Source organism: Novosphingobium sp. BL-S-20 (assembly GCF_055521635.1).
In genome coordinates this window covers 1,785,994-1,842,724 of the sequence record NZ_CM145493.1, presented here as the reverse complement: position 1 = coordinate 1,842,724, position 56,731 = coordinate 1,785,994, and the positions used below count along the sequence as shown (strand labels likewise).

Here is a 56,731-nt window from a genome sequence, read left to right as displayed (position 1 = left end):
CCAAAACACTTCCCCACCAGCACAAAGCTACCCAGCGCTGAATGTCGCCTTCACGGCGCACGCGTTGCGATTGAAACCAGGCTATGCCCAAGTTGAACAGTGCTGGCAGAACATGCGGGGAACGTCAGGCGTTAAGTAGCTGATTTTGCTGGTAGTGGATTTGGCGGCAAAATGGGGTGTGCTAACAACATTTCGCCTGTGACTGGTGGTTTGGTTTATCTTCACAGGTGCAGGTAGTAACAACCTGACCATGTATGTCGTCGAACGAGTCGCTCGCGGGCACCGCTATCTTTACCTGGTCGAGAGTGTGCGCGAGGGCAAAACCGTCCGTCAGCGCACGATCAAGGCTCTGGGCCGCAAGGATGTGCTGGCCGCGAGTGGTGAACTCGACAGGCTGGCCGCCTCGATTGCCCGCCACGCCGAACGCAGCGTCATTCTGTCCGATATCGATGCAGGCCGGATCGCAGCTCGCAGGATTGGCGGCCCGTTGCTGTTCGGGCGCCTGTGGCAGCGGCTTGGTGTCGATGCGGTACTGGAAGAGGTGCTGGAAGGCCGCCAGTTCGGCTTTGCCGTGGAGCGCGCCGTATTCGTCGCCACACTGCACCGCCTGTTCGTCTCCGGCTCGGACCGAGCCTGCCTGGACTGGATGGAGAGCTACGCCATCGACGGCAGCGAGGATCTTGCCCTCCATCACTTCTATCGCGCCATGGCCTGGCTCGGCGAGGAGATCGAGGAGAAGGCAGAAGGGGGATTGGCACCTCGCTGCGTGAAAGACGTGATCGAGGAGAAGCTGTTCGATCGCCGCCGAGACCTGTTCACCGACCTCAGTCTTGTATTCATGGATACGACGTCGCTCTCGTTCTACGGCGCCGGCGGCGACACGCTGGGACGGCGCGGTTATTCCAAGGACCACCGGCCCGAGCTTGCCCAGCTGATCCTGGCCGTCGTGATCGACGCCCAGGGGCGTCCGATCTGTACCGAGATGGTCCCGGGCAACACGGCTGACGTGAAGGTGCTCATGCCCATCGTCACGCGCCTGCGCACCCGCTTCGGCATCACCCGCTCGTGCGTTGTGGCCGATCGCGGCATGATCAGCGCCGATACGATCGCCGCCCTTGAAGAGCTGGGCATGGAATACATCCTGGGTGCGCGAGAGCGCACCAGCAGCGTCATCCGCGATGTCGTGCTGAACGACACGGCCCCGATGGTGCCCCTGGTTCTCGAGCGGCAGGCAGGAGACACTCAGCTGTGGATCAAGGAAGTGCGCGTTGGCAAAGGCGCAGATGCCCAGCGCTATGTCGTCACACTCAACGAAGCTGAGGCAAGGAAGGACAAAGCCGATCGGCAAGCGATCATCGATGGCCTCCAGACCCAGCTGAAGAAGGGTGACAAGGCCCTGGTTGGTAACTCAGCTTATCGCCGCTATCTCAAGGCCAGCGGCAAGACCTTCGAGATCGACATGGGCAAGCTTGCTGACGAGGCCCGCTACGATGGTATCAGCGTGCTGCGCACCAATGCCCGGATCACCCCGCTGCAGGCGGCCATCCGCTACCGTGACCTGCTTCAGGTCGAAGCCCTGTTCCGCGTCGCCAAGGCGAGCTTCGATACCCGTCCCATCTTCCATCAGTCCGATGCCGCTATCCGCGGCCATGTGTTTGTCTCGTTCCTCGCTCTGACGCTGGCCAAGGAACTCACCCGTCTTTGTCAGGAAAAGGGCTTCCAGCCCGAATGGCAGCCGCTCCTCAACGATCTCGATCGTCTTCAGGAAGCCACCATCGAAAAGGACGGCAAGGTCATTACCACCCGTACCCACGTCTCGGGCCAGGTGGGGAATGTCTTCAAGGCAACCGGCATCGCGCTGCCGGCCAATATCAGCGAGTTGCCACCGCAAACCTGAGCCTCTGCAAACTCAACCGACCCCAAAAATGTAGTGGTAACACTTGCGCCTGCGCGCGCATGTCATTGAACAAAAATACATTTTCGAAACGCACTGTTCAAGTTGGGCTATGCTTACGCGAGTCCGTCGTTGAGCACATGTGAGAGGCGGCTATGAAGCATCTCCACATCATTACGGGAGTAGGCATTCGGTGAAGACCGCGCGTTACTGGTGATCGCGTTTATGCTCGCCGAGCAAATCGCGAAGGCACTCGATGTCATCTTCGGACAGGGCCAGAGAGGTGGCCTGGAGAAACTGGACAGCGTGATAAGTGGATTTTCTGCCTGACGGGGGCCATGTTGGCCGCCAGACAGGAGCAGAGATGAGCAGACGTCCCCGCCGCAATCACAGCCCGGCGTTCAAGGCGAAGGTGGCTTTGGCTGCCTTGAAGGGCGAGAAGACGCTGGCCGAACTGGCGCAGCAGTTTGATGTCCATGCCAACCAGATAACCACGTGGCGCGCCCAGTTGCTGGAAGGGGCAGCGGGCGTGTTTGGTGGCGAGAGTGCCGCAGAGAACGCCGAGCCCACTGTCGATGTCAAAACGCTGCATGCCAAGATCGGTGAACTGACGCTGGCGAATGATTTTTTGGCAGGCGCGCTCGGCAAAGCGGGTCTGTTGCCGAGCGCAAAGCGATGATCGATCGGTCACACAGCCTGCCGGTGGCGCGTCAGGCTCGGGAGCTGGGGATCAGCCGGAGCAGCGTGTATTACCTGCCAGCGCCCGTGTCTGCCACCGACCTGGGCATCATGCGGCGTATGGATGAATTGCATCTGGAATACCCGTTTGCGGGCAGCCGGATGCTGCGCGACCTGCTGCGCCAAGAGGGCACCGCGATCGGCCGCTGCCACGTCGCCACCTTGATGAAGAGGATGGCGATCGAGGCGATCTATCGCCGGCCCAACACATCCAAGCCCGCGCCTGGGCACAAGGATCTATCCGTATTTGCTGCGGAAATTGCCGATCACGCGGCCCAATCAGGTGTGGGCAACTGACATTAGCTACATCCCCATGGCCAGAGGCTTCGTCTATCTAGTGGCCATTGTCGACTGGTTCAGCCGCAAGGTCCTGAGCCACCGCGTGTCGATCACGATGGAGGCTGACTTCTGCGTCGAGGCGCTGGTGGAAGCGATCGCCCGCTACGGCAGGCCCGAAATTTTTAACACGGATCAGGGCAGCCAATTTACCAGCATGGCCTTCACCAGCGTGCTGCTGCGCGAGAAGATCGCCATAAGCATGGACGGCAGGGGCGCCTGGCGCGACAATGTCGTGGTCGAGCGCCTATGGCGGTCGGTGAAATATGAGGAAGTCTATCTCAAGGCCTATGCCACGGTCAGCGAAGCGCGGGCGGGAATTGGCCGATATTTGCGCTTTTACAATGAGAAGCGACCACATTCCAGCCTGGCCGCCAGAACGCCCGACCAAACCTATTTTGACAATCTGCCCACGACAATGGCAGCATGACTTTGGCCGCCGGCGGTGGGCCTCATTCCAGTCGGGCTACGCCCTTCTTCCATGACACCCACCGCCGGCATATGAAAACGACAACCCGCAGACGACCCACTTATCCGTGGCCAAATGCTGTTCAGCCTAACTGGGCCACCTCTCTCGCGGGCACCGCTATCTTTACCTGGTCGAGAGTGTGCGCGAGGGCAAAACCGTCCGTCAGCGCACGATCAAGGCTCTGGGCCGCAAGGATGTGCTGGCCGCGAGTGGTGAACTCGACAGGCTGGCCGCCTCGATTGCCCGCCACGCCGAACGCAGCGTCATTCTGTCCGATATCGATGCAGGCCGGATCGCAGCTCGCAGGATTGGCGGCCCGTTGCTGTTCGGGCGCCTGTGGCAGCGGCTTGGTGTCGATGCGGTACTGGAAGAGGTGCTGGAAGGCCGCCAGTTCGGCTTTGCCGTGGAGCGCGCCGTATTCGTCGCCACACTGCACCGCCTGTTCGTCTCCGGCTCGGACCGAGCCTGCCTGGACTGGATGGAGAGCTACGCTGTTGATTGCCACTGAGAAGTGACCCGGGGTTTCCATTGAGAATTGACCCGGGTGGGTATGGGTTATGTGCTGCCGTATCCCGGCAGGTTCAAGATGCTGGCTTCTCCTTTCTGGCTTTTGGCGCAGCGGTGCTGGCACGGAAGCGGAAGCTGTCGTTTCCGGTTTCCAGGATGTGGCAGTGGTGGGTTAGCCGATCGAGCAACGCGGTGGTCATCTTGGCATCGCCGAACACGCCAGCCCATTCGCTGAAGCTTAGGTTGGTGGTGATGACGACGCTGGTGCGCTCGTACAGCTTGCTGAGCAGATGGAAGAGCATGGCTCCGCCCGATGGACTGAAGGGCAGATAACCCAGCTCGTCGAGGATGAGCAGGTCGAGACGTAGCAGGCGTTCTGCCAGCTGGCCGGATCGGTTCATGGTCTTTTCCTGCTCAAGCGCATTGACCAAATCGACCGTGGAGAAGAAGCGGACCTTCTTGCGGTGATGCTCGACGGCCTGGACGCCCAGCGCAGTTGCGATATGGCTCTTGCCGGTTCCGGGCCCGCCAATCAGCACGACATTGTCGGCGTTTTCCATGAAGTCGCCCTGATGAAGCTGGCGCACGAGGGCTTCGTTTATCTCACTGGCAGCAAAGTCGAAGCCAGCCAGATCCTTATAGGCCGGGAAGCGGGCCGCCTTGATTTGATAGGCGATGGACCTGACCTCGCGTTCGGCCATCTCTGCCTTCAGGAGTCCAGCGAGCATCGGCACGGCAGCATCGAAGGCAGGCGCGCCCTGCTCGATCAGTTCGTCGGCGGCCTGAGCCATGCCGAACATCTTGAGGCTGCGCAGCATGACGACGACCGCGGCGCTGGCGGGGTCATGACGCATGGCGGATATCCCTCAGCCTGTCATAGCGAACGACATTGGCCTCGGGCTCCTGCGTCAGGCGCAGGGCCTGAGGCGCATCGATCGGCGAAGCTGGAGGCGCCTTGCCGTCGATGAGGCGATGTAACACGTTGAGAACGTGGGTCTTGGTGGCGACACCGGCCTCCAAAGCCAACTCGACCGCGCTCAACACAGCCTGTTCGTCGTGATGCAGAACGAGAGAAAGTATCTCGACCATCTCCCTGTCGCCACCAGGGCGCTTGAGCAGATGGCCCTGTAACTGCCGGAAGGCTTCGGGCATCTCGAGGAAGGGGGCGCCATTACGCAAGGCGCCGGGCTTGCGCTGGATTACCGCCAGATAATGCCGCCAGTCATAGATTGTGCGTCCCGGCTTGTGATGAGAGCGCTCGATGAGCCGGGCATGTTCGCACACGATCTGGCCTTCGGCCGCTATGACCAGACGATCAGGGTAGATCCGCAGGCTGACCGGTCGGTTCGCGAAGGAGGCAGGTACCGAGTAGCGGTTGCGGTCAAAGGCGATGAGGCAGGTCGGCGACACGCGCTTGATCTGCTCGACAAAGCCATCGAAGGGCCGGCCCAGCGGCATCAGGCAGGAAACTTCCTCGGCATGCGCATCGGCCACCGTGCCGGGCATGACGCCATGCTGGATATCGCTCCATTGGACGATGCATTGCTCTTCCAGCCAGGCGTTCAGCTCAGCCAGGCCAGGGAAACTGGGCATCGGTTGCCACAACCGGCGCCGAGCGTCCTGGACGTTCTTCTCGACCTGACCCTTCTCCCAACCAGAAGCCGGATTGCAGAAATCCGTCTCGAACAGATAGTGGCTGGCCATGGCGGCAAATCTTGCGTTGACCTGCCGCGCCTTCCCGGTCCCGATCTTGTCGACAGCGGTCCTCATATTATCGAAGATCCCACGCTGGGGCACGCCGCCCAGCACTCGGAACGCCTGCGTCAGCGCGTCGAACAGCATCTCATGGGTCTGGAGCAGATAGGCGCGGACGATGAAGGCGCGGCTATGCGCCAGTTTGGTATGAGCGACCTGCAGCTTCGTGGGCTTGCCATCCAGCACGGCATAGTCCTCGCTCCAGTCGAACTGGAACGCCTCGCCAGGCTGGAAAACCAGGGGCACGAATGTTCCACGCCCGCTGGTCTGCTGCTCATATTGCAGCTCGGTCCGCCATCGTCGGGCAAAAGCGGCAACCCGGTTATAAGAGCCATCGTATCCCAGCTCGACCAGATCAGCATGCAACTGCTTGGCAGTCCGCCTTTGTTTACGGGACTTCTTGGATTCCACTCGCAACCAGGCCGTCAGCTTCTCGGCGTAAGGGTCGAGCTTGCTCGGCCGGATCGGAACCTTGAAGTTCGGCTCAATCGCGTCAGAACGCAGATATTTGCGGATGGCATTGCGGGACAGGCCGGTCCGCCTCTTGATCTCCCGAATGGAGATCTTCTGCCGGAAATGCCACCGGCGGATCACACTGAGTAAGTCCATGTTGATCACTCCACGACCCTCCGACTGGCAGCCGGAGGCGAGGGAAACATGGGTCAATTCTCAATGGTAATTTATACGCCCCCCGGGTCACTTCTCGGTGGCAATCAACACGAAGTAACCTTGCACCAACCATGGAATGATCTTGCGCGCGATTGTTCGATAAGGGGTATGTGGACTGGCCCCAGCTACTTCGGCGCCATGACCACCGCAAACAACCGATCAAGGTTCAACTGCTGCTCTTGAACGGCTGGGTTTTCGGCGTATTTCGGAAGCCCGAACGGCAGGCTCATACTTTCATATGTAGCCGAAGTCTCGGCGTCCGTCAGAAGGCCTCGATTCCGTAGGATGTTGGCAAGACTGACAATCCCATTGATCGCAGAAACATCCGACGCCTCGCGAGCCTCAATCAGGACCTTTTCGGTAAGATTGGGGCTTTCTGTCATTGCGAAGCACCGAGTCCTTGGCTCGCGACAGATCTTTCTTGCGCGGCGAGCTCGCGTTTGCGTGCGACGTCAAGGACCTGCTTGGCCATCGTCCGCCACGCCGTCTCCGAGCGCAAGGCGCGTTGCCGCACGTTTTCCAGCACGGAACCTGCTGCTTCCTGTGCCGCCTGTTCCGCACGTTCAGTGAGGAATTCATAAGAAAGCGCCATAAACATCCACTCCTAGTACGAGGTGCAGAGAAATCGGAGGCCCCGGTATCCCTCAACGGATTGCCGGTACCTCCGTCGATCAGTTGGCGCAGCTGAGATTGACTGCCGATTCCTTGCCGTTGCGGCCGGTTTCGACCTCGTAGGACACGCGCTGGTCCTTGCTCAGCGTGTCCAAGCCGGCTGCTTGCACGGCAGAAATGTGGACGAAGCTGTCCTTGCCGCCGTTATCAGGCTGAATGAAGCCATAGCCCTTGCCTTCGTCGAAGAATTTTACGGTTCCGATTGTCATGGTCGTTTCCTTTCAAGAAACGGAAGTGACCGTTAGCGATTGCTGACGGTGTCGTGCGTCAAGTCGTTACTTGAAAGGAAGCCGTCGTCGTGCAGGAACGGAAACTAAGTGCCCAGACCTGAAAACCAAACCGGCGATACCCGTCGAACTTCAACGAGAGCAGGATTAGGGCGCCAGCAGCATGGCGCGGTGCTGTCAGGCGCGTGCAGGCGCCGCAACGCGTGTCATGCTCCAGGCACAGGCTGCCGCGGCGCCCAGTTCGCGCTGAAAGGCGCTGATCTGGCCAGCGATGAACGAGGCCTCGGCGAGATGCGCCTGGCGATCATCCTTGCTGGCCGAATGATCGGCACGCATCAGCGCATGCTGGTGAGCGGCGTATTCCTTATTGATATCCATGGGAAATATTCTCCTTGGGGCGGTCATGCCGCGAGCCTCCCGCAGGGGCTTTTCTGATCAGTCGACCATCGCAGCGACCAGTCGTCGCAGTTCGAGGGGCGAAAGCATGGCGGCAAAAATCGGGTGCCGTTCCATGGATTCGTTCTGCGCCGCGCTTTTGCGCGGTGAGACGGTGTGGCGCCTGGTGGCACCGGCATTCATGCAATTCATTGTATCCTTGCGCGCAGCGGTTTTGCTGCGGTCTTTTGAAATCGGGTTAGCGCCTGATTATACGCCGCCGGACAAAGCCTGGCCCTGGGGCCGGGTGTCCGTTCGCGATAGATGATCCGACCTTTGGTCAGATCATAAGGCGTCATTTCCACGTGTACGTGGTCTCCAACGACCGAGCGGATCCGGCAACGGCGCATTTTACCTGCCGTGTAGGCGATGATCCGATGCTCATTCTCTAGCGTCACGCCGAAGCGGCCGTCAGGCAGGATCTCATCCATCGTGCCTTCCAAAATTATGAGCTCTTCTTCCGCCAAACCCGTTCCTTGCGTACAAATAACCGTCCGCGACCGGGCGTGTCCCGACGCAGAGCCATGCAGAATGAAAGGGAAGAGGCAGGCCGACGAAGCGGCTATCAAATTCCGTCGCAAACGACGTTAAGCAATTTCCATATAATGCAATGTTCAAAAATTGCAAGCTGTCTGTGACAACAGGTTTGAAAGAGCTTTCATAGCTTAACATTCATACCATCTTTTTCTGGTCGCATCGCACTCGCTACAACAACCAAATCAGGATGGCGATGAAGAGCTGAAACCGCGGCTCTGTGGCCGCTGCGGCCAAAACTCCGTAGGCTTTATATGCCGCCATGCCCAATCACCTGCCGACCGGTGTGTACGAACGCGTTGCCGCAATGACAATTGCCACCGCCTGCCAAAACAGGCCTTCCGCCGTGCTGCACTGCAACGGCGCAAATTGCTCGAGGCCAGCTGATGGCGCGCCCCGTCAAGGGCCGGCAGCTAGCTTGCCTCCGTCGCTCCGAACCCGACATTCAGGAACCGGCCAATGCAGGTCGTTCACGTTCGCTCACACTTCGGTTAACGGAGGGCGGCTTCCAGGATGATCGGACGGGGCATCGAGTGACCGCTCTGTCGGCTTTTGGTTTGAGAGCGCAGGGCAGGGGTTTGACTACTACGCTGCCCAATTCAGACAGCGCTGGCTACAAGGGCCCCGGACAGCTCAATGTCGACCTCGCGTATTCGGAGCAGAATCCGAGATTGCGAGGTTAAGGCGCGTGGGCCCCTTCAACTCTGATACAGGGTCATATGGCGGCCTACATTACCCACCGGGGCTGGCGCGCACTTTATCAGGCGAACTGCGGGACCGTTTTTAGGGGTTGCATCTTCCCAGAAAACGAGCCTTTATCTTATCTCTCATCTGCATCGAATTTGAGCCGCGGGACGCTGAGCAGATCGAAATGAGGTACATCCGCATGGCTAAGCCACCCAACGAGGTCCGCGTCAAATTGTCCGCCGAACTAATGGAGCGTGCAGCAATCTGGTTCGCCCGCATGCGAGGACCGAACTCGACGAGTTTCAGGTCCGAATTTGAACGTTGGAGGGGAAGCCATCCCTTCAATCAAGCCGCGTACGAGCGCGCCGGAGAGATATTTGCGGCGGCCCGCTTCCTAGCATCAGAGAAGCGTAATCCTTTGCGACCGGCCAATGCTGACATTGCGAATATCTAGCCATGAAGTCGCCCTAACAGGTTGCGGAAAAAGGCACTTTCCTTGGGCCGCTTGAGGTGATTCAGAGTAACCGTCCGATTGTTACCGCGGTGGTTGGGCCTTGAAGCGAGTGGCGAGTTCGTGATCGTCAACGAAGTCATCGAGGAAGCCGTGCCAGGTCTGGGTGGTGCGGCGTGCTTCTCGAAGCATATCTGACAATTCGTCGACGCCATCGTCGGTGAGCGCCGTAATGGTCTCATCGGGGCCAGTGTAAACGCTGATGATGCTGCCGTATGTCAGATTGTCGCCGCTCCAGATGATGGCTTGCAACAGCTCCACATCCTCGCCGAGCATTTCGGCAGCATAGGCCAGTGTGTGCACATGGGTGATCGTGGCCATCAGGCTACCTCTGCCAACGGTACCAAGGGCACCCATTTCCAAGGCAGCAATTCGTCGATCCGGTTGATCTTATGATCGTGGATACGGCCGAGCACGTCGGCGAGATAAGCCTGCGGGTCCAGACCGTTCATCTTGGCACTTTCAATAAGCGTCATGGCCCGTGCCAGGGTTTCAGCGCCTGCTTCGGAGCCGGCGAAGAGCCAGTTGCGTCTTCCCAGACCAATAGGTCTCACGGCTCGCTCAGCGGCATTGTTATCAATGGCGACACGCCCATCCTCGGTGAACAATGAGAAGGCTTGCCAGCGCCCCAAGCCATACCGAATGGCGTTGGCTAGGTCGCCCTTGACGGGGATTCGGGTGAGTTGCTGCTCGGCCCAGGCGCGCAACGCCTCGAGTTTGGGTTTGCTATGCTCCTGGCGGACGGCACGCCGAACATCGGCAGGTTTCCCGGCGATTTCGCGTTCGATGTCGTACAACTGGCCGATGCGATCGAGGGCTTCTCGCGCTATTGGGGATTTGTTCGCTTTCCAGATGTCGTGGAAGTCACGCCGCCAATGGGCGAAGCAGGCAGCTTCCCGGAAGCGCGGTTCGCCGTCTGCGCCGGGCTCATATAGCTTCGCATATCCCTTGTAGGCGTCGGCCTGGAGAATGCCGCTCGCATTGCAAAGGTGGTTTTGCACGTGCTCCGCCTTCCAGTTGGGGGCAAAGCGATAGACCACACCCGGCGGTGCCGGCCCGTTCCACGGGCGCTGATCGCAGACATAACCCCAGATCCTGCCTTGCTTCACGCCCTTACCGAGCCCCTTGGCCCGCCTTGTGTGATCCAGCACCTGGATCGGTGTATCATCGGCGTGGATGACGGTGCTGGCCAGGACCGATGCCTCAATACGCTCGATCAAGGGCTGCAGGCTTCGCATCGCCTTGCCGCACCAGTCAGCCAGCGTGCTGCGGGGAATGTCAGCGCCCATGCGGGCAAGGATTTCGTTCTGCCGGTACAGCGGCAAGTGATCGTCGAACTTTGAGACGAGCACGTAGGCAAGCAGGCTGCTTCCGGCCATGCTGCCGGGGATCGGGCGGCTCGGAGCCGGCACCTGCACCATTTTCTCACAGCAGCGGCAGGACTTCTTCGGCCGCGCGACCTCGATCACCTTCAGCTTAGCGGTAATCATTTCGATGATTTCGCTCACGTCCTCGCCGACGAGGCGTAACTCGCCCCCGCAATCGGGACAAGCGCTGCCCGGGTCGAGTTCTTTTCGCTCGCGCGGGGTGTCAGGCGCAACGCGCGGGCGCCGGGCCATGGCCCGTGCACTGTCTACGTGCGCAGTGGCCTCATCCTCTTCGACATCACTCGGTAACGCGACGGTTTGTGCCGCGGCGACCAGAATGTCCTCTAGGGCCAGTTCCAGCTGCTCGATCTCGCGTTCGATCTTTTCCGAGGATTTGCCGAAGGCCTGTTTCTTCAGTTTGGCAATGCGCAGACGCAGGGCCTGAACCACCAGATCATGTGCACGGACCGTTGCCGCCAGCTTCGCGTTTTCCGCCTGCAAGTCGGCGATTATCGCCTTCAGCAAAGCTGGGTCTTCGGGAAGATTTTGCGCCGCGCTCAGCATGATCCCGCTTACCAGCCAAGGGCAGGAATATCCATGAAAACAGGTAGATTCAGAAACAAAAATCAGCCCACCTGGGCAGGCGGCGCGCCCCAATTTGGACGCCTCCAGTCGATGCCTTCCCAAAGCATCGCGAGCTGGGCCGAGGTCAACCGCGCCGTCCCGTCTGCAGCGGAAGGCCAAGGAAAACGGCCACGCTGCAAGACCTTGTAGTACAGGCAAAATCCCTGCCCATCCCAGTACAGGAGTTTCACTCTGTCGCCGCGACGTCCTCGAAAAGCGAACACCGCCCCGCTTGTCGGTTTCTGTCGCAGTACCGTCTGGGCCAGCTGACCAAGGCCAGAGATGCCTTTGCGCATATCAGTGACGCCGCAGGCCAAATAAACCCGCACGCCAGTTCCCGGCCCGATCACGCCGCCTCCACGCAGCGGATGAGCCGTGCCAGGGAGATGACCTCGATGTCGCTTCCAAAGCGCAAAGTCCGGCCTTTCGTCAAGCGCAGCTCAACCATGGACGTCGCGCCTGGGCCAGGGTTGTAAGCAACTTCAGGGGCTTGAACGGCAGGCAAGTCCAGGGGAAGAAAGACAGGCTCGGGGGCGGCTCCCAAGAGCCCGCGCTTCTTCAAATCATACCGCCAAGTATAAATCTGTTGTCGGGTTACATCGTGGCGCTGCGCCACCTCTGTCAGTGTAGCGCCATTCACGCCAACGGCACCAATGATCTCCAGCCGCTGCTGATCCGTCCACCGGCGCCGACGTTCCTGACCCAGTATCTCCACCCTCATCGCAATCCCCGATCAAGAGACGTCGTTAGCGACGTCGCTATGACCGTCTCTTAAGAGATTATCGCTCCATCAGGCAGGCGGTCCCAATCGGACGGTTACGATTCAGACGCCTTCAACTGAGGTTGAAAGATTTAAGATGCGCGGCGGCGATTACCGGAGCGAAGGGCTGTTTTCTTACGTAAGCTGCGAGGCCCGGGTTCCGGCGGGCCATCCACTTCGGGCGATCCGTGCGATCGTCGACGAAGCTCTCGGGATGATGTCTGCTGATTTCGATGCGATGTATTCGCGCATCGGCCGGCCATCGATCCCGCCCGAGAAGCTGCTCCGCGCGTTGCTCCTGCAGGCTTTCTATACGATCCGCTCGGAACGCCAGCTCATGGAGCAGATGGATTACAACCTGCTTTTCCGCTGGTTCGTCGGCCTGGCGATGGATGCGCCCATCTGGGATGTGACGGTCTTCACCAAGAACCGCAAGAGGTTGCTGTCCGGGGACGTCGCCGCCAGGTTTCTGTCGTCCGTCGTCGGGCAGGAGCGCGTACAGGCTCTCCTGTCGGCCGATCATTTCTCTGTGGACGGCACGTTGATCGAAGCGTGGGCCAGCGTGAAGAGCTTCAGGCCCAAGGATGAAGGCGGCCCCGGCGATGACGGTGATGGCGGGGCGATATCCAGCCAGAACAAGCAGGGCACAGGGCCGACTGGCCGCAATGCCGAACGCAATTTCCGGGGCGAGAAGCGCAGCAATGCAACCCATGCATCGACCACCGATCCCGATGCCCGACTATTCAAGAAGGCCCGCGGCCAGGCAGCGAAACTGTGCCACATGGCCCATGTCCTCATGGAGAACCGCAATGGTCTCATTGTCGATGCGATCCTCACTCACGCCACCGGCACCGCCGAACGCGAGGCCGCACTGACCATGCTGGGCCGGATGGAAGGGCGCCATCGGATCACGCTGGGCGCGGACAAGAACTACGACACCGCCGCATTCGTCGAGGCATTGCGCGAGATGGACGTCACCCCGCATGTGGCCCAGAACAACACCAATCGCCGTTCTGCCATTGACGGGCGTACGACAAGACATCCCGGCTACGGCCTCTCCCAGAAAATCCGCAAGCGGATCGAGGAAGTGTTCGGATGGGCGAAAACCTGCGGCACCATGCGAAAAACCCGACACCGTGGGCAAGATCGCGTCGGATGGTCCTTCACGCTCACCGCTGCCGCCTACAACCTCATCAGACTGCCGAAACTGCTGGCTGCGGCCTAGCCTTGCCGGTCCTTCGCTAAGGACCGGCCGAACAAGGCAGGTCTCGCTGAATTTCACACTGAAATGGCCAAGGCCCTCGTCTCGCAACTTCGAGGTTAGGGGCGTTGGTGATTATGGGGCGCCTTTTTCCGCGACCTGATAAGCCAGCATCTCGCGCACCAAATCGCTATCAGCCCCTTGCTCAATCAGCTCAACAAGGGCCATTCTGTCCTCGGTCATCGTCTTCTTCTCCAGGTTCGAGTTCGCATCCGAACCCTACCAGAAGATCGACGGTGGCCACCCTCTCAGGGAAACCTTCCTACACCACCCCGCGGGACACGACCTATTTGCCCCCCTTGCCCAGTGATGCCATCAAGATCCGAACGATGACAAATACAGGGAGGCTCTACGTATGATCGGCAGGATCGGTGTCTTTGCACTTGCGGCTGGGCTTTTGTAGTATCCCAAGGCGTCGCGGCACAGCCTGCTGACTATCCGACCCCGGAGCCTGCAAGTGCGCCGGCCGAACCGACCGCCATGCCGCTCTATGGTGCGAAAACCCCCGGCAGGAGCGACACCGAAGTCTGGTCCCGCTATTTCGGCAAGGATTACTCGGTTCGAAACGTGACCGACCGACCCTTACCCCTGTCCTCCCCGATCCGGAGAAGGCGACAGGAGCTGCGGTCGTCGTCGCACCCGGCGGCGCTGTCATGGCCTTGTCCATGACTCACGAGGGGTGGGAAGTCGCCCATGCCCTCGCCCAGCGCGGGATTGCGGCATTTGTCCTGAAGTATCGGCTCCTGCCGACTCCGGCAGACGAAAAGGAAGCCGGTAAATACATCTGGGCCAAGATGGCGGACGGTTTGCCGGACCCCACGAAAATGCCGGTGCTTGCCAATCCCTTGGCGACGGAAGACGGCCTTGCCGCCTTGGCCATGGTCCGCGAGAACGCGGCCCGTGGAACATCGATCCATCGCGCGTCGGCATGATCGGGTTTTCGGCCGGAGCCATGACGTCGTTGCAGGCTGTTCCGGCGGCGAAGCCAGGCGCGCGACCGGCTTTCTTCGGTTATATCTATGGTCCGCAGGCGCGGATCGAGGTTCCTGCGGATGCGCCGCCGATGTTCGATGCCATTGCGTTGGACGACCCGCTTTTCCCATCAATGGGTTTCCCTATCGCCCAGGCCTGGCAGGCGGCAAAGCGACCGGTCGAAATACACGGCTACCAGCAAGGCAGCCATGGATTCGGTCTCGGCAAGCCGAACACGACCACGACTCTGCTGATCGATGAATTCACTGCATGGCTGAGCATGCAAGGCTTCATTCCTTCCAAAAAATAGACCGACCGATAGTGCGATTTACGAGTTTACGCTTTGGAGCAGTTTCCGAAGTGCATCGGGTCAACTGCTCCAGGCTTCCGATTTGGCGGATTTTCCGAGTCATCGGGTGATGTTACCCGATTGGGAAATACTCTAATCTCTCGCTCTCTTCGCGAAAAACCCTATCGCACAAAAGCACAGGAGCGGCAGGCTCATGGCCGCCTGCAAGTCGAGCAGTTCGCTCAGCAGGCCCATGAGCGGCGGGAATACGGCGCCGCCGATGATGGCCATGATGATGAGCGACGATCCCAGCGCCGTACCTTCGCCCAGATCGCGGATTCCCAGCGCGAAGATGGTTGGGAACATGATCGACATGAAGAGGCTGGTCAGCGCCAGCGCGGCTATGGCTCCATATCCGGGCAAAACCATGGCGAGCAGCGTGAGCACGACGTTGGCAGCGGCAAATGCTCCCAGTAGCCGCGTCGGCTTGATCCGCTGCATGATCGCGGCCCCGGCGAAGCGGCCGAGCATGAAGAGAAGCAAGCTGGCCGAAAGGAGGAAGGAGGCCGTCTTCTCCGGAGTTTGCGGGGCAAGATGCTTCACGAAATCGACGAAGTAGCTCCAGATTCCAACTTGCGCGCCAACGTAGAAAAACTGGGCGATTACCGCGCCGCGAAGCTGGCGATGGCGCAGGACGCCTGCGAGCGATCCCGAGGCGGCATCGACCTCGCGCGGAATGGTCGGCAGGCGCACGCGGGAGATGGCCAGGCCGAGAACCATCACGAACAGGGCCAGGCACAAGTAGGGCGCCTGCACCATGGCCGCTTCGGATAATCGGTAGCTTTGCAGTTCCGTCGCGGACATGCGGGCGATGTCCAGCGCGCTGTGCTCGATGCCCGAGAAGATGAAGAGGCCGCCGACGACCGGTGCGACGACTGCGCCGAGCCCGTTGAATGCCTGGGCCATGGTCAGCCGCTGCGATGCGCGGTCGGGATCGCCGAAGCGGGCGATGAAGGGGTTTGCGGCCGTTTCGAGGAATGCCGCGCCGGAGGCCAGCACGAACAGCGCGAGCAGGAAGCCGTCATAGCGGTGCAGTTCGGCGGCCGGGTAGAACAGCAGGGCGCCGGTCGCATAGAGTGCCAGGCCCAGCAGAAGGCCCATGCGATACCCGAAGCGGCGCAGAAGCAGCCCGGCGGGCAAGGCCCAGAAAAAGTAGGCCAGGTAGAACACGAACTGGATGAACCCGGCTTCCGCGCGCGAAAGCGCGAGAGCTTTCTGAAACTGGCGAATCAGAATGTCGTTGAGGTTATTCGCCAGCGCCCACGCAAAGAACACGCTCGTGACCAGAATGAACCCGGCCCTGAACCCCGGTGTCACGAAACGGCCGTTACCTTGCGGCAGGCTTTCCCGATCTTCGGCCGGAACGGCTTCGCCCAGCGACGCGGGCGGCATTGTCATGACCATACGCACCTCTCTCCCATGCGCATCCTGTTGCGGCAGAGAGACAAAGACAATGCTTTCGACATTATCGGTTGCACCACTGCCGATGACTTGATAACTTTCACATATCAAAAGTGCTGTCAAATACGATAGCTAGGGGAAGAGAGATGAACGGCCGGGTCGATGCGCATCAGCACTTCTGGCGATATTCGTCGGACGAGTTCGCGTGGATTCCATCCGCGTCCGTGTTGGCTCGAAGCTATGGGCCGCAGGACCTGATGCCGCGACTGGCGGCGGCGGATATCGCTGCAACCATCGCCGTCCAGGCGCGGGAGACCGACGAGGAAACGCGCTGGCTGCTGGATCTGGCCGAGGACAATCCCTGGATCATGGGGGTTGTCGGCTGGATCGATTTGCGCGCACCGGATCTGACAGTGCGGCTTGCCGACCTCTCTTCCAGGGCGAAGCTGCTCGGCTTTCGCCATATCGTGCAGGACGAGCCCGACCCATGCTTTCTGCTCGGCGGGGCATTTCAGCGCGGCGTTCGCGCGGTGCTGGCGGCGGGTCTGGTCTACGAAGTGCTCGTGAGGGCGCCGCAACTGGAGCATCTGCCTGCATTTCTCGATGAAGTGGCCCATGAACCGGAGGCCGGCGAGAGGATCGTGATCGATCATGGCGGGAAACCGGCCATCGCGGAAGGGGAATGGGAACCATGGGCGGGGCGCATCGCCGCGATTGCCCGAGACTATCCGGTCTTCTGCAAGCTGTCGGGCCTCGTGACCGAAGCGGACCACGGCGCGTGGCAGGAAGCCGAGGTCATGCGATACATGCAGCATCTTCTCGATTGCTTCGGTCCGGAACGGCTGATCTTCGGATCGGACTGGCCGGTCTGCCTGCTCGCCGGATCTTACGAGCGCGTTCATGCGCTGACGCAGAAATTTCTCGAACCCCTCGCGGAAAGTGAGCGGGAAGCGATCATGGGCGGCAATGCACGCCGCATTTACGCACACGTCGACAAGGCGGTGCAGGGAGAGGTAGCGAAGTGAACCTGGACGATTTATCCATTTCCCGCCGCGAACTGGTCGCGGGCGGTTCCACAATGGCTGCCCTTTCGCTGATCGGCGGACCGGCTGCCGAGGCTGCCGAGACTGCGGCGGCGCACGAGGGCGGCGACGATGTCCTGTGGTATCGCCAGCCTGCAAGCCAGTGGACCGAGGCCTTGCCCATCGGCAACGGCCGCATCGGAGCGATGGTCTTCGGCGGCATTGCCGAGGAACGGCTGCAACTCAATGAAGATACCCTGTGGGCGGGCGGTCCTTACGATCCGGTCAATCCGCAGGCCAAAGCGGCCCTGCCCGAAGTTCGCAGGCTGATCTTCGAAGGTCGCTACGACGAGGCGCAGCAACTGGCCAAGGACAAGGTCATGGCCGTGCCGCTGCGCCAGATGTCCTATCAGACGGTGGGCGACCTGCTGCTGTCGTTCCCCGGACTGGGTGAGCCCGATGCAGGCAGCTATCGGCGCGAACTGGATATTGATGCGGCGCGGGCCACGACCCGGTTCCGGGCAGGTGGCGTGGATTACACGCGCACCCTTGTCGCCTCTCCTGCCGAGCAGGTGATCGCGGTGCATCTTACCGCGTCGAAGCCTGGTGCGATCGGCTTCGATCTGAAGCTGACTTCGCCGCAGAAGCAGCATTCGGTGCAAGTGCTTGCCGGTGGTGAAATCCTGCTCGCGGGGAACAACAACGAAGGCTTCGGCATTCCCGGTGCGCTCCGGTTCCAGGCGCGCGCCCGCGTGATCGCCAGTGGCGGCAAGGTCGCCGCCGCGGGGGAAGTCCTGAGCCTACGCGGCGCCGACGAAGCGACCATCCTGATCGCGATGGCTACGAGTTATCGCAGTTATTCCGATGTCGGCGGCGACCCCGAAGCCACGACCAAGGCGCAGATCGTCGCTGCGGCGAGGCTGCCTTTCCGCACCATTGCCGAGAAGACGGCGCAGGATCACCGGGCGATCTATCGCCGGGTGTCGATCGACCTCGGCCGGACGGCGGAAGCGGACAAGTCCACCGACGAGCGCATCGCCCGGTCCGAGAGTGCGAACGATCCGGCCCTGGCCGCGCTCTATTTCAGATATGGGCGCTATCTGCTCATCACCTCTTCGCGTCCCGGCTCGCAGCCGGCGAACCTTCAGGGCATCTGGAACGATAGCGTCAATCCGCCCTGGGGATCGAAGTACACGATCAACATCAATACCCAGATGAACTACTGGCCCGCCGAGCCGACGGCCATGCCCGAGATGGTGGAGCCGCTGATCGCCATGGTGCGCGATATCGCCCGGACCGGCGCGCGCACCGCGCGGGACATGTACGGCGCGCGCGGCTGGGTCTGCCATCACAACACCGATTTGTGGCGCGCCACCGCGCCGATCGACGGGCCGCAGTTCGGGCTCTGGCCGATGGGCGGCGCGTGGCTTTGCCTGCACTTGTGGGATCGCTACGACTACGGCCGGGACGCGCAGTACCTCGCCGGCGTCTATCCGATTCTGAAGGGTGCCTGCGAATTCTTCCTGGATACCCTGGTGAAGGATCCGAAAACCGGCTGGATGGTCACCAATCCTTCGCTTTCGCCGGAAAACAACCATGGCCATGGGGAGGGCTCGCTCTGCGCCGGGCCGACGATGGACATGCAGATCATCCGTGCCCTGTTCACCGCCACGGCTTCCTCGGCGGCTGTGCTGAAGCGCGACGCTCCGTTCGTGACGGAACTGGAGACGATGCGCGCCAGGCTGGCTCCCAACCGCATCGGTGCGCAAGGCCAGTTGATGGAGTGGCAGGACGATTGGGACGCAGGCGCGAAGGACGTGCATCATCGCCATGTCTCGCATCTCTTCGGCCTGTTTCCCGACGCGCAGATCAACCCGGACGATACGCCGGACCTTGCCGCCGCGGTGAAGAAGTCGCTGGAAATTCGCGGCGACAAGGCGACCGGATGGGCAACCGCCTGGCGCATCAATCTCTGGGCGCGGCTGCGTGACGGCAACCATGCCCATTCGATCCTGCGCTTCCTGCTGGGGCCGGAGCGGACTTATCCCAATATGTTCGATGCCCATCCGCCGTTTCAGATCGACGGCAATTTCGGCGGGGCATCCGGCATTTCCGAGATGCTGATGCAGAGCATCGGGACCGGGATTCATCTGCTCCCCGCCCTGCCGGACGCATGGCCGGAGGGGGCGATCCGGGGCCTGCGCGCGCGCGGTGCCTGCATGGTCGACCTTGCATGGAAGGGCGGCGCCCTTGGGCAAGCCCGCGTCGTTTCCGCGATCGGCGGCCGCCACGAGATTCGCTGCGGCAAGGCGCGCCGCACCATCGATTTCAAGCCGGGCCAGGCGGTCGTGCTGGCCGGTCCGGATCTGCGCACCGTTTAAAGGAGCCATCATGAGACTTGCCGGAAAGAAGGCGGTGGTGACAGCCGCCGCCGCCGGGATCGGCCGCGCCGTGGCCGAACGATTCCTTGCCGAGGGCGCGGCGGTCCATGCCGTCGATCGCGACGGAGACGGCCTGGCGACGCTTCAGGGCGCGACGCCGCACGCGGTCGACCTGACGGACCCGAATGCCGCTGCCGGACTGGCCGCATCGACGGGTGAGGTGGATATATTGGTGAACTGCGCCGGGATCGTCTTTCCCGGCACTTTGCTGGATTGCAGCGAGGAGCAGTGGGCCGCCTCGTTCGACCTCAACGTTACGGCCATGTTCCGCCTGGCCAAGGCCTATCTCCCGGCAATGAAGGCGCAGAGAGCGGGGTCGATCGTCAACATATCCTCGGTAGCGTCCTCCCTGATCGGCGTGCGCAATCGCTTCGCCTATGGCGCGAGCAAGGCGGCGGTCATCGGCCTCACCAAATCGATCGCCGCCGATTTCGTCGCCGAGGGGGTGCGCTGCAACGCAATCTGTCCCGGCACCGTCGAAAGCCCTTCGCTGCGTGCCCGCATGCAGGCGCAGGCCGAAGCCGATGGCGCCAGTTTCGAGGATACCCGCGCGACGTTCGCCGGACGGCAGCCGATCGGCCGCCTGGGGCGCCCCGAAGAGATCGCGGCGCTCGCGCTCTATCTCGCTTCGGACGAGAGCGCCTTCACCACCGGCACCACGGCGGTGATCGACGGGGGATGGACGGTAGAATGACACGCATAACGGCCCTGCGCACCGCCGACATCCGTTTTCCGACCAGCCAGGCGCTGGACGGATCGGATGCGATGAATCCCGATCCCGACTATTCGGCCGCTTACGTCATCCTTGAAACCGACGCCGGTCTGGAAGGCCATGGCCTGACGTTCACGATCGGTCGTGGCAACGAGATCTGCGTCGCCGCCATCGAGGCCTTGGAGCCGCTCGTCGTCGGTCTCGATCTCGACTGGGTGCGCGCGAATCCGGCGCGCTTCTGGCGGCACGTTACCGGAGACAGCCAGTTGCGCTGGATCGGTCCCGACAAGGGCGCGATGCATCTGGCTACCGGCGCGGTCGTGAATGCCGTCTGGGACCTTTGGGCCAAGGCCGAAGCGAAGCCGGTCTGGCAGCTTGTTGCCGACATGAGCCCCGAGGAGATCGTCGGCTGTATCGATTTCCGCTACATCACGGACTGCATAACCCCCGAAGAAGCGCTCGATCTTCTGACCGCGCGCGCGCAAGGCCAGGCGCAGCGCCGGGAACGGCTGCTGGAGGCGGGCTATCCCTGCTACACCACGTCCGCCGGCTGGCTCGGCTATTCGGACGAAAAACTGCGGCGGCTGGCCCGCGAGGCGGTCGCGGCGGGGTTCCGCCACGTCAAGCTCAAGGTCGGTCGCGACCTAGAGGACGACATTCGCCGCCTGAGGATCGCGCGCGAGGCGGTAGGCGCGGACTGCCGCCTGATGATCGACGCCAACCAGATCTGGGAAACCGGGCAGGCGATCGATTGGGTCAAGGCTCTGGCCTTTGCGGAGCCCTGGTTCATCGAGGAGCCCACCAGCCCCGACGACGTCGAGGCGCACCGGGCGATCCGCGAAGCCATCCATCCGATCCGGGTCGCGACGGGCGAGATGTGCCAGAACAGGGTGCTCTTCAAGCAGTTCATCATGCGCGGTGCGATCGATGTCGTGCAGATCGACAGTTGCCGTATCGGCGGCGTCAACGAAATTCTTGCCGTATTGCTGATGGCGGCCAAGTATGACCTGCCGGTCTGTCCGCATGCGGGCGGCGTCGGCCTGTGCGAGTACGTCCAGCATCTGTCGATGATAGACTACTTGTGTTTTTCGGGCACGCTGGAGGATCGGGTCATCGAGTATGTGGATCATCTGCACGAGCATTTCGTCGATCCCTGCGTGATCCGGGACGCCGCATACATGCCGCCGCAACGGCCGGGCTTCTCGATCGAGATGAAGCCGCAATCCATAGCGCAATATCGGGTGGACTGATGGATCTGGAACTGGAAGGCAAAGTCGTCGTGGTCACGGGCGGCGGGGCGGGAATCGGCGGTGCGATTTCGCTGGGGCTGGCAGCGGAAGGCGCGATACCCGCAATTCTGGGACGCAGCGCGCTGAAGGCGGGTTTCGAAGCCGAAATCCGTGCCTTGCAGCCCGAGACGATCTTCGTGCAGGTTGATGTGAGCGACGACGGGGCTTGCCGCGACGCCGTGGCGCGGATCGCCGATGCGGGGCGGGGCATTCACGGTCTCGTCAACAATGCCGGGACCAACGACGGCGTCGACCTGGAAGCCGGCACCGCGGCGTTCATGGCCTCGGTCGAGTCCAACCTCGCGCATTACTATGCGATGGCGCACCATTGCCTGCCGCACTTGCGCGCGAGCCGGGGCGCGATCGTCAACATCTCGTCCAAGACGGCGGTGACGGGGCAGGGGGGCACCAGCGGCTACGTGGCAGCCAAGGCGGCTCAACTCGGCCTGACGCGGGAATGGGCGGCAGCCCTGCTTGCCGATGGCATACGCGTCAATGCAGTGCTGCCGGCCGAAGTGATGACTCCCCTCTATGCCCGCTGGATCGAAAGTTTCGACGATCCGCAGGCCAAGCTCGAGGAAATCTCCCGCCGCATCCCCCTGGGCCGCCGTATGACCACCGATCGGGAGATCGCCGATACGGTCCTGTTCCTGCTGTCCGGCCGGTCGAGCCACACGACCGGGCAATGGATATTCCCCGATGGCGGCTACACCCATCTCGATCGCCTGCTCGGGTGAAGGAAATGCCATGAATCCGACGCGGCGGGACTTTGCCCTGGGGCTGGCGGGCGTGCCGCTGGTCTGCTTTCCGGCCCATGCGAAAACGCGCCTCGATGCTGTAATCGGTCCCGGAGAACACGGCGACATGCCGCGGTTTCCAAGCTTGCGCGCGTTTCTCGACAGCGACATCGGCCGTGCCCACATGCCGGTGAGCGTGCGCATAGTTGCGGGCGAGCACTGGGGGCAGACGATCGTGGAACGGCCCAATCTGCGCCTGTTCGGCGATGGCCGGGACCGGACGTTCCTGCGTGCCGGCGCCTATGCAGGCGCTATCGCGCCGGACGGCAAGCCTTAACACGCCGCGGAAAAAGTCAGTTTCGGACCGTTTGAGCGCCTGATTTTGATTAGGTTTAGCGCCAACGGGGTGGTGTCATCGGTATCTGTTGACTGCCGCGCTTGCCAGGACCCTTCTTTCTGCGGATTTCGGGCACAGTTATGCTGCCACCAGCAGCTTTGGTAGCCTGATGAGATTGTAAGCCGCAGCGGTCAATGTGAAGTTCCACCCCACGCGGGCTTGCCCTCGATGTCGGGTCTTGCGCAGGTTTCCGCTGGTCTTGGCCCAGCCAAAGACCTCTTCGATCCGTTTCCTGATCCGCTGAGAAACGGCGTAACCAGGGTGGCGGGTGGTGCGCCCATCAATGGCGGAGCGCCTGCCATTGACGTTCTGTGCCACGTGCGGGGTAACTCCGATCTCGCGCAACGCGGCGACGAAGTGGACGGTATCGTAGGCTTTGTCTGCCGCCAGCGTGATGCGATGACGCCCCTTCATACGGCTAAGCATGGTCAGCGCGGCCTCCCGTTCGGCCGTGCCCGTGGCATGGGTGAGCGTTGCATCCACAACCAGACCGTGCCGGTTTTCCATGAGGACATGGGCCATGTGGCACAGCTTCGCGGCCTGACCGCGTGCCTTCTTGAATAGCCGGGCATCAGGATCGGTGGTTGAGGCGTGGGTGAGGTTGCTCCACTTCTCGCCATGGAAATCGCGCTCAGCATTGCGCCCCTTGGCCTTGGCGTGACCGTTTTGTCCGGTACCCGAAGCGCTGTCGTCGTCGTCACCGTCCGAGGCGGTGTCATCCTTGGGCCTGAAGCTCTTTATGCTCGCCCAGGCTTCGATCAGCGTACCGTCCACCGAGAAGTGGTCGTCTGACAGCAGCGCCTGCACGCGCGATTGCCCTACGATCGCGGACAGAAACTTGGCGGCGATATCGCCGCCAAGCAGCCTCTCGCGGTTCTTGGTGAAGACCGTCACATCCCAGATCGGCGCATCCATCGCCAGCCCTACGAACCAGCGGAAAAGCAGATTGTAATCCATCTGCTCCATCAGCTGGCGTTCCGAGCGGATCGTATAGAAGGCCTGCAGCAGCAGCGCACGCAGCAGCTTCTCGGGCGGGATCGACGGCCGGCCAATACGCGAGTACATCGCGTCGAAATCCCCCGACATCACCTCAAACGCCTCGTCGACAATTGCACGGATTGCCCGCAGCGGATGATCCGCCGGTACCCGAGCTTCGCAGCTCACGTAAGAAAACAGCCCTTCGCTCCGGTGATCGCCGCCGCGCATCTTCAATCCTTCAACCTCGGTCGAGGCGACTTGAATCACCTCAACGGCCTCAAGGGAAGTTCCTTTTTCCGCGACCTGTTAAGGCACCTTCCGCAGCGCCGTGCTCGACGTGCGCGCGCCGGGCTTCCACATGCAGGATCTTTCGATCGAGAATGCCTTCGATGCCTGGAGCGAGATGCGCAAGCCGGATGGCCTCAAGGCCGACGAAGGCGGAAGCCAACAGGCCATAGCCCTCACGCTCGGCGATACTTCCGACCGCGCGACGATCCTGCGGTGCGGTATGATCAGCCACCAGGACACGCTGTTCTGCGCAGGCGGACGGGCGCTTTTCGTGGATTGCCGCATGTCGGGAAGCTACGATTTCGTCTTCGGCGGCGCGGCAGCGCGTTTCGAGCGCTGCGAGATCGTCTCGCGCCCGCGAACCGAGCCGGTGGAAGGCTATATCGCCGCGCCCAGCACGATGCTCGATCGGCCTGCCGGGCTGGTCTTCGATCGATGTGCGCTGGTGGCGGAAGCGGGTGTACCGGACGGCAGCGTCTTCCTGGGCAGGCCATGGCGGGTCTCGCGCCGGGTGGCAGGCGAGTCGGTGCCCGACATGGATTCGGTAGGTATGGCAGCCTATTTGCGCTGCCTCATGGGCCGTCACATCGCCCCGAGCGGCTGGACGCGCATGTGGTTCGGCACGCCGCGCCGATGGTTCGAACCCGAAGACGCGCGCTTCGGGGAATATGCTAACAGCGGGCCGGGCGCCCTGGGCAAACGACGCGGCCTCGCCCTGACGGATCGGCAGGCGGAAGCGCTCTCCCGCAGCCGCATGTTCGGGGACTGGAGCCCGGAAATCTGACTTCGCCTTCATAGGGCGAAGCGCTGGTCCTCGAATGCGAGGTTAGGTGGGCGGTGCTGCCCCTTCGTGGCTCCGTCCGTGAATGAATTACCATATGCAAAAATAGTTTGCACATATGATAATAAACTCGGTATGGTTCCTTACCGATCCGGCGAGAATCGGCAACCTCGGAGAGACCCTTTGCAGAGCATCGTGAGGATCAGTTGCGTGGAACCGGGCAAGCTGGTCGTCGATGGCTGCGACATGCCGGTTGCCGGACCGGGCGAAGTGCTGGTGCGGATCCGACGGGTTGGTATCTGCGGTACGGATTTCCACATCGTGCGGGGCACGCAGCCCTATCTCACTTATCCTCGCGTGCCGGGACATGAACTTGCGGGAGAAGTCGTCGCGGCGGCCAGGGGGAGCCTGTGGCAGCCCGGAATGCAGGTCTGCATCATGCCCTATCATTCCTGCGGCACTTGCATTGCCTGCCGCGCGGGCAAGACGAATTGCTGCACCGACATCAGTGTCCTGGGTGTCCACAAGGACGGCGGCCTTGCCGAATACCTCGCGATCGACGAGCGCTATCTGATCGCGGCAGATGGCCTTTCTCTGGATGAGATCGCCATGGTCGAGTTCCTGTCGATCGGCCGCCACGCCGTCCGCAGGGCGGCACTGCGGGCAGGCGAGCGGGTTCTGGTCGTGGGGGCAGGGCCGATCGGCATGGCAACGGCGTTCTTCGCTGCCCGCGCCGGGGTGCTAGTGACCGTCGTGGATGGCAATGCCGCCCGTGTGGCGCTTTGTGTCGACAGGCTCGGCGCACATCATGGCGAAGTTGCGGGCATGGAGACGGCCCAGCGTCTCTCGGCGCTGACCGACGGCGATTTCTTCGACTGCGTGTTCGACGCCACGGGCAATGCCGCGGCGATCGAGACCGGATTCGCCTATGTCGCGCATGGCGGACGCTATGTGCTGGTTTCCATCGTCAGTGCTGACATCCGGTTCAGCGACCCCGAATTCCACAAGCGCGAAATGAGCCTGCTGGGCAGCCGCAATGCCACGCATGAGGACTTCGCCAATGTCATCGGCGTGCTGCGCGCAGGGGAATTCCCGTTGGATGCCGTTATCAGCCACAGGCTGCCCTTCGCCGAAGTTCCCGAGGCGATCGCGCGGTTGATGCTGCCGGATGCCGGCGTCATCAAGGCCCTGGTTGTTCTTTGAAGGAGAATATCGCGTGAAGTTGCTCAGGTTCGGCGAAGCAGGGCGGGAACGTCCGGGTGCCCTGGATGAAGAGGGGCGCATCCGCGACCTGTCCAGCCACATCGATGACATCGCGGGCGCGGTCCTGACCGCCGAGGGACTTGCCGGACTGCGCGCGCTCGACCTTTCGGCGTTGCCCGTGGTCGAGGACGGGGTTCGCCTCGGCGCCTGCGTCGGCCGGATCGGCAAATTCGTGTGCATCGGCCTCAACTACCGCGATCATGCGGTCGAGAGTGGTATGGCGATTCCTGCGGAACCCGTTGTTTTCAACAAGTGGACCAGTGCCGTCTGCGGCCCGAACGACGATGTGGTACAGCCACGCGGTTCCGACCGCCTCGACTGGGAAGTCGAACTCGGCGTGGTGATCGGCAAGGCCGGATCCTATATCGAGGAAGCCGACGCGCTCGACCATGTGGCGGGTTACTGCGTTGTCCACGATGTCAGCGAGCGCAGCTTCCAGTTCGATCGCGGCGGCACCTGGGACAAAGGCAAGGGTTGCGACACCTTCGGTCCGACCGGACCCTGGCTCGTCACCCCCGACGAAGTGCCCGATATCGCGGCGGCCCGTCTCTGGCTGGAAGTCGACGGCGAACGGCATCAGGACGGCACGACCGCCGACATGATCTTCACGGTGCCGCAGATCATCGCGCATCTTTCCCAGTTCATGAGCCTTCAACCGGGCGACGTGATCTCGACCGGAACGCCCGCCGGCGTGGGCCTCGGCCTGAAGCCGCCCCGTTACCTGCGTCCTGGCAACGAAGTCCGCCTCGGCATCGACGGGCTGGGCGAGCAGCGCCAGCGGGTAGTCGCTCCCATGTAATTTCCAAGAGGGCCGGCCCTGACAGAGATCGGTGGCGGCCGAGGAGAGGAAGACAAGAATGAGGTATTTGCACCAGACCGCCTCGCTGATCGCCCTGCTGGCGACGGGGGCCGGCGTTCCTGCCTTGGCGCAGGACGCCGCGCAGCCCAAAGGCGCTTCGACGTCGAAAATTGATAGCGCTACCGAACAGGAAATCATCGTTACCGGTATTCGCCGCAGCCTTGAGGATGCGGTGAACATCAAGCGCGCCGCGCCCAATCTGGTGGAAGCCATCTCGGCCGAGGACATCGGCAAGTTTCCCGATCGCAACCTGGCGGAATCGCTCCAGCGCGTGACCGGCGTGCAGATCACCCGCAACAAGGGCGAGGGCAGCGGCGTAAGTGTTCGCGGCCTGTCGGAAAACTTCACCCGCACGCTCTACAACGGGCGTGTGCTGACGTCTCCCAACGGCACGCGCGGGTTTTCCTTCACCTCGATGCCGACCGATTTCGTCAGTACGGTGGAAGTGAGCAAGACGCCCACGGCCGACATGATCGACGGCGGCCTTTCGGCAACGGTCAACGTCAAGATCAACCGGCCTGCGGACGTGGGCAAGAACATCGTCACGGTGGTTGCCGAAGGGCTTTACGAGACCAACCCGAAGAAAGTGACGCCGCATGTCTCCGCTTTCGTGAACCGCGTGTTCGGCGACGGCAGCTTCGGCGTGAATCTCGGCGTGAACTACGAGAAGCGCAAGGTCATCCAGGCGGGCTTCACCGGCTACGGCATCGAGCAGCGCAAGGAGAATGCAACCGGCGGCTACGACTACAACCTCGACGGCGTCAGGTCCGATACAGCCTATGGCTTCGACCACGCGACCACTTTCGTTTCCGACGAAGGCGACTTCGAGCGCAAGGCGATCGTCGGCGGCCTGCAGTGGAAGCCGGCGGACAACGTCAACCTCTACGCCGATGGTCTTGCCACCTGGTTTACCGATGGCTTCAATCGGTTCGAACATCAGTTGCGTTGGACCAACATCGGTGGCCTCAACGGCGCCGTGCGCGGCAGCACCGTCGGCGAGAACAACCTGCTCACGTTTCTCGACGCGGACGGGGTGGATCACCAGTCCAACAATCTGGACTGGGTGACGAAGGACCGTACCCTCAACTTCGCGCTGGGCGGCGACGTCGTTTTCGGCCAACTGACCGTTTCGGGCGAGGCCACTTACGGTCGTTCGGTGCGCAATGTCTCCGACCGCAATTCCTTCGCGCCGATCTCTCGCGCCTCGGCGTCCTACGACATCGGCGGCGATCTCGGCGGGGTGCCGGATATCGCGTATACGCGCGGTTACGATCCGCTCGATCCGAGTACGTTCTACTTCCGCAGCTTCTCCGCCATCCGTGGGCAGAAGACCACGGAGACGAACAAGAGCGGCCGCCTCGACCTGAAATACGATTTCGACGGCGGCTTCGTCCGCAGCATCAAGCTCGGCGGCTACTATGGCGAGGACGAGATCGAGTTCGGTGCCCGGCCCCGCTATTTCGTGAGCCCGCAGGTGCTCTCCGAAATCTACGGCACGCCTTATCTTGCGGGCGTCGAGGGTGGGGCGATCTCGGCGGCGAACCTGCTCAAGGTAGTCGATTACTCGCGCTTCATCGGTGACGGTCTGGGCGTCTTCCTGGTGCCGGACTATTCGAAGCTGTTCGCCGACGTCGATCTCGACGAGGTGCTGGCGAAAGGCACGCTCACCATCGACCGTACCAACCAGTTCACCGTGGGCGAAAAAGTGCTGGCCGGCTACGCCCGCGCCGATTTCGCCACTGCCGACGAGCGGCTTTCAGGCAATATCGGTCTGCGCTTTGTGCATACGCGGGTGACTTCGGACGGCTTCGGCGCGGACATCGCCAATGCGGAGCTGCAGAACGACAGCATCACCCTGATCGTGCCGGACAGCGGGCCGATCTCATTCAGGAACTCGTACTCGAACTGGCTGCCCAGTTTGAACTTGCGCTTTGCAGCAAGCGATAGTTTCGTCATCCGCGCGGGTCTGGCACGGGCCATGACGAGACCCGATCTCAATCGCCTTGCCCCGTCGGTGGCGATCAACGCCAACGTGCGTACGATCACCACGCAGAACCCGTTCCTCAAGCCCTATCTGGCCGATCAGGCGGACCTTTCGCTCGAATACTACTTCGGCAAGGCGGGCCTGCTTTCGGCAGCGGTGTTCTACAAGGACGTGAAGAACTTCATTGTCGACACCACCTCGGTCGAAACCCGTACGATCCGCTCGACCCTGACCGGCACCGTCACGTTGGACTTCCGGACCTTCCGGCCCGACAACGGCGACGGCGGCAAGATCAAGGGGCTTGAGCTGAACGCGCAAGTGCCGCTGGACATGCTGCCTTCACCGTTCGACGGGCTGGGCGTAACCTCCAACCTGACGCTGCTCGATGTGAGCGATGTGGCGACGACCGCGGGAGGTCCGAAAGTGCCGATCCCCGGCGTTTCCAAGCGCAGCTACAATCTCGGCGCCTATTACGAGAAGGCGGGCTTCGGTGTCCGTGCCAACTATTCCTACCGCAGCGCCGCGATCAACAACCTGTCCGGCACCTTCGGAGACGGCGACCGTCAGAAGCCTTACGGCCAGCTCGATATTTCGGCGAACTATGATGTCAGCGCGCTTCTGTCCCTGACCTTCAACGCCAGCAATGTCACCGGCGCGACGCTGAAGCGCGAAACCCTGCAGGGGGTTCTCCTCAGCGAATACGACTTCGGTCGGCGCTTCACCGGCGGTGTTCGCGTAAAATTCTAGATGCTTTCGAAAAACCCGATCGGTCTGATGGCCGATCGGGTTTTCCGGGCCTTGGGATCCTCCCCCTGTCGGCCGCGCGACTCCCTCCGCGGCCGACTTTTTTGTCGATGCAGCGCAGGGTCGATCGCAAGAATGGAGGATTCCGTCAGCGCGGGGCGTTCTTCGTGAAGCGCAAGGGAGCCGTGGTGAACCACGAATAGCCGGTACGGCGCTCCAGGCTGATCTCGTTGGGATCGTCGTGGATCGAACGGTCGCGATCGCCGAAGATCGGCTTGCCGGTGGTGATATCGTAGTAGCGAGCCCAGATCGGACCGGCGCCGGGCCGGGAAACCAGGCGCGGACCGTTCGGCGCCGTACCCTTGCGGTTCCACTCCACGTCCATAAGCGCGTGGGCCGCCAGCCACTGCGTCGCGTCGCGTACCGCCGCATCCACGGCGGGCGAAGGGGCGACGTGGCCTTGCAGGTAGACGAGCAGGTCGACCGTTTCGGCGGTGGAAAGCGCGGTCGGTTCGAAATTGCGGGCGCCGGCCGGTTCAAGGGTCAGCGGATCGTATTGCTGCGCCCAGATCGTGCGCGTCCCCTGGACGCTGACCTGGCTGCGCAGGATCACGGCGGTCGCCCGCCCGGCCGCCTGCCGCGCGAGCGTGGCCTGCGTCGGAGCAACGAAGGCGTAGACGTCCTTCCGTTCGCCCACCTCCTGAAGAAACACCGCGACTTGCGAGATCGCATTGTCGTTGAAGGTCAGGGCATCGTGATAGCCACCCTGAAGCGGATAGACCTGCGGCCAGCCGCCGTTGGGGAACTGGGCTTCCAGCAGATAGTCCACCCCCCGGACGAAAGCATCGCGATAGCGTGCACTGTCCTGGCCGGGCAGACCGCGCTGTACTTTCGCCAGGAAGCGCAGTTCCGTGGTCGTGGCGTCGTTGTCGATCGTCCCGACATAACGCCAGCCCCTGTCGCTCGACTGGATGTCGCCTTCGGCCATGGGGGGAAGGTGTTCGATTGGCACGAAGGACTGACCGCGCTGACGCATGGGCGCGGTTCGTTCCTGGTTCTTGCCCCAGCCCCCGGCGGGTGTCTGGAAGCTGACGATATTGTCGGCGATCGCGCGGGCCTCCCGACCGGCGTACCATGCGGACGGCCGATCGAGCGGCATGGAGTTCGCGCGTCCCTCCGCCGGGCCTTCCGGCACTGCGGCAAGGCCGCGCCGCTCGGCGGCGAGGACGGCCTTGTCCCGCGCCATCGCTGCCTGGGAGCGGGCGAGATAAGTGCGCCACGCCGCCTGCTCGGGCGTGGGCAGGGTAGCGATGCGCTCGGCGGTAATGGGCTGTGCGGGCGTCATCGTGCCGATCGCTTTGGCCAGGACCGGAGCGGATAGGGCGATGGGGGACAGCAGGCTCCCCGCAAGGAAGATCGCGATCCGGCGTCGGGTGGGCTTCATGCATGTTCTCCGGAAACGAGCCAGCGCACCGCGTTGGCAAGAAGGCGACGCTGCAAGGGAGCGACCATGTCGGGCAAGCGATGGACGAGAACGCGCATGTCGTCCTTCGTGGCGGTGAACGAGGCGGCGCCGTTATGCCGGTCATGGTCGCGGCTGTATCCGGCGATAATCGTAACGCCCTCGCCTTCGACGATCAGCCCGTTCGACGGCTGACCTTCGACCTGGTGGAGCACGCTGGTGGCCATGTCGGCTGGAATGCCTCCGAACAGCGGGTGTGTGCGCAGATAGTTCCAGTTGCCCATCCACGGCGCCCTGAGATTGCCGACTTGTCCGGAAAAAGCGAACAGGCCCAGTTCGGACAGCTGGCGGGCGACGCCTTCTGCCAGACCGTCTTCCGGCACCAGCGCGAAAAGCGGTGTACCCTCGCGCACGGCGGCAAGCACTTCGGGGGGTAGCGCACCGGGAACCACGCCGTCGGGCTTGCCCTTGCCGTCAGGCTGGGCTTCCAGTCCGGTTTCCTCGCCGATCTGGCGGCGCGCGATCTCCTCGGCCCGAAGGCCCGAGGCCACGATCCCGTCGTAGCGGCGTCCGGGCCGGAAATCCTCGAAAGTCGCGTCGGTCATGGCCGTCAAGGTGCGGCGCAGGGAGGTTGCCACGCCCGACAGGGCCACGCGCGGGCGGCGGTGAAGGGCGGGAGCGGGCGCCACAACCCAGTGCTCGCGCGTGAAAGTCGCCTCGGGGTGGGCCGAATGGGCGAGGTGCACCAGCCAGCGTCCGGGAGCGTCGAAGGGGGGCACGGCGACGTTTTCGGCAAGGAGATAGCGCAGGGTATCGGGCCTCTGCGCCGGTGCGGGGTAGCGTCCGAGAGTCCGACCCGTTCCATCGGGCGCGGTCAGCGAGAGGACGAGTTCGCCGGGCGCGGGCTGGCTGCTGTCGTTGAACAGCCAGAGGTCCAGTTGCGTCCCTTCGCCCAGATCGTGAACCAGGCGCTTCTGCTTCGCGCAAGGGCGCACCGGCTGGAGGCTGCGCCGCACGATCGCCGGATCGGCCTTGAAGCGGCGCAAGCTGTCGACGATGCCGGAATGGTTTTCGATCGCCGTACTTTCCCAGCCGCTGATCGCCGCGATATCCACTTCGTCGCCGATGCGGATGTTTTCGAGGTAGTTCTCCCAGGCTTCGTAGCACTTGCGGCCGATCGAGAGGAACAGGCTCTCGTCGGTCGGGAATGCCTCGCGAAATCCCCAACGGTCGAGGAAGGCTCCGGTCGCGTAGAGGATGTCCTGGTGGTCGGTAATGTCGTAGGAACCGCGTCCGCGCGCCTCCAGTTCCCGCACCATGCGGGCGTGATTGTCGGCGACGGCGCAGCCCTGCATCTCGCCGAACTCGACGATGAAGGGTTTGCCGATCTGGCGGTGGATATAGTCCTGGGGCGAGCGGTAGAAGCGGTCGTACCACTGGTCGCCCGCCCCCTGGTGGTTGACCCACCAGCCGCCCCATTGCTCGACGTCGGAGCGGTAGTAATGCGTGTCGTAGGGCAGGTACATCGCCTGGGCGGCGCCGCGCTGGACGAAGCCGTCGTTGAGGATCACCGCGCGGCTCGGATCGGCCTCATGGATTGCCGACAGGACGCGCTGGACATCGGGATTGCCGAGGTCGGCGCCGATCTCGTTCTGCAAGGTGTAGTGGACGAGGCTGGGGTGGGAGCGGAAAGTTCGCGCCATGGCCACGCATTTTGCCACCATGTAGTCGCGGCTGAAGGCTTCGGCGGGGGGCAGGCTCTCGCCCGGCTTGAGGTCGCGGGCGATCGCGTGGCGGCCGCCGCCCGGCTCCATGACCCGTAGCAGGCCCAGCCGGTCCTGGGCGGCCAGGACTTCCTCCTTGCCGACATTGCGGTGGAAATGGAGGCAGTTGAGCCCGAGCGCCTTGGCCGCATCGACTTCGCGCGCGGCCAGTTCGGGGTCGGGCCAAAGGCCGTTGTGCCCCCAGTAGCCCCAGGAAATAGCCGAATAGAGCCTGATGCGCCGGCCGTTCAGCCGCAGCAGGGCGTCGGTTCCGACACCTTCGATGCCGATCCACCGGAACCCGAACTCGACCGTGCGGCTGTCGTCGCCCCAGGCCAGTCGCATCCGGTGGAGATGCGGGGCTTCCAGGCTCCAGAGCGCGGCGCCGGGGGCGGCGATGCGCAGCACGGCGGTCGCGAGGTTTCCATCCAGGGTCAGGCGTTCGAGGATGGGCTGCACGGCGATCTCGTTGCCGTCCGGCCCCAGCAGGGTGGCCTGGACCTTCTTCCGCAGCGCTTCGATGCGGGGCGGCGGCTTGGCGAAAACGACTTCCATGTGCGCGGTCACGACGTGCGGATCGGGCGTGTTGAGCACCCAGGCGTCACGCAGATGGGCGTCTCCGGGATGCATGGTGAGCGTCATGCCCCGATCGAGCCCGCCGAAGCCGTGCGATGCGAAGAGCCGCACCGCGCCCCAGGTCATCGTGGTGGAATCCCGCCAGTCGTAGCGGCCGCCGGGATTGGTGATGCGGATCGCCAGCCGGTTCGAACCGCCCGGCCGCATGGCCTCGGTCAGGTCGCAGTGGATCGGCAGTTCCGAAAGGATCGAATAGCCGACCAGCGTTTCGTTGAGAAAGACTTCGGCGCGCAGCCGCGCCCCGCGAATATGCAGGAATACCCGTTTTCCGCGTGCTTCGGCGGGAATGGCGATCTCGCGATACCACCAGGAGACGCCGGGGCAGGCGCCGTTCCGGGGCGCCGGATCGTCGGCGGCGTAGCGATACTCGTCGCCGGTGTAGGGGCGCGAGCCAAAGGCGCCCCAGAAGTGCTCCTCGACCGTGGTGGGCAGCGTCACCGCGCGGGCATCGGCGCGCCAGAGCGCGGCCCAGCCGCCGCTGGGCACGTTTACGGGCAGCGCGCCGAGGTCTGCCTCGCTTGGCAGAAAGATACGGTCGTCCTCCCACTTGGCGGCGTGGTCGGGCCAGAGCTTCCAGCCTTCGTCCGGTACTTCGGCCAGGACCGGCGCCGCGTGGGTCGAGGGGATGAACGAGAGCCCCGCCGCCCCGACCATCCCGCTTCCCAACACCGCACGGCGACTGAGCGAAGGTCCTTTCACGGGATCAGGACCATGCGCATGTCCGGCACCGAGCGGGCGAGACCGGCCGTGACCATCGTCGCAAAATAGTCGGCGCCTTCACGACCGAGATGGGTGCGGTCGAACGAAAGGCGGGTCCGCCCCATCGGGCGATCGTTCACTTCGGTAGAAGCGGGCGGAGATTCGACGGGCGCCGAGCCCTTGGGCAACTGGGCGAAGCGATCCGCCGCCGCCTCCCCCATCTGCTGGACGGCTGCGCCGCTCAGGGCATTGAGGTCGACGAGGGGAACCTGCTTCTCCTGCGCGACTTTGCGGATTGCGGCCGACCAGGGTTCGAGGTCGTTTTCCAGACGCCCGTTCGCGAAGCTGCGCCGGGTAAGCGGCGTCAACAGCACCGGATGCGCGCCTGCGGCCCTGACATCATCGACGTAGCGGGCGATATTGCGGGGAAACTCGGTGGCAAGATCGGTGGATCGGCCGGGCTTTCCGGGCTGATCGTTGTGCCCGAACTGGATCAGGACCCAGGTATCGGTGTAGCCCTTTGTGCGCATCTCGGACTCCACCACGTCCCAGGAACCTTCGGCCCGGTAGCTGCCGGAACTGCGACCGCCGCGGGCAAGGTTCAGGCAGGTGGCGAAGGAGGTGACGTGGTAGGCGCAGAAGCTCGGCCCCCAGCCTCCGACGACTGCCGTGGTCGAATCTCCGACGAGAATGATCTTGGAAGGCCTGATCCTTGCAGGCGCTTCGGGCTCGGCGGCGCGCGCGGGCTGGAGGGCAGGCATCGTTGCGGCGAGGCCGAGGACGAGCGGCATCGCATGGCGTGCAAGATTACGCATCTTACGCATTCTCCGGTCTGTCAGGGGTGCCAATCGCCGAAAGCGAGAGGCGAGAGCATCGTGCGGGCCTGTCGGTCCGTCAGCAAGCGGCGGGTAGCGGAGCCAGACGCCGCTCCGGGGCCGTTGCTGGCATATTCGAACAGCCGGGCCTCCTCCGGTGTCAGTTGCCGACGTTGGCCCGAAGGATCGGTGAAGCCCATTGATGCCCAGCCTGCCGGAGCGACGTGTGCGTCCATCCAGCAATCGATGTAGGCGGCGGCACCGGTCAGATCCATGTTGTTGCCCGCGCGCCAGGGACGGCCGAGATAGACGGTTCCGCCGGGAAGACCGTCTTCGCGGGTCAGGCGGCACTCGTGGAAGACCAGTCCTGTCGGCTGCGACATGCGGGTGCTCGGCGCGGCGACATAGCCTTGCACTTCCATGCCCGGAACGAAGCGCGAGCGGATCTCGCAGCGGTCGAAACGGGCCAGGGCGCCGCCGAAGATGAAGTCGACATTCCCGCTGATCGTCGTGCCCCGGAACAGAGCACGGCAGCCCTCCTGAACGTAGAGCGTATCCTGATAGCCCTCGATCGCGCAGTCGGTCACGCGGATGCGGTCGGCGCCGCGCGACAGGGACAGGGCCACCGCCTGCGATCCGCCGCTGGCGCCGGTTCGCCGGTCCTCGATATAGTCGAACCCGTTGCGGATGGTGAGACGCGAGAGCGAGATGCCGGGGGCGGTCACCGTCATCGTCGCGGAACCGGAAGTGCCCCATTTGCGGCCCGCAGGATCGCTGAGCCCCGCCGCCGCCGCGAACGTCACCACGCTGTCCGGTCCGGAACCTGCGATCTCGAGGCCCTCAAGATCGATAAGCGGCTTCTCGGTGAAAGTGCCCGGTTCGAGGAATATCCGCGGCGCCTGCAGGCCCCGAAGTCGCTCGATCGCCTCGCCGATGGTTCGCAGAGTGCCGGGCCGACCGCTGGTGCTGATCGTGGCGTCCCAGCGCGGCCGGGGCCGGGCATGGAGCCGCGAGGGCATCGCCGCCGCGGCGACCGAGGCGATCAGCATGCGCCGATTGATCGCGAACGAAGTTTCCTTTCCCATGGGGGCCCCGCTTGTCGGTGTCTTTCACCCAAGGCTAGACACGCCGTTCCAAGTTTGCAACTAAATATCATATATAAAAATTAAGAGCGGGCGACGACGTCCGGTTCTTGGCCGTGGAGCGTTGAGGCAGTCCTGTTGCAGAGGAATTTATCGTGGTTTATGACCGATAGATGGTCCCGTCCGAAGTCAACGAGGAAGGCGGCGAAGCCTCCGGCAAGCGCGCCTATTCCGCTCCCGCACTCGAGAAAGGTATCGAGATTCTCGAACTTTTCGCGAAGGATCCGAGCGGGCTTACGATCAGTGAAATCGCCCAGCGGCTGGAACGCTCGATCAGCGAGGTGTTCCGCATCATCATCGTGATGGAACGCCTGGGGTGGCTGCGCAAGGATCCGGCAAACGATCGCTATACGGTTTCCTACCGCGTGCTCGATGTCGCTTTTCGCGCCACGCCTGCGCACACCTTGAGCAATGTCGCGGCGCCGGTCATGCACCAGTTGTCGAGCGACACCAACCAATCGTGCCATCTCGTCGTGCGCACGGGCGGCAACGCTACCGTGATTCACCGGCAGGAGAATATCGGGCCTGTCGGTTTCGGCATCCGGCTTGGAACGGTCGTCGATATCCTGACGAGCTGTTCCGGCCATGTCCTGCTTGCGTTCACGGCGGCCCAGCGGCGTGATGCGCTAGTGGCCGATCTTCGCGACGCAGGTGCCGCCGCGCTGAAGAAACTGGAAAAGCGGCTCGAAGCGGTACGCCTGCAAGGCTACGAGATGCAGCCCAGTGCCCGCGCCGCAGGCGTCACCGACATCAGCTTTCCGGTCTTCGGTTTCGACGGCCACGTCAGTGCCGCGCTGACGATACCTTTTCTTGTCACCATCGACGGCTCTCAGAAGACAGACCTCGACCGGACCCGGCAGATGTTGGGAGAGGCCGCCTTGCGGATTTCAGAAGGGCTCGGCTGGGTGCCTCCCCGCTTCCCGGACTGACGCTGCCCACATCCGTTTTCCATTCAGGCCAGCGACCGTTTCCGCACGAGGAGCCGGTCTTTCACGCATGCGACGCTGTTCTCGGATTTTCTATACGAATGTTTGTTGCAAATATAAAAGCAACAATGTAGAAACCGTTTCGATGATGCTGGCAAAGGATCGGCACGTCGGGGGAGGCTTAAAGGTCGAAGGTCGGAGAACTTGCGCTCGGTGTGGGCGCAATAGGCTCCAAGGCATGGCGGCTTTCCTCCATCGGTGCGGGTGCAGACGCAGATAGTGCGGCTGCTGGAGAGAGGAAGAGAGCGGTGGCGGAAAATCGGTCGAATACCAGAACCAATCTGCGTCTTACCGTTTCAGTCGGCGTCATAACTCTGGCAGGAACGGGCGTGCCGGCGTTTGCCCAGACGGAGACTGCATTGCCGGCAGAAGAGGCGCCTTCTGTATCTGCAAATGACACCGGTGTCTCAGTGGCCGAAATCATCGTTACAGGCTTTCGCGCCTCCTTGCGCAATTCGCTGGACGAGAAGCGCACCGAGAACGTGCAGATCGATGCCATCAATGCCGAGGACATCGCCGACTTCCCGGACTCGAACCTTGCAGAGTCGCTGCAACGTCTGCCGGGCGTCTCAATCGACAGGGACAACGGCGAAGGGCGGCAGATTTCCGTGCGCGGCCTGGGGGGAGACTTCAACCGCACGCGGCTGAACGGATTGGAAGCCCTGGCCACGGCCGGGTCGAACGATTCCGGCACGAGCCCCAACCGCAGCCGCGCTTTCGACTATAACACGTTCGCCTCCGAACTGTTCAGTTCGCTGAAAGTGCGCAAGACCTCGTCCGCCGAAACCGACGAGGGATCGCTGGGCGCTACCATCGATCTCGAGACCGGCAAGCCCTTCGACTACAACAAGCCGACTTTGGCCCTGTCGAGCGAGGCGAGCTATCAGGAGAATTCGAAGAAGTTCTCGCCCCGTATCGCCGGTCTTGCCTCCACCCGCTTTGCCGATAACACGATGGGGATCCTGATCTCGGGCGCCTACAGCAAGTCCTCGAACGAGATCGACCAGTATCGGCGCAGTGCCGGTTCTTCCGACTACCTCTATCGCGGTTCCGACTGGGCCGGGAACGAAAGCCCGCAGCGCGCGGGATTCGCTGCGCCGGTCGGCACCGACCTCGGAACCGCGATCACCAATCCCGATGCAATAGCGCAGCTGACCGGATCGGATCCCGAGGCTTATGCGAAGCTGTTTCCCGGCGCGCCTTACAACACGCCGGGCCGCTACGACGATTCTCTGGTCCGCATCCCGGCGCTTCCGAGCATCGAGCAGCAGAACGTGCGAAACCAGCGCCTCGGTCTTACCGCGGCCTATCAATGGCAGATGAGCGACCGGACCCTGCTGACGATCGACGGCGTCTACTCGCGCTTCAAGAACACCAGCGTCTACAACCAGATCGGTCCGGTCGGACTCAACCGCAACAACACCAATGCCGCCTACAATACGGCGGGCAACACCCTGACGCCCACCGCCGCGCGCAATCTCTACCCCGGCCTGTGTGCTCCGGCGGCGGGGGACGACCTGACCGCGCCGATGGACTGCGGGCAGCAGTCCTACGGAACGGTCCCGGCATTCTCGACTGCGCTCGACGCCAACGGCAACCTGGTCGACGCGGTGCTGGGAACCGGCGCGATCGTGCCGGGCGCGGTGAGCCCGGCCAATGCCAATATCTTCAGCACCAACCCCAACAATCTCGATCCCTACGACTATTACAACAATCCCAATTCGGTGGGATACATTCCCTCGTCGAACCGGCTCGCCTATCGCGGCAATCTGATCGGCCGACCGGCCGTGCGGGTGATGGATGCGAACGTGACGAACGGCGTCGCCGACTATCTCGTGCTGGAGAACGTAGACTTCCGCTCGGCCCAGGACATGAGCACCTACACCACCGAGTTCAAGCAGGGTTCAATCCGAATCGACCATGAATTTACCGATACCCTGAAAGTGCACGGTGTTTTCGGGCGCTCGGAATCGAGCAACGATTCCGAAGGGTTGCTGGTCGAGTTCAACCGCATGAACAGCCCCGGACAGTTCGTGTTCGACGAACGCGGCGGCGGCTCCATGCCTTCGATCGACCTCGGTTTCGACCCGGCCCACGCCAGCAACTGGGATACGGTCAAGGGCTTCTCCGCGATCCGCCGCTACGTTCGCAAGACCAACAACACCTACACGACCGGCAAAGTGGACGCCGAGTGGCAAATGAACAGTGAGTTCACGCTAAAGGCAGGGTTGGCCTGGCGCAAGTACACCTTCTCCACGGTCCAGTACGAGCGGGTGAACGACTTGCTCAATCCCACCCTGCTGGAAGCGGGCGTGAACATCGCCGACGTGGCGAAGACGATCGACTTCGGGCAGGGACTCAAAGTGCCGGAAGGTTCGGTTTCCAGCTTCGTGGTGCCGGATATCGAGGCTTTCGAAAAGCTCTACGACTTCCGTTGCAACTGCGTGAACGAATGGGGCGACTGGCGCGTCTCGAACAAGCGCAATCGCACGACCAGCTTCGGCGTGACGGAGAAAAATCTTTCCGGCTACGTCCAGGCCGATTTCGACACGCTGCTGTTCGGACGCGAGTTCCGCGGCAACGCAGGTGTGCGCGTCGCGGGCACGGATCTGACCTCTATCGGCGAAACGCAGGCAGGACGTCCGATCAAGGGGCGCAATCGCTACACCGATTTTCTGCCTTCGCTGAATCTGGTTTATGAGCCGGTCGACGATCTTCTCGTCCGTCTCGCGGCGGCCAAAGTCATTGCGAGGCCTCTGTTGGGCAACCTTTCGCCTTCGATCTCGTCGATCAGCGTGCCCAATACCGGCGACACCACCGGCGGTTCGCTGACGATCGGCAATCCGCAGCTCTCGCCTTTCCAGGCGACCAATCTCGACTTCAGCGCGGAGTGGTACTTCGCGCCCGGCGGCCTGATTTCCGTCGCCCTGTTCGACAAGGAAATCGCAAGCTTTCCCCAGACCGTGCTCTACGAAGCGCCCCTTTCGGCTTTCGCCGATGCCGAGACGATCGCCGCGATCCGCGCGCAATACACCAACCCGGCCCAGATCGCCTATATCGACGGCAACTATCCGTTTCTGGCCCGTCAGTACCGCGATGCGCCGGGCGGCTATGTCCGCGGTATCGAGGTCAACTTCCAGATGGATCTGACGTTCCTGCCGGGGCTGTTCAAGAACTTCGGCATCCTCATCAACGGCACCTATATCAAGTCCCAGCTCGAATACATTCTCGATCCCGGCACGGCGACGATGCCGCAGACCACTGCCAAGGCGCCGTTCCTGGGGGTTTCTCCCAAGGCCCTCAACGCGACGCTCTATTATGAAGGCAAGCGCTTTCGCGGGCGCGTCTCGGCGGCCTATCGGGCGGGCTACAGCACGACTTATCCGATCGCCTCCGGTTCGTGCTCGCCGGGGATTTCCACCTCGCCGGTGCCGACAAATCCAAATGCTTCGGTGTCCTACTGCGGGAGCCCACTGATCAACGACTTCCAGTCGAGCCGCTCGACCCTGAACGTCGATGCTTCCACCAGTTTCCAGATCAACGAGCGCTTCTCGATTTCGGCAGAGGCGTTGAACCTTACGAGCCAGCCCAGCGAGCGTTATGCCTATGCCAACCAGCCCGTCGTAACCCAATATTCCAATTCGGGACGCGTTTTCCGCGTCGGCGCGCGCGTCAAGTTCTAGGGCAGTTTCCGATCCGATTGCATCGGATCAACTGCCTTAGGGGTTTGGTTTTTCCGCATTTTCCCGGTCATCGGGCGATTACACCCGACGGGAAAATGCTCCGGGCGCGGCTTGATTATACTTGGCTGGCTTTCGGTGTCCGTGTGGCGCCGGTGAAAGTCACTCTGTCCGCCTCGTCGCGGCTGTCGGTAACGAACGTGCGATACGTGCCGTCCGGGCCGACGCGCACGACGACATGCCCTTCGGTGCTTTTAACTTTCGACAGGAAGCGGGCGTTGACGGCCTTGCTGGCGGGGTCGAGGCGGGTGAGAAAGACATCGCGGGTTTCCCTGCCGCGCCATGCGTTCAACAGGCGCTGCAGGGTGGCCATGGCCGGGTGGGTCGCATGCCAGGCCTGGATCACATAGGCGTCGGCATCGAGCGCGTCGGTGAAGCCCTGCCAGCCGGCATCGAAATAGCCGTGATGATCGGCTGCCGCGACATCGACGCGGCCTGCCGCGCGGGCGATCGGCGTTTCCACGTCGAGCCATGGAAAGGCGCCGTCATGGGTATCGCCGATCAGGTCGCCGCCGGTGAAATATCGGAACGATCCATAGGACAACACCAGGGCGATCGACATGTGGTTTTCTTCCGGCGTCGATTCCGCAGTCCAGATCGATCGCGGCGGCAGGAGGTCGCGCGATTGCTCGCCTTCGCCGGTCCAAACGCGGCCGTTGCCGCCCACGAAGCGGACTGAGAAGGCGCCCGTGCGCCGTGCATGAAGCTGTCGCTCCGATCCGACCTTGACCTGCTCGACCCGCTTGCCCGCCTTGCGGCGCGCCTGAAGCCACGCGAGATGATTGCTGGCGAAAGGGGCGTCGATCAGCGGCAGCGGCGCGTAATCGGGAAAACCGCGATCGACGACCAGATCGGCGGGCATGAGCGCATCGACCTGGCTGAGCCCGGTCAGCGTATAGCCCGCCGCAGCCCGCGGATCTCCATTCAGCGGCGAGCCGATGTGGTCGGGGTGAACGTGGGTGGCGACGATATAGTCCAGCGTCGTGCGGTTCGCCGCGCGCGCGTGCCGCAGCGCGTAGCGGGCGACCCATTCGCCAGCGGCACGGCTGTCGTCCGGCCGGAGCGCGGTGGAAGCGGGCGGTCCGCCGCGCGTCGCACCGCAATCGATCAGGATCGTGGTCCCGTCCGGCGCCAGAATGAACGTGGCGTTGCCGACGCCGGTATCGATATGATGGATGTCGAGAGTGCCGGGAGTCCACGGCGGAAGCCTGTCTGCTTCCGCCGCATGCCCCTTTGCCGGGCGAAACGCGGGGTGGCTGCCGATGGCAAGGCCGCCCAGGATGAAACTGCGTCTGCCCAGCGCCATGGTCAGAACTTCGCGCCGGCGGTGACGCCGATGACGCGGGGTTCGCCCAGGTATTCGGAGCGCACCACCTGTGTCGAGGGGATCAACAGGTATTCCTTGTTCAACAGGTCACGGGGGGCGGCGGAGGCCTTGCGCGGCTGATGTTGCGCGAATCTGGATGTGATTGCGCGAATCTCTGCTTAATTGCGCATTGACTCATTTAGTTGCGCGTTTCATGTTTTGCGCAACTAAGGAGCTTGTGTGGCACGACCCATTCCCGAAGGCGATCTGGCAGCGATTGAGGCAGCGGTAGCGCAATACCCAGGCGGTGCATCAGCTGCGCAGATTACTGAAGTTCTCGCCGCGCCTGGTGCCCGTCGTACTCTCCAATATCGCCTTCGCGCGCTGGTTGATGCAGGTCGCCTCAGGCTTGCCGGAGACGGGCGCGCCGCCCGTTACCATCTTGTTGGTGATACTGTTGCTGAACCGGACGCGGCCGACATCGTCCCGATGTCGGCCGAGGGCCACGCGGTCCTGGCCTATGTCCGCCAGCCTGTCGCGGCTCGACTGCCAGTCGGTTATGATCGCGGGTTCCTAGATGGCTACCGACCGAACGAAACATATTATCTCACCCAAGAGCATCGCGACCATCTGGCCGCTATCGGCAAACCGCAGATCGAGGCCGCAGCCGCCGGAACCTACGCGAAACAAATCATGAACAGGCTGCTGATCGACTTAGCGTGGAATTCCAGCCGGCTCGAAGGCAACACCTATTCGCTGCTCGACACTCGGCGGTTGCTCGATTTCGGGGAGGCTGCCAAGGGTCGCGGGCCACTCGAAGCGCAGATGATCCTTAACCACAAAGACGCGATTGAGTTTCTCGTCGCCAACGCCGACGATATCGGCTTCAATCGCTATACGATCCTCAATCTGCATGCCTTGCTCGCCAACAACCTGTTGCCCGACCCTACGGCGGTTGGTCGGCTACGTCACATTATCGTCGGCATCGACGGTTCGACATTCCATCCGCTGGAAGTGCCCGGGCTCATAGAGGAATGCTTTGATCAGCTCCTCGCTACTGCAGCAGCCATAACGGATCCGTTCGAGCAAGCCTTCTTCGTCATGGTTCAACTTCCCTACCTTCAGCCCTTCGACGATGTGAACAAGCGGGTCTCCAGACTGGCGGCCAACATTCCGATGATCAGGGCGAACCTTGCGCCGCTGTCGTTTACCGAGGTCCCAGGCGATCTCTACACTCGCGCTACGCTTGGCGTGTACGAACGCAACGATACGTCCCTGCTGCGTGACGTATTCCTCTGGGCCTATGAGCGATCAGCAGGACGCTATGCGGCCATTCGCCAATCGATGGGTGAACCGGACCCCTTCCGCTTGCGCTACCGCGAAAGATTGCGAGACATCATCCGGGATGTCGTGCGCGGCCCCATGAACCGAATGGCTGCGCGCGCGCACCTCGCTGAGATTGTGCGCGAGATCATTCCAGCGGCAGATCAGGAGCAGTTTATCGAGGTTGCAGAGACAGAGTTGCTTGGCCTGCACGAGGGCAATTTCGCGCGCTACCAAGTCCGCCCTTCGGAATTCGCTGCATGGCGTCTGATCTGGAGCCCGGCATGAGCGGTCCGACAAATCTTCGCCTAACGATCGACCGTGTTTGGGGGCCTCAAAAAGGGCGACTGGAGGCCAGACGCCGGACGGAATCTTATTCTTAGCCACGGCGACGTCGGCAAGACGATCAGCGCAAGCCACAAAGCCGGAAGCTTTGTGCGCCGGGGCATCATTCCGGTGTCTCACTTGGATCGGTGCATCGAGCGGTGTAAAAATCAGTCTCACTGGCAGCTTGACCGACCCATCAAGAGGCGACTGGAAACGGCGGGGGCTGATACCTGAGGCCGGGGATACGCGCCCCAGGTGTGCCGACCACAGTGCGGGCGTAGATTGCGCCTGCAATGGCGCTTCGGCCCAGGGTCTCGGTTGCCAGTTGCAACAGCAAGAGCGAACCCAAACCAAGCCACCAAGCCGGATGAACGCGGCCGGAGCGCAGCTTGTCCCGCACGATGCCTGCGACTGGAAAAGCGATCATACCAAAGAAGACTGCGGTCAGCATCGAATACATAAGCACGGGAGCTGGTAGCAGGCGCCCGAAAGACGGCCCCATGATTGCTGCCATTCCGCATATTATCAGGCGTGGATGCCATTCGCGATCACGGCGCTTGACCACAGCTCCAATCAATAGCACTGCGAACAAGATCACGCTCAGCGGATTCATCAGCACAAATTGCGCGGGTAAGAAAAAGAACGGCACTGCAGCTTTTTGGGCACTCCATATCGTCGACAAGGTGCCGACGATGACCATAGCCACAGCCCAACCCACCGCCAGCCACCCGAGTTTGCGATGAAGGGCGAGTGATCCGGTCGCTCCAAGCAATACCTGAGACACGAACAACAAGACCCATCCCATGAATAGTATCGCGTGAACATGAACCGAAACGGGCGCCTTGAACGACGATATGCCCATGGCTGCAAAGAACGAAAAAGCGCTAATGTTTATCAACGCCATAATGATTGCCGTAATCGCGAAGAACCGCGCGTCGGGTGCAAATACCGGTCGCTGCATGGTGGTCAACGCCATCTCGAAATTCCTGAGCTTCGCCTTGGCTTATGCTCCGGAATACACCAGTAATGGTTCACTTCATAGCTAGTAAAAGGGATTAGTAATGCATTGCCGTCGAAGGTACCGTGCGGATTGCCAGCCTGTTCGAAAATACCAGACTTGTACAAACTTCTCTTTTTGCTGCGTTTTTAACGGCGTGTTTCGGTGAGAAAATCCCGGTACGAGGAACTTCAAATTCTCGCACGGTCTCATCGTCGAACTCACTTAGGTAGCGAATAACGTCCGGAAGATGCCGACGCTCGATGACGAAACTGACATGGCCGAAATCGAGCGGCTTTGCACCCGCGTGCCGGAAATGTCAGAATAGCCAGCGGCGACTGGTGTGCTGCACCGGCATTCTTCGCGGACGCTGACGCCTTGCACAGCGTCATTGCCGGCGTACTGCCGGAGCCGGCAGTACGCCTAACCCGAGCTGCGATGGAAGTTGCACTGGTGAAACCGAAAGGCTGCAGGCAATCTGTGCACCGATGTGGGCGTCTTCGAGAGGCACGGAAGTGTGCGCACGGTCTATAGGATTGCAGAAATTCCTGGTCTTGATGCGGGAAAGGCTCCGTTGCCAATACATGGGTGCGTCGGTGTGGATCAATTGGATGAGCTACCGGCTGCATCGACAGCATGCTCTCGGTCCTGAGCTGAAGCCAATGCTCGAAAGGGAATCTGCAGCGTCAATCGTCTGGCCTCAAGCGATCGATGCAGGCATGGGCATTCAGGGCGCTGAAGCGGTCTTGACCGGTTGCCATTGTTCGCGCTCCGTGAAGATACGCGCCACCGCTTCCATATTGTCGCTACCCCAAGAGCATAGGGGTGCCAGCGCCTGCGCCAGGCTGTGGCCGAGCGGGGTCAGCGTGTAGTCAACGCGCGGAGGCACCTCGCGATAGTCCTTGCGCAAGATAATCCCGTCCGCTTCCAGCTCCTTCAACTGCTGTATCAGCATATTGTCGCTAACCCCGCGCACCGCGCGCTTGAGAGCGCCGTATCGGTTCGGTGTGGAGCGGCGTCGTCTAATAGCGGCTCTCATGGCAAGGCCTTTTTTGGTTTCAGCATCGATTGCCGGGATCACGGTCGTCTTCGCAGTCGATACAAGTCGCTGCATGATGGGTATTTCGCGGAGCGGCCTTTCCAATGTGCAAAACGCACGCGCCAATTCGGCTGACGGTGCAACGCCATCTCACGGAATGGGCCACCTCACGTCCCGGCAGGGACGCCTGGCCGCGCTTCGCTGTCGCGCCGCCAGAATAAACTGGTAGTTACGCTGCGGCGCGCTCGTTGAATTCCTTCCCGGACTTTAACATGGCGTGCATGATAACGGCCAGCTTGCGCGCGACGGCAACCGCAGCTCGTTTGAAGCCAAGTTTCTCGCGAAGCCTCAGACCCCACGTTCTCAGATCACTTTCCGCGCGAGTTCGAGTTAAGATTACAGAGGCTGCTTCGTAAAGCAGAGCTCTAACCCGCACTATTCATGAGGCCTCCGCTCCGGGTTGGTCCGAGCATGGTTTGTCGGTCGCCGGGTGATCAGAGCAAGCTCCTCCGGCGGGTTTTTTCACCGCGTCAGGATCGATGGGCTTTTCGAGGTTGAAGGACGAGGGCTCGGGCTTTCGGCGGCACTGCCGCGCTGGTTATGTGGGTGCCGGCCGGAGGCCGGTGGCAATGGTTCTGAACAGGCTGGCATCGGGGCAGGCTGACGCGAAGGCGACGCGGATGCGCGTAGCGGTTTCGATGACGCGGGCGGCGACCTTGAGCAACCGCAGGCGCAGCGTTGCGAACTCGGCGGTGGCGAGCGGGGCAGCCTTCGGGATTTCCTGCTGGATGCGCCACACGAGCCAGTAGGCGGCGGTGTGCAGGATGATGCGCATCTGGTTGGCGTTGGCAGATCGGCACGAGGTACGATCGCTGGCAAGCTGGGTCTTGTGGCGCTTGATCAGGTTCTCGGCGTTGCCGCGAGCGCAGTAGAGGGTGTCGTAGATATGCTCAGCCGAACCTTCGGCCAGCGAGGTGACGACATAGCGGATGTCCATGCCCAGCGTGCTGGCCTCGATCCGGGCGACGACGCGGCGCTGGCACTTCCAGCTCTTCGCGCCGTAGCGGGTCTCGGCATAGTTGCGCAGGACCGGATATTGGCGCTGAGCCCGCTTAACCGCGCAGGCATCGGCGGCAGCGACGATTTCGGGATCAGCACGCAGCGCGGCGTTGGTTGGCAGGCCGAACACGTAATCGACGCCGGCCGCCTCGCAGAAGGCCATGACCTCGGGCCGGCCATAGTGCCCGTCGCCGCGGATGGTGATGTGCGTTTCGGGCCAGTGCCGGCGCAGATGGCGCACCAGGCGCCGGATGTGGCCGGCAGCTTCGGCGCCCGACGGTGTCTTGCCGGTGCGCAGTAGCATCGCCACCGGTCGGCCGGTGGCAGTGTCGTAGACATGGATCGGCAGGAAGCAGCGCTCGCCATGATGCCCGTTCCAGAAGGAGAGCTGCTGATAGCCATGAACAACGTCACAGGTGTCATCGATATCCAGCGTCACCGCCGCCGGCGCGGCGGGGTAGCTGATGCAGTAGATGTCGATCATCGCGGCCATCATCCTGGCCAGCTCGCGTGTGGTCGGCGCATTTTCCCACCGGCTCATCGTCGGTTGGCTGGCCAGCCCCGCGCCCGATCCCGGCAGCTTGTCCAGCGCCAGGCGGAAGCCCGGATCGTCACGCAGAGCGTCGAGATCATCGGCGTCCTCGTAGCCGCACGCGATCGCGAACACGCGGGCACGCAGAATGTCATCAAGGCGATGGATCACCCGCACAGGGTCCCGCGGATCGGCAATGCAAGCCGCAAGCCGCCGGCAAAGCCCCATCGCGCGCTCGGCCTGTGCCAGCAGCAGAACACCGCCATCCGAGGTGAGCCGACCTCCGTCGAACGCGGCTGTGATTTTCTTGCGCCCGATCGCTGGAAACGAAAATCCCGGCGCGCTATCATCGCTCCCGGCGGGTGTGGCCCGTGGCATAAATTGCCTCGCTGCAGGACTGGTCTAGACACCCATTTTCCTACACCAAAGCAATCGCTTACACCACTCCCGCCAACCCTTCTGACCAAGCCCGATGAATAAGCCGGGTTAGGCGCCCGCCCGCGCAAAATGCCCCGTTGCAAATGCTCAGGGTCAGCTTGCATCTCACCCAAGCTAGCTGTCCCCTGGTGGTGTGCGGTAAAGCTCTTGACGATTCCGTATTATAAACGCAGTGTACGTACTGCACCGATGCAGCTTGAGCTTTGACGGAGAAGAACCATTCGTCGAACGCATCGGTATCATCGTTCGCAGGCTCGACATAGTCCAGGAAGCGCTCTCCGCCGGACGGCAGATCGCCTGCCCGCACTGCTTCGCGATACTGCACCGCAAGTCCCCAGTCATCATTTTGCGCTGCAACCGCGGCAAGGTCCCGGCCCATAACTGGTCGCCACCAGGGCTTCCGCTTGCGAGCAAGGTATCGAACAAATCTATTACGGCTTTGAGCCCATAACTCGGGATCATCCGCAGGCCAGATCGGCTCAATCCAACGCGGTGCAGTGACATCACCCGCCTGCTCAGTCATCGCCAGCGCAAACCTATCACTCAGTTCAGACCAGTCCAGCGCTTTAACAGCGGCAACCCCAAGTGACAGGTGTTCTGCATAGTTCTGACCGTACTGCGTGAAGCCCCCATTGCTGACTTGTCCAACGATGTCGGACCACATCACTTCCTGACATCCGCCAATCGTGTTCTCCTGGGATCCAACTGGTTTTCGACGGAAGAGGGGCGTGAGCTGGCGGCGTTAGTAGAGAGCAAGTTGTTGGATGTGTCTGTCTTCGAGCATCAGGGCCACCCGCTTGAGGAAGTCAACGACGCGATTTCCGGGATGACCGCCCGCAGGGGCGGATTTTCGAACTTCGTTATTTACCCCTGAAAAGTGGCGCGCGCAGCCGACTGCCAGATTTGTCTCTCGGTCCGCGCCGACCGCTCACCATGGCCACCTATTTGGTCTCAAACGATAAGGAAGGCAGATGGCAGGTACCGTTATCACTAATGTTGAGCGTGCGCCCGCGGACGTGATCGATGGTCTCGCTCGATGCGGTGTTTCCACGGTGCATGAGGTACAGGGGCGGATCGGGCTTACGGCACCTTAGCCCATCATATCCACCGGGCCGCTTTTAGTTCCTGACACGGAAGTTCCTCAACCGTAGCAATACCTTGCAGTTCTGCGGGTAAGCATGCGGATAGAGGCAATTGTCGCCCATGCCGTGGAGGATGCAATAGTGGTTTCCCAATCCTTGGCAAGGCGGCGGCATCTGCCAAGCCATGCGAAGGTGCGTTCGACGCCCCATCGCCGAGGGAGAACCTGAAAGCCCTTCGCCTTGTCCGAACTTTTGATGATTTCGATCGTCCAGGCACCCGATCCGGTGGGGGCGGCACGAAGCTTGTCGCCAGCAAAGCCTCCGTCTGCAAAGACATGGCGCAGCCAAGGGAAGCGTTTGCGCACGGCCTTGAGGACATCGACGGCACCGTCGCGGTCCTGAATGCCGGCGGTGTGGACGAGGATGAAGATGAGAAAGCCGCAGGTGTCCGTCAGGATGTGGCGCTTGCGGCCCTTGATCTTCTTTCCCGCATCATAGCCGCAAGGGTCGCCGCTTTCCGTTGTTTTCACCGGCTGGCTATCGATCACACCGGCGCTTGGCGAGGCTTCGCGCACCTCGATCTCCCGCAGGTTCAAGACCAGCACCGTGTTCATGGCTTCGAGCAGACCGGTGTTGCGCCAAACGTAGAAGTAGCGCTGGACCGTCGAGACCGGCACAAAGCACTTGGGCAGAGGCCTCCAGGCGCAGCCGCTTGCCGCAATGTACAGCAGAGCATTCACCACTTCGCGCATGTCCGTTGTGGGGCGTCGACCTGCGCGCCTGGGCGGTGGGATAAACGGCGCCGCCAATTCCCACTCCCTGTCCGGCATATCGCTGGAATAGCGCAACCCTTTCCGGCTATGCTCCTGCCGGGCAATACCAGTCCATGCCATTGATCACTCCATCTCTCGCAGGACGGCGTGAATCACAACATGCTGGTATTGCCTAACAACTTTCGGGGCGGGCTCACACACACTGTCGCTGGGCTTTGCCCGCGTGCAGCTTAATTTGGCAAGGTGGTTCCTAGGTAACAGTAAGCGCGAGGCAATCAGCCATGCTTCGCTGTGCCATACTCTGCTTTTCAAGCATTTTGTCGTGGGCAATATTGATAGCTTCCGACTAACTAAGTTGAATGTAGACTGCTTTATGTGATTGATGCGAAGCTGGACGTGCAAGTGTGACAAAATTTTAACACAGCAGCCGTGTACAGCTCGTTCACGGGAAGACACTGTGGTGCCTGCGGATTTGAGAGCAGCCAGACTCACTGGCTTCCGAATCCGCGTCTTTGACAACTTGGCGATGGGCTCACCTGGCGGTTTATCGAGCCTTGCGCGGTGCGATTTCCATGGACTAGATGCGAGATGACCGAGGATCCCTCTGATCCCCTAGATCCCCCCATTCCACTGAATTCAACAGCCGGCAGCGAAGCAGAGCCGCACTCCGGTGAATATCGCCCGGCAGCGCTGGCTCGTGTTTTTCTCATCATCTACAAGGAGATGCAGCGATACCTCGAGTTTGAGCTGGGTTCACGCGATGCCGCGCAAGATGCGTTGCAGGATACCTGGGAAAAACTGGCTGGCGGCCCGTCAGTCGGACTGGTTCGCAATCCCCAGTCCTATTTACGCAGAATGGCCCTGAACCTCGGGCGCAACCGGCTGAGGACAAGAACGCGCCTTGTCACACTCGATCAGCCCCTGATCGATGAATTGGCAGACACGTCTCCGGATCCGGAACGAACCGTGCTGGCCGCTGATGAGCTTGCAAAAGTGACGGAGGCGCTGAGTGAATTGCCGGAGCAGCGGCGCGCGATCTTCCTCGACAAGTTCAGGGACGGCCTTTCTCTCGATGAAACGGCGAGTTTGCGCGGGCTTCATCGGCGAACCGTCCAGAAGGAGCTCAATCGCGCGGTTCGCTTCTTTCGAATTCGACTCGGACGAGAGCCGTAATGCGGGGTTTTTCAGCAGTTAGAAAAAAATTTCGTGGGAAGGGGCGCATTTGCTCCTCGCCAGGTGTCTGGAGTTGGGAATTACAGGGTTTCCTCCGTTGCCGGTTGCAGGCGTTTGCCCGCGGCCTGCCGGTGGTGGCCGCTAAGTGGCGGGTCGATCCCACGGTGGGAAGATCGAGGCACTTGCATCCCGTTGGAGGTCGCGATGGCGACTGGGTACGCGTGAACGCGGGCCAATGCGGTGTTGCGTCTGGAGACGCTTTGACCGAGCCGGGTTTGTTCCGGCGTGGCCGCCCGCCGATGCGCAAGGGCAGCGGCATTTTCCGGCGTCGCCCGGTGCTCTCGGATTGGCAGGTGAAACTGGCCAAGACCTTTTTGCGATCAAGGTTATCCCAGCAGGTGAGCATAGCCGAGGTGGCGAGCCTTTGCGGACTTTCCACCTGCTATTTCATAAAGGCCTTCACTGAGACCGTCGGCGTGGCGCCTTATTCCTGGCTGATCGCACAGCGGATTGAGAGAGCCTGCTTGTTGATCGGAAGGGATCAGCCCTTGGCACAGGTCGCACTTGAATGCGGCTTCACCGATCAGAGTCATTTTACCAAGGCTTTCGCGAGACAGATCGGGATGACGCCGGCACGTTGGCGGCAACATTCCATGAGCAGGTATTCCGCAGCCTTGCCATCTCGGGAGATTTCAGCGGCTGCTGACCGTCATGACGAGGCGGGCATCATCGTTTGAGATTGTCGCTGCAGAAATAGCCGCAGATTACCGCGGCGCATGTCCGATGCCTTCAAAGGTCGGAAGGAGCGAGCGACGCCTATTACCAAAACCGCGCAACATGCGCTGAGTGAGTGGCTGACGGAACCCGCTCGCCTGAAGACATCAGTGCTGTTCCCGACGATCCAGGTGGCGCGGATGAACTCAGATTCCGTGCAATATCTTCTGGCAAAGTATGTTGGCCAGCCAGCAAAGGACTGCCCGTCCCTGCGAAGCAAGCGGGTTTCTCCTCATATCCTTCGCCATAGCGCAGCGATGGAATTGTTGGCGGCGGGTGCGGACACGACGGTCATTGCCCTGTGGCTCGGGCATGAGTCGACCCGATCGACCCAACCATATCTCCATGCACACATCACGATAAAGGACGCTGCCCTCGCTCGGCCTGAGTCCGTTTCCGGACAGGCCGATTCACGATTCAAAGCGGATGATCAACTCCTCGCGTTCTTGGATTCGCTATAGAGATTTAAACCGGTAATTTACGATGTATTGTTGACCTCGATGATTGCATCGGATAAAAGCGATGCATGGGCACCGGCGATGCACTCTCGATTCTCTCCGCGCTCGGCCATCCTACGCGGCTCGATGCGTTTCGCCTCCTGATCAGGCATGAGCCTGAAGGACTGTCGACCGGCGAACTGGTCGAGGCTTCAGGGCTGACCCAGAGCACGTTTTCGACGCATCTCGCCGTGATGGCGAAGGCCGGACTGGTGCTTTCCGAGAAGCGTGGCCGCCAACAAATCCAGCGCGCCAACCTCGACGCGCTGCGCGGACTGATGGTCTATCTGGCCAAGGATTGCTGCCAGGGGCGTGCCGAACTGTGCGAGCCGCTTCTGGCCGAACTTACCTGCTGCTGAAGAGGCAACAATGACCGATATCGTGATCTATCATAACCCGCTTTGCGGGACCTCTCGTAATGCCCTGGCCATGATCCGCAATGCGGGCATAGAGCCTCATGTCGTCGAATACCTGAAGACGCCGCCAAGTCGCGCATTGCTGATGGAACTCATCGCGCGGGCCGGCATCACCCCGCGCGCTCTGCTGCGCCAGAAGGGTACGCCTTATGCCGAACTGGCCCTCGGCGCCGACACCTTGACGGACGAGGCCTTGGTCGACGCGATGATGGAGCATCCCATCCTCATCAACCGGCCGCTTGTGGTGTCGCCGCTCGGTGTGAAGCTCTGCCGCCCTTCCGAAGAAGTGCTGGACCTCCTGCCTACCAAGCAGCGCGGCACTTTCGTCAAGGAAGACGGCGAAGTCGTGGAAGCGACCCGGCGATGACCCTTTCGGTTCGTAAGGCGACGGTCGACGATGCGCAGGCCATTGCGGCCATCTACGCCCATCATGTCTTGCATGGCACGGCGACCTACGAAGTCGTGCCGCCGACCGAGGAAGAGACCGTTGAGAAGATCTTGACGGTGTCCGGCCGGGGCTGGCCGTTCCTCGTCGCCTGCGATGGCGATCAAGTGGTCGGCTATGCCTACGCCACGCAGTTCCGGGATCGCCCCGCCTACGCCTATGCTTGCGAGAACAGCATCTACGTGGCGCACGACCGGCGGGGCGGGGGCATCGGCAAATTGCTGCTCAAGGCCCTGCTGGAAGCCGCCGAGGCTCACGGGTTCCGCCGCATGGTTGCAGTCATCGGCGGGGCGGAACCTGCCTCGGTAGCTCTCCACGGTTCCTGCGGTTTTGAGCACGCAGGGCGCTTGACCGGCATGGGCTGGAAGGCCGGCCGCTGGCTCGACACGGTTTACATGCAGATCGCCTTGGGCAGCGGTATTTCGACCGCGCCTATCGCTCCTGGGAAGGACTGACGACCATGTCGCTTTTCGAGCGCTATCTCTCGCTCTGGGTGGCTCTGTGCATCGTAGTCGGGATCGGTCTCGGCCACTTGCTGCCGGGCGCCTTCGAGGCGATCGCAGCGCTGGAGATCGCCAACGTCAACCTCGTGGTGGCGGGCCTGATCTGGCTGATGATCATCCCAATGCTGCTGCGGGTCGATTTCGGAGCGCTCCACAGCCTTCGGCAGCACTGGCGCGGCATCGGCGTCACCCTTGTGGTGAACTGGGCGATCAAGCCATTCTCGATGGCGCTGCTTGGCACGTTCTTTCTCGGCTATCTGTTCGCGCCGATGCTGCCTGAAGGCGCATCGGCGTCCTACATTGCCGGGCTGATCCTGCTGGCTGCAGCGCCTTGCACCGCGATGGTCTTCGTCTGGTCTAACCTCGTCGAGGGCGAGCCGAACTATACCCTGAGTCAGGTGGCGCTGAACGACCTGATCATGGTCTTTGCCTTTGCGCCGCTGGTAGGACTGTTGCTGGGTGTGGCATCGATCACCGTGCCGTGGAACACGCTGGCGCTGTCGGTGGGGCTCTACATCATCGTCCCGGTGGTCATCTCGCAACTGCTACGCCGCGTGCTCCTTCGCGGCGGTGAGAAGCGGCTCCAGCATTTCCTGTCAGCCATCGGCCCGATCAGCCTTGCCAGCCTGCTGTTGACGCTGGTGCTGCTGTTCGGCTTTCAGGGCGAGCAGATCATCCGGCAACCGCTGGTCATCGCGCTGATTGCCGTGCCGATCCTGTTTCAGGTCTATCTCAATGCCGGCATCGCCTATTGGCTCAGCCGCTGTTTCGGTGTGGCATGGTGCGTCGCCGGTCCTTCGGCTCTGATCGGCGCCTCCAATTTCTTCGAGCTGGCCGTGGCCGCCGCCATCAGCCTCTTTGGCCTCAGTTCCGGCGCCGCGCTGGCAACGGTCGTAGGCGTGCTGGTCGAAGTGCCGGTGATGCTGTCGATCGTCATTTTGGTGAAGCGGACCCGCCCCTGGTACGAGAAAGGTATCTCCGCATGAGACTGCGCGAACTCGCCGCCCCCGATCATCTTCCTGCCCTGGACAAGGCTTTCGCGCTGGCTCGTCCCGCCGCTGGCCTTGGCCCGGACCAACCGCCTCCGCGCATTCTGCTGCTCTATGGATCGTTGCGAGAGCGCTCGTTCTCACGCCTCGCCGTGGAAGAGGCGGCGCGCCTGCTGCAATTCTTCGGCGCCGAGACGCGGATCTTCGATCCCAGCGACCTTCCGCTGCCCGATCAAGTCGCGGGAGACGATCACCCTGCTGTGCATGAATTGCGAGAGCACGCGCTCTGGTCGGAAGGCATGGTCTGGTGCAGTCCGGAACGACACGGCCAGATCAGCGGCATCATGAAGACGCAAATCGATCATCTGCCGCTCCAGATGCGCGGTATGCGACCGACGCAAGGCCGCACGCTTGCAGTCATGCAGGTGTCCGGCGGCTCGCAATCGTTCAACGCCGTCAATTCACTGCGCCTGCTGGGCCGCTGGATGCGGATGTTCACGATCCCCAACCAGTCGTCGGTGGCGATGGCCTACAAGGAGTTCGACGAGGACGGCAGGATGCGGGCGTCGAGCTATTACGAGCGCATCGTCGATGTGATGGAAGAACTGGCCCGCTTCACCGTGCTGATGCGGCCGTACGCGGCGCGACTCGTGGACCGCTACTCGGAGCGGAAGGAGGTAGGTATCCCGGTCGATGCCACCACAGATCATTCGGCGATTGCCATCGCTCCACAGCGCTGAAAAGCTGGCTCCACACCGCGCAACTATGCCGAATGGTTGGCTGCGAGATCAGCGGAAATCCCGCGATTTTTGCAGAGGGTTTGGCATAACCTCGGGCTCGGCATAAATCCCCGACCTTCACATCGACACGTTCGGGAAGGGGCGGAATTTCAAATGAGAAACCGCCTGGCAGTCCCTGTCGCCTCGACCTGAGACTAACCGGGAACGAGGTACCTGCCGTTGATCAGTTCTCCCAGGCCGTGCTGTCGTAGATTTCGCTGTGCGCGCCGACCGGTACGCATTTGAAGCCTACGGATTCGAGAAACAGCAGATGGCCCTCTTGGGAGCTGTCGGTCGGATCGTTCCTGTAGACGTACCAGGCATCTTGCTGAAGCTCGGGGAACTTCGCGAAAAAGCGGGCCCGTTCGATGAGCAGCCAGCGCAGGAACACTTCGTCTTCCCTGAGCCCCAGCCCGAATACCAGAAGGGGCCGCTTGAGCATGATCTGCAGCCAGGTGTGACGTCCCGTCCAACTGGACAGGCCGTCAGGCTTGAAGATGCCGGTCTGGCGCTTTTGCATCCATCCCCGCGCGCGCTGCGCAAGGCCGACATAGTGGCTGAGCCCGAGACGGATGCTGCTGGGATGGCGGGCCATCCCGTTGATGTGCCAGATGCCGAAGCCCGCGCAGGGATCGTCGTGCAGCGTGTGCGCGAAGCGCGTGTCCCAAGGGTAGAAGGCAGTGAACCTTCGGTGCCTGGTCCGCAGCTCTCTTGCGCCCACGGCATCGGCAAGCACATTGTCGAAATTTGTGGTGAGTACAGGGACGTCATGTCGCTCTGCCCACCCCATGATCCGGCGGTGGTAATCGCTGATCTGCCAGTCGCCCATCGCCGTGCAGAACTGCCTGGCCATTTCGGCGCCCTGGTTTTGCCTGCGCAGGGCCAGGATATCGAAGAACTCGATGTTCGAAAGGCCGGCCGGCCAATCCTTCAGGCCAAGGCCGCTTTCGTTGGCGAGCTGGAGCAAAAGACCGCGCCAGGAATTACGGCTCGGGCCGCCGGCAAGGTGGATTCCGTTGCCGATAATAAGAGCAAGCTCTTCGCCGCGCCTGTGCAGGATATCTGAAAACTTCATCATGCCTCCAGCCGGCACTTAGCGTAAGCGTGAAGACGCTTTCCCGATTTGCATAAGCCGATATCCATCGCTGGCGAAATATCAATTGCTTGTGCCGTTTGTGCGCCCGCCGCCCCGCCCTCGCCCCTCCATAGTCTTGACGGATCGCGTGGGCACGCACTGTCTCCTTGCGATGAAAAACTGGTAACTTGCCATGGCCGATGTCCCTCGGCACCGCCCAATGGGGGGCGCCTGACCTTCCGGTTTGGCATGAGATCGATATGCTGCCTCGGCCTGACTTTCTGCGCGCCGACTTGTA

Annotated in this window: 49 protein-coding genes and 5 pseudogenes; 28 read left to right on the top strand and 26 right to left on the bottom strand. The window is 62.0% G+C overall.

Annotation, left to right across the window (positions count from 1 at the left end):
* Nucleotides 1-250: 250 nt before the first annotated feature.
* From ACZ1II_RS07615 to ACZ1II_RS07605, 3 genes and pseudogenes are all read left to right on the top strand, one after another.
* Complete coding sequence (locus ACZ1II_RS07615) at nucleotides 251-1,897, top strand: IS1634 family transposase (RefSeq protein ID WP_465144544.1); 1,647 nt, start codon at nucleotides 251-253, stop codon at nucleotides 1,895-1,897.
* Nucleotides 1,898-2,258: 361 nt separating this feature from the next.
* Nucleotides 2,259-3,398: pseudogene (locus ACZ1II_RS07610) on the top strand (IS3 family transposase).
* Nucleotides 3,399-3,528: 130 nt separating this feature from the next.
* Nucleotides 3,529-3,936 (top strand): annotated as a pseudogene (locus ACZ1II_RS07605) (IS1634 family transposase); the annotation flags it as partial.
* Nucleotides 3,937-4,018: 82 nt separating this feature from the next.
* On the opposite strand, the gene istB reads toward ACZ1II_RS07605, so the two are convergent.
* The 8 genes and pseudogenes from istB to infA all read right to left on the bottom strand — a co-directional run bounded on the left by istB (nucleotide 4,019) and on the right by infA (nucleotide 8,169).
* A complete protein-coding gene (gene istB, locus ACZ1II_RS07600; RefSeq protein ID WP_132470100.1) occupies nucleotides 4,019-4,798 on the bottom strand; it encodes an IS21-like element helper ATPase IstB in 780 nt (259 codons plus the stop codon).
* Entirely contained in the window at nucleotides 4,788-6,308 is a 1,521-nt protein-coding gene (istA, locus tag ACZ1II_RS07595) for an IS21 family transposase (protein WP_465143800.1), read from the bottom strand. Before istA ends, istB begins: the two co-directional genes overlap by 11 nt.
* A gap of 185 nt (nucleotides 6,309-6,493) precedes the next feature.
* Nucleotides 6,494-6,751, bottom strand: a complete 258-nt coding sequence (locus ACZ1II_RS07590; protein ID WP_465143799.1) for a hypothetical protein — start codon at nucleotides 6,749-6,751, stop codon at nucleotides 6,494-6,496.
* Entirely contained in the window at nucleotides 6,748-6,960 is a 213-nt protein-coding gene (locus ACZ1II_RS07585; protein ID WP_465143798.1) for a hypothetical protein, read from the bottom strand. The genes ACZ1II_RS07590 and ACZ1II_RS07585 overlap by 4 nt, the downstream gene beginning before the upstream one ends.
* 79 nt (nucleotides 6,961-7,039) lie before the next feature.
* Nucleotides 7,040-7,249, bottom strand: a complete 210-nt coding sequence (locus ACZ1II_RS07580; RefSeq protein WP_465143797.1) for a cold-shock protein — start codon at nucleotides 7,247-7,249, stop codon at nucleotides 7,040-7,042.
* Nucleotides 7,250-7,444: 195 nt separating this feature from the next.
* The gene (locus tag ACZ1II_RS07575) at nucleotides 7,445-7,645 is read right to left on the bottom strand and encodes a hypothetical protein (protein ID WP_465143796.1); all 201 of its coding nucleotides are present in this window, start codon (nucleotides 7,643-7,645) and stop codon (nucleotides 7,445-7,447) included.
* A 57-nt stretch (nucleotides 7,646-7,702) separates the two neighbouring features.
* Complete coding sequence (locus ACZ1II_RS07570) at nucleotides 7,703-7,846, bottom strand: hypothetical protein (protein ID WP_465143795.1); 144 nt, start codon at nucleotides 7,844-7,846, stop codon at nucleotides 7,703-7,705.
* A gap of 55 nt (nucleotides 7,847-7,901) precedes the next feature.
* A pseudogene (gene infA / locus ACZ1II_RS07565) lies at nucleotides 7,902-8,169 on the bottom strand (translation initiation factor IF-1).
* Nucleotides 8,170-9,107: 938 nt separating this feature from the next.
* Here infA and ACZ1II_RS07560 point away from each other — a divergent pair.
* Nucleotides 9,108-9,377: a FecR/PupR family sigma factor regulator gene (locus tag ACZ1II_RS07560; RefSeq protein ID WP_465143794.1), complete on the top strand. Its 270-nt coding sequence runs from the start codon at nucleotides 9,108-9,110 to the stop codon at nucleotides 9,375-9,377.
* Nucleotides 9,378-9,458: 81 nt separating this feature from the next.
* Here the strand turns inward: ACZ1II_RS07560 and ACZ1II_RS07555 are convergent, their stop codons facing one another.
* The 4 genes from ACZ1II_RS07555 to tnpA all read right to left on the bottom strand — a co-directional run bounded on the left by ACZ1II_RS07555 (nucleotide 9,459) and on the right by tnpA (nucleotide 12,140).
* Nucleotides 9,459-9,755, bottom strand: coding sequence for a hypothetical protein (locus ACZ1II_RS07555; protein WP_465143793.1), 297 nt, complete (start codon nucleotides 9,753-9,755; stop codon nucleotides 9,459-9,461).
* Nucleotides 9,755-11,365, bottom strand: a complete 1,611-nt coding sequence (tnpC, locus tag ACZ1II_RS07550) for an IS66 family transposase (RefSeq protein ID WP_465143792.1) — start codon at nucleotides 11,363-11,365, stop codon at nucleotides 9,755-9,757. Before tnpC ends, ACZ1II_RS07555 begins: the two co-directional genes overlap by 1 nt.
* Nucleotides 11,366-11,427: 62 nt before the next feature.
* The gene (gene tnpB / locus ACZ1II_RS07545; RefSeq protein ID WP_465144543.1) at nucleotides 11,428-11,754 is read right to left on the bottom strand and encodes an IS66 family insertion sequence element accessory protein TnpB; all 327 of its coding nucleotides are present in this window, start codon (nucleotides 11,752-11,754) and stop codon (nucleotides 11,428-11,430) included.
* Nucleotides 11,755-11,771: 17 nt separating this feature from the next.
* Nucleotides 11,772-12,140, bottom strand: coding sequence for an IS66-like element accessory protein TnpA (gene tnpA, locus ACZ1II_RS07540; RefSeq protein ID WP_465143791.1), 369 nt, complete (start codon nucleotides 12,138-12,140; stop codon nucleotides 11,772-11,774).
* 142 nt (nucleotides 12,141-12,282) lie between these two features.
* Here tnpA and ACZ1II_RS07535 point away from each other — a divergent pair, with 142 nt between their 5' ends.
* From ACZ1II_RS07535 to ACZ1II_RS07525, 3 genes are all read left to right on the top strand, one after another.
* Nucleotides 12,283-13,410, top strand: coding sequence for an IS5 family transposase (locus ACZ1II_RS07535; protein ID WP_465143790.1), 1,128 nt, complete (start codon nucleotides 12,283-12,285; stop codon nucleotides 13,408-13,410).
* Nucleotides 13,411-14,111: 701 nt separating this feature from the next.
* Nucleotides 14,112-14,378: a hypothetical protein gene (locus tag ACZ1II_RS07530; RefSeq protein WP_465143789.1), complete on the top strand. Its 267-nt coding sequence runs from the start codon at nucleotides 14,112-14,114 to the stop codon at nucleotides 14,376-14,378.
* Nucleotides 14,375-14,728, top strand: coding sequence for an alpha/beta hydrolase (locus ACZ1II_RS07525; protein ID WP_465143788.1), 354 nt, complete (start codon nucleotides 14,375-14,377; stop codon nucleotides 14,726-14,728). Before ACZ1II_RS07530 ends, ACZ1II_RS07525 begins: the two co-directional genes overlap by 4 nt.
* Nucleotides 14,729-14,860: 132 nt before the next feature.
* On the opposite strand, the gene fucP is transcribed toward ACZ1II_RS07525, so the two are convergent.
* Nucleotides 14,861-16,291, bottom strand: a complete 1,431-nt coding sequence (gene fucP, locus ACZ1II_RS07520; protein ID WP_465143787.1) for an L-fucose:H+ symporter permease — start codon at nucleotides 16,289-16,291, stop codon at nucleotides 14,861-14,863.
* Nucleotides 16,292-16,314: 23 nt separating this feature from the next.
* On the opposite strand from fucP, the gene ACZ1II_RS07515 reads away from it, so the two are divergent.
* The 6 genes from ACZ1II_RS07515 to ACZ1II_RS07490 are packed head-to-tail and all read left to right on the top strand — an operon-like array spanning nucleotide 16,315 to nucleotide 22,706.
* Nucleotides 16,315-17,193: an amidohydrolase family protein gene (locus tag ACZ1II_RS07515; protein WP_465143786.1), complete on the top strand. Its 879-nt coding sequence runs from the start codon at nucleotides 16,315-16,317 to the stop codon at nucleotides 17,191-17,193.
* On the top strand, nucleotides 17,190-19,571 hold the full coding sequence (locus ACZ1II_RS07510) for a glycoside hydrolase family 95 protein (protein ID WP_465143785.1): 2,382 nt from the start codon (nucleotides 17,190-17,192) through the stop codon (nucleotides 19,569-19,571). Before ACZ1II_RS07515 ends, ACZ1II_RS07510 begins: the two co-directional genes overlap by 4 nt.
* Nucleotides 19,572-19,581: 10 nt before the next feature.
* Nucleotides 19,582-20,325 (top strand): SDR family oxidoreductase, encoded by a 744-nt coding sequence (locus tag ACZ1II_RS07505; protein WP_465143784.1) that lies wholly within the window; start codon nucleotides 19,582-19,584, stop codon nucleotides 20,323-20,325.
* Nucleotides 20,322-21,593 carry an L-fuconate dehydratase gene (locus ACZ1II_RS07500; RefSeq protein WP_465143783.1) on the top strand — a complete coding sequence of 424 codons (1,272 nt, stop codon included), beginning with the start codon at nucleotides 20,322-20,324 and terminating at the stop codon, nucleotides 21,591-21,593. The genes ACZ1II_RS07505 and ACZ1II_RS07500 overlap by 4 nt, the downstream gene beginning before the upstream one ends.
* Entirely contained in the window at nucleotides 21,593-22,369 is a 777-nt protein-coding gene (locus ACZ1II_RS07495) for an L-fucose dehydrogenase (protein ID WP_465143782.1), read from the top strand. Before ACZ1II_RS07500 ends, ACZ1II_RS07495 begins: the two co-directional genes overlap by 1 nt.
* Before the next feature lie 10 nt (nucleotides 22,370-22,379).
* Nucleotides 22,380-22,706, top strand: a complete 327-nt coding sequence (locus ACZ1II_RS07490; protein WP_465143781.1) for a hypothetical protein — start codon at nucleotides 22,380-22,382, stop codon at nucleotides 22,704-22,706.
* A 138-nt stretch (nucleotides 22,707-22,844) separates the two neighbouring features.
* Here ACZ1II_RS07490 and ACZ1II_RS07485 read toward each other — a convergent pair whose 3' ends face one another.
* Nucleotides 22,845-23,972 (bottom strand): IS5 family transposase, encoded by a 1,128-nt coding sequence (locus ACZ1II_RS07485; RefSeq protein ID WP_465144525.1) that lies wholly within the window; start codon nucleotides 23,970-23,972, stop codon nucleotides 22,845-22,847.
* Between the two features lie 97 nt (nucleotides 23,973-24,069).
* Here ACZ1II_RS07485 and ACZ1II_RS07480 point away from each other — a divergent pair.
* From ACZ1II_RS07480 to ACZ1II_RS07465, 4 genes and pseudogenes are all read left to right on the top strand, one after another.
* Nucleotides 24,070-24,816 (top strand): annotated as a pseudogene (locus ACZ1II_RS07480) (pectinesterase family protein); the annotation flags it as partial.
* Nucleotides 24,817-25,008: 192 nt separating this feature from the next.
* Complete coding sequence (locus ACZ1II_RS07475) at nucleotides 25,009-26,016, top strand: zinc-binding alcohol dehydrogenase family protein (protein ID WP_465143780.1); 1,008 nt, start codon at nucleotides 25,009-25,011, stop codon at nucleotides 26,014-26,016.
* A 13-nt stretch (nucleotides 26,017-26,029) separates the two neighbouring features.
* Nucleotides 26,030-26,875 (top strand): fumarylacetoacetate hydrolase family protein, encoded by an 846-nt coding sequence (locus ACZ1II_RS07470; protein WP_465143779.1) that lies wholly within the window; start codon nucleotides 26,030-26,032, stop codon nucleotides 26,873-26,875.
* A gap of 58 nt (nucleotides 26,876-26,933) precedes the next feature.
* Nucleotides 26,934-29,666 (top strand): TonB-dependent receptor, encoded by a 2,733-nt coding sequence (locus ACZ1II_RS07465; RefSeq protein WP_465143778.1) that lies wholly within the window; start codon nucleotides 26,934-26,936, stop codon nucleotides 29,664-29,666.
* A gap of 145 nt (nucleotides 29,667-29,811) precedes the next feature.
* On the opposite strand, the gene pelA is transcribed toward ACZ1II_RS07465, so the two are convergent.
* From pelA to ACZ1II_RS07445, 4 genes are read right to left on the bottom strand one after another with little or no spacing between them, the layout of a single operon-like run.
* The gene (pelA, locus tag ACZ1II_RS07460) at nucleotides 29,812-31,107 is read right to left on the bottom strand and encodes a pectate lyase (RefSeq protein ID WP_465143777.1); all 1,296 of its coding nucleotides are present in this window, start codon (nucleotides 31,105-31,107) and stop codon (nucleotides 29,812-29,814) included.
* Entirely contained in the window at nucleotides 31,104-34,223 is a 3,120-nt protein-coding gene (locus ACZ1II_RS07455; protein ID WP_465143776.1) for a sugar-binding domain-containing protein, read from the bottom strand. The genes pelA and ACZ1II_RS07455 overlap by 4 nt, the downstream gene beginning before the upstream one ends.
* Nucleotides 34,220-35,038 (bottom strand): rhamnogalacturonan acetylesterase, encoded by an 819-nt coding sequence (locus ACZ1II_RS07450; protein WP_465143775.1) that lies wholly within the window; start codon nucleotides 35,036-35,038, stop codon nucleotides 34,220-34,222. Before ACZ1II_RS07450 ends, ACZ1II_RS07455 begins: the two co-directional genes overlap by 4 nt.
* Nucleotides 35,039-35,058: 20 nt before the next feature.
* The gene (locus ACZ1II_RS07445) at nucleotides 35,059-36,123 is read right to left on the bottom strand and encodes a pectinesterase family protein (RefSeq protein ID WP_465143774.1); all 1,065 of its coding nucleotides are present in this window, start codon (nucleotides 36,121-36,123) and stop codon (nucleotides 35,059-35,061) included.
* Between the two features lie 170 nt (nucleotides 36,124-36,293).
* On the opposite strand from ACZ1II_RS07445, the gene ACZ1II_RS07440 reads away from it, so the two are divergent.
* Both ACZ1II_RS07440 and ACZ1II_RS07435 read left to right on the top strand, forming a co-directional pair.
* On the top strand, nucleotides 36,294-37,109 hold the full coding sequence (locus ACZ1II_RS07440; protein ID WP_465143773.1) for an IclR family transcriptional regulator: 816 nt from the start codon (nucleotides 36,294-36,296) through the stop codon (nucleotides 37,107-37,109).
* Nucleotides 37,110-37,576: 467 nt separating this feature from the next.
* Nucleotides 37,577-40,849 (top strand): TonB-dependent receptor domain-containing protein, encoded by a 3,273-nt coding sequence (locus tag ACZ1II_RS07435; RefSeq protein ID WP_465143772.1) that lies wholly within the window; start codon nucleotides 37,577-37,579, stop codon nucleotides 40,847-40,849.
* Nucleotides 40,850-40,964: 115 nt separating this feature from the next.
* Here the strand turns inward: ACZ1II_RS07435 and ACZ1II_RS07430 are convergent, their stop codons facing one another.
* Nucleotides 40,965-42,212: a ComEC/Rec2 family competence protein gene (locus tag ACZ1II_RS07430; protein ID WP_465143771.1), complete on the bottom strand. Its 1,248-nt coding sequence runs from the start codon at nucleotides 42,210-42,212 to the stop codon at nucleotides 40,965-40,967.
* 240 nt (nucleotides 42,213-42,452) lie between these two features.
* Between ACZ1II_RS07430 and ACZ1II_RS07425 the strand changes: the two genes are divergently transcribed.
* The gene (locus ACZ1II_RS07425; RefSeq protein ID WP_465143770.1) at nucleotides 42,453-43,823 is read left to right on the top strand and encodes a Fic family protein; all 1,371 of its coding nucleotides are present in this window, start codon (nucleotides 42,453-42,455) and stop codon (nucleotides 43,821-43,823) included.
* A gap of 235 nt (nucleotides 43,824-44,058) precedes the next feature.
* On the opposite strand, the gene ACZ1II_RS07420 is transcribed toward ACZ1II_RS07425, so the two are convergent.
* The 6 genes and pseudogenes from ACZ1II_RS07420 to ACZ1II_RS07395 form a co-directional block, all read right to left on the bottom strand.
* Nucleotides 44,059-44,838: a hypothetical protein gene (locus ACZ1II_RS07420; protein WP_465143769.1), complete on the bottom strand. Its 780-nt coding sequence runs from the start codon at nucleotides 44,836-44,838 to the stop codon at nucleotides 44,059-44,061.
* A gap of 748 nt (nucleotides 44,839-45,586) precedes the next feature.
* Nucleotides 45,587-45,973, bottom strand: coding sequence for a winged helix-turn-helix transcriptional regulator (locus ACZ1II_RS07415; RefSeq protein ID WP_465143768.1), 387 nt, complete (start codon nucleotides 45,971-45,973; stop codon nucleotides 45,587-45,589).
* A 154-nt stretch (nucleotides 45,974-46,127) separates the two neighbouring features.
* Nucleotides 46,128-46,328 (bottom strand): annotated as a pseudogene (locus ACZ1II_RS07410) (IS110 family transposase); the annotation flags it as partial.
* A gap of 168 nt (nucleotides 46,329-46,496) precedes the next feature.
* Entirely contained in the window at nucleotides 46,497-47,867 is a 1,371-nt protein-coding gene (locus tag ACZ1II_RS07405) for an IS1380 family transposase (RefSeq protein ID WP_465143380.1), read from the bottom strand.
* 58 nt (nucleotides 47,868-47,925) lie between these two features.
* Nucleotides 47,926-48,591, bottom strand: coding sequence for a hypothetical protein (locus tag ACZ1II_RS07400; protein ID WP_465143767.1), 666 nt, complete (start codon nucleotides 48,589-48,591; stop codon nucleotides 47,926-47,928).
* A 477-nt stretch (nucleotides 48,592-49,068) separates the two neighbouring features.
* Nucleotides 49,069-49,902 carry an IS5 family transposase gene (locus ACZ1II_RS07395; protein WP_465143766.1) on the bottom strand — a complete coding sequence of 278 codons (834 nt, stop codon included), beginning with the start codon at nucleotides 49,900-49,902 and terminating at the stop codon, nucleotides 49,069-49,071.
* 468 nt (nucleotides 49,903-50,370) lie between these two features.
* Between ACZ1II_RS07395 and ACZ1II_RS07390 the strand changes: the two genes are divergently transcribed.
* The 8 genes from ACZ1II_RS07390 (at nucleotide 50,371) to arsH (ending at nucleotide 55,319) form a co-directional block, all read left to right on the top strand.
* The gene (locus ACZ1II_RS07390; RefSeq protein ID WP_465143765.1) at nucleotides 50,371-50,955 is read left to right on the top strand and encodes an RNA polymerase sigma factor; all 585 of its coding nucleotides are present in this window, start codon (nucleotides 50,371-50,373) and stop codon (nucleotides 50,953-50,955) included.
* Nucleotides 50,956-51,215: 260 nt separating this feature from the next.
* Nucleotides 51,216-51,692: a helix-turn-helix domain-containing protein gene (locus ACZ1II_RS07385; protein ID WP_465143764.1), complete on the top strand. Its 477-nt coding sequence runs from the start codon at nucleotides 51,216-51,218 to the stop codon at nucleotides 51,690-51,692.
* Nucleotides 51,693-51,731: 39 nt separating this feature from the next.
* Nucleotides 51,732-52,190 (top strand): tyrosine-type recombinase/integrase, encoded by a 459-nt coding sequence (locus tag ACZ1II_RS07380; RefSeq protein ID WP_465143763.1) that lies wholly within the window; start codon nucleotides 51,732-51,734, stop codon nucleotides 52,188-52,190.
* Between the two features lie 65 nt (nucleotides 52,191-52,255).
* Complete coding sequence (locus ACZ1II_RS07375) at nucleotides 52,256-52,585, top strand: ArsR/SmtB family transcription factor (protein ID WP_465143762.1); 330 nt, start codon at nucleotides 52,256-52,258, stop codon at nucleotides 52,583-52,585.
* Between the two features lie 10 nt (nucleotides 52,586-52,595).
* Nucleotides 52,596-53,009: an arsenate reductase (glutaredoxin) gene (arsC, locus tag ACZ1II_RS07370; protein WP_465143761.1), complete on the top strand. Its 414-nt coding sequence runs from the start codon at nucleotides 52,596-52,598 to the stop codon at nucleotides 53,007-53,009.
* Entirely contained in the window at nucleotides 53,006-53,542 is a 537-nt protein-coding gene (locus ACZ1II_RS07365; protein WP_465143760.1) for an N-acetyltransferase family protein, read from the top strand. Before arsC ends, ACZ1II_RS07365 begins: the two co-directional genes overlap by 4 nt.
* Nucleotides 53,543-53,547: 5 nt before the next feature.
* A complete protein-coding gene (gene arsB, locus ACZ1II_RS07360; protein ID WP_465143759.1) occupies nucleotides 53,548-54,576 on the top strand; it encodes an ACR3 family arsenite efflux transporter in 1,029 nt (342 codons plus the stop codon).
* Entirely contained in the window at nucleotides 54,573-55,319 is a 747-nt protein-coding gene (arsH, locus tag ACZ1II_RS07355) for an arsenical resistance protein ArsH (RefSeq protein ID WP_465143758.1), read from the top strand. The genes arsB and arsH overlap by 4 nt, the downstream gene beginning before the upstream one ends.
* 223 nt (nucleotides 55,320-55,542) lie before the next feature.
* Here arsH and ACZ1II_RS07350 read toward each other — a convergent pair whose 3' ends face one another.
* The gene (locus tag ACZ1II_RS07350) at nucleotides 55,543-56,433 is read right to left on the bottom strand and encodes an SIR2 family protein (protein ID WP_465143757.1); all 891 of its coding nucleotides are present in this window, start codon (nucleotides 56,431-56,433) and stop codon (nucleotides 55,543-55,545) included.
* Nucleotides 56,434-56,731 lie beyond the last annotated feature (298 nt).

What these genes read in the sequence shown, in the direction of transcription:
- ACZ1II_RS07615 (WP_465144544.1), top strand. Translation starts at nt 251, where the DNA reads ATGTATGTCGTCGAACGAGTCGCTCGCGGGCACCGCTATCTTTACCTG.
- istB (WP_132470100.1), bottom strand. Translation starts at nt 4,798, where the DNA reads ATGCGTCATGACCCCGCCAGCGCCGCGGTCGTCGTCATGCTGCGCAGC.
- istA (WP_465143800.1), bottom strand. Translation starts at nt 6,308, where the DNA reads ATGGACTTACTCAGTGTGATCCGCCGGTGGCATTTCCGGCAGAAGATC.
- ACZ1II_RS07590 (WP_465143799.1), bottom strand. Translation starts at nt 6,751, where the DNA reads ATGACAGAAAGCCCCAATCTTACCGAAAAGGTCCTGATTGAGGCTCGC.
- ACZ1II_RS07585 (WP_465143798.1), bottom strand. Translation starts at nt 6,960, where the DNA reads ATGGCGCTTTCTTATGAATTCCTCACTGAACGTGCGGAACAGGCGGCA.
- ACZ1II_RS07580 (WP_465143797.1), bottom strand. Translation starts at nt 7,249, where the DNA reads ATGACAATCGGAACCGTAAAATTCTTCGACGAAGGCAAGGGCTATGGC.
- ACZ1II_RS07575 (WP_465143796.1), bottom strand. Translation starts at nt 7,645, where the DNA reads ATGGATATCAATAAGGAATACGCCGCTCACCAGCATGCGCTGATGCGT.
- ACZ1II_RS07570 (WP_465143795.1), bottom strand. Translation starts at nt 7,846, where the DNA reads ATGAATGCCGGTGCCACCAGGCGCCACACCGTCTCACCGCGCAAAAGC.
- ACZ1II_RS07560 (WP_465143794.1), top strand. Translation starts at nt 9,108, where the DNA reads ATGAGGTACATCCGCATGGCTAAGCCACCCAACGAGGTCCGCGTCAAA.
- ACZ1II_RS07555 (WP_465143793.1), bottom strand. Translation starts at nt 9,755, where the DNA reads ATGGCCACGATCACCCATGTGCACACACTGGCCTATGCTGCCGAAATG.
- tnpC (WP_465143792.1), bottom strand. Translation starts at nt 11,365, where the DNA reads ATGCTGAGCGCGGCGCAAAATCTTCCCGAAGACCCAGCTTTGCTGAAG.
- ACZ1II_RS07535 (WP_465143790.1), top strand. Translation starts at nt 12,283, where the DNA reads ATGCGCGGCGGCGATTACCGGAGCGAAGGGCTGTTTTCTTACGTAAGC.
- ACZ1II_RS07530 (WP_465143789.1), top strand. Translation starts at nt 14,112, where the DNA reads ATGACTCACGAGGGGTGGGAAGTCGCCCATGCCCTCGCCCAGCGCGGG.
- ACZ1II_RS07525 (WP_465143788.1), top strand. Translation starts at nt 14,375, where the DNA reads ATGATCGGGTTTTCGGCCGGAGCCATGACGTCGTTGCAGGCTGTTCCG.
- ACZ1II_RS07515 (WP_465143786.1), top strand. Translation starts at nt 16,315, where the DNA reads ATGAACGGCCGGGTCGATGCGCATCAGCACTTCTGGCGATATTCGTCG.
- ACZ1II_RS07505 (WP_465143784.1), top strand. Translation starts at nt 19,582, where the DNA reads ATGAGACTTGCCGGAAAGAAGGCGGTGGTGACAGCCGCCGCCGCCGGG.
- ACZ1II_RS07500 (WP_465143783.1), top strand. Translation starts at nt 20,322, where the DNA reads ATGACACGCATAACGGCCCTGCGCACCGCCGACATCCGTTTTCCGACC.
- ACZ1II_RS07495 (WP_465143782.1), top strand. Translation starts at nt 21,593, where the DNA reads ATGGATCTGGAACTGGAAGGCAAAGTCGTCGTGGTCACGGGCGGCGGG.
- ACZ1II_RS07490 (WP_465143781.1), top strand. Translation starts at nt 22,380, where the DNA reads ATGAATCCGACGCGGCGGGACTTTGCCCTGGGGCTGGCGGGCGTGCCG.
- ACZ1II_RS07485 (WP_465144525.1), bottom strand. Translation starts at nt 23,972, where the DNA reads ATGCGCGGCGGCGATCACCGGAGCGAAGGGCTGTTTTCTTACGTGAGC.
- ACZ1II_RS07465 (WP_465143778.1), top strand. Translation starts at nt 26,934, where the DNA reads ATGAGGTATTTGCACCAGACCGCCTCGCTGATCGCCCTGCTGGCGACG.
- pelA (WP_465143777.1), bottom strand. Translation starts at nt 31,107, where the DNA reads ATGAAGCCCACCCGACGCCGGATCGCGATCTTCCTTGCGGGGAGCCTG.
- ACZ1II_RS07450 (WP_465143775.1), bottom strand. Translation starts at nt 35,038, where the DNA reads ATGCGTAATCTTGCACGCCATGCGATGCCGCTCGTCCTCGGCCTCGCC.
- ACZ1II_RS07445 (WP_465143774.1), bottom strand. Translation starts at nt 36,123, where the DNA reads ATGGGAAAGGAAACTTCGTTCGCGATCAATCGGCGCATGCTGATCGCC.
- ACZ1II_RS07440 (WP_465143773.1), top strand. Translation starts at nt 36,294, where the DNA reads ATGGTCCCGTCCGAAGTCAACGAGGAAGGCGGCGAAGCCTCCGGCAAG.
- ACZ1II_RS07430 (WP_465143771.1), bottom strand. Translation starts at nt 42,212, where the DNA reads ATGGCGCTGGGCAGACGCAGTTTCATCCTGGGCGGCCTTGCCATCGGC.
- ACZ1II_RS07420 (WP_465143769.1), bottom strand. Translation starts at nt 44,838, where the DNA reads ATGGCGTTGACCACCATGCAGCGACCGGTATTTGCACCCGACGCGCGG.
- ACZ1II_RS07415 (WP_465143768.1), bottom strand. Translation starts at nt 45,973, where the DNA reads ATGCAGCGACTTGTATCGACTGCGAAGACGACCGTGATCCCGGCAATC.
- ACZ1II_RS07405 (WP_465143380.1), bottom strand. Translation starts at nt 47,867, where the DNA reads ATGCCACGGGCCACACCCGCCGGGAGCGATGATAGCGCGCCGGGATTT.
- ACZ1II_RS07400 (WP_465143767.1), bottom strand. Translation starts at nt 48,591, where the DNA reads ATGTGGTCCGACATCGTTGGACAAGTCAGCAATGGGGGCTTCACGCAG.
- ACZ1II_RS07395 (WP_465143766.1), bottom strand. Translation starts at nt 49,902, where the DNA reads ATGGCATGGACTGGTATTGCCCGGCAGGAGCATAGCCGGAAAGGGTTG.
- ACZ1II_RS07390 (WP_465143765.1), top strand. Translation starts at nt 50,371, where the DNA reads ATGACCGAGGATCCCTCTGATCCCCTAGATCCCCCCATTCCACTGAAT.
- ACZ1II_RS07380 (WP_465143763.1), top strand. Translation starts at nt 51,732, where the DNA reads ATGTCCGATGCCTTCAAAGGTCGGAAGGAGCGAGCGACGCCTATTACC.
- ACZ1II_RS07375 (WP_465143762.1), top strand. Translation starts at nt 52,256, where the DNA reads ATGGGCACCGGCGATGCACTCTCGATTCTCTCCGCGCTCGGCCATCCT.
- arsC (WP_465143761.1), top strand. Translation starts at nt 52,596, where the DNA reads ATGACCGATATCGTGATCTATCATAACCCGCTTTGCGGGACCTCTCGT.
- ACZ1II_RS07365 (WP_465143760.1), top strand. Translation starts at nt 53,006, where the DNA reads ATGACCCTTTCGGTTCGTAAGGCGACGGTCGACGATGCGCAGGCCATT.
- arsB (WP_465143759.1), top strand. Translation starts at nt 53,548, where the DNA reads ATGTCGCTTTTCGAGCGCTATCTCTCGCTCTGGGTGGCTCTGTGCATC.
- arsH (WP_465143758.1), top strand. Translation starts at nt 54,573, where the DNA reads ATGAGACTGCGCGAACTCGCCGCCCCCGATCATCTTCCTGCCCTGGAC.
- ACZ1II_RS07350 (WP_465143757.1), bottom strand. Translation starts at nt 56,433, where the DNA reads ATGAAGTTTTCAGATATCCTGCACAGGCGCGGCGAAGAGCTTGCTCTT.